The sequence below is a fragment of the uncultured Tenacibaculum sp. genome (assembly GCF_947504135.1).
GTDB lineage: Bacteria > Bacteroidota > Bacteroidia > Flavobacteriales > Flavobacteriaceae > Polaribacter.
On sequence record NZ_CANNGG010000006.1, the window covers coordinates 57,672 to 115,342 of the forward strand.

Annotated in this window: 54 protein-coding genes and 1 other RNA gene (1 of these 55 only partly in view); 29 read left to right on the plus strand and 26 right to left on the minus strand. The window is 32.4% G+C overall.

The genetic code is table 11. The features are described from left to right. The 7 genes from Q0663_RS12145 to Q0663_RS12175 all read right to left on the minus strand — a co-directional run. Nucleotides 1-21, minus strand: the start of a protein-coding gene (locus tag Q0663_RS12145; protein ID WP_299011460.1) for an Nramp family divalent metal transporter. Its footprint begins 1,209 nt before the window's first position; only the first 21 of its 1,230 coding nucleotides appear in the window; the start codon lies at nt 19-21; the stop codon falls past the left edge of the window. A gap of 15 nt (nt 22-36) precedes the next feature. Beyond that, nucleotides 37-177: a hypothetical protein gene (locus Q0663_RS12150; RefSeq protein WP_299011465.1), complete on the minus strand. Its 141-nt coding sequence runs from the start codon at nt 175-177 to the stop codon at nt 37-39. A gap of 28 nt (nt 178-205) precedes the next feature. Beyond that, nucleotides 206-769: a sigma-70 family RNA polymerase sigma factor gene (locus Q0663_RS12155; protein WP_299011467.1), complete on the minus strand. Its 564-nt coding sequence runs from the start codon at nt 767-769 to the stop codon at nt 206-208. After that, nucleotides 760-1,863 carry a glycosyltransferase gene (locus tag Q0663_RS12160; RefSeq protein WP_299011469.1) on the minus strand — a complete coding sequence of 368 codons (1,104 nt, stop codon included), beginning with the start codon at nt 1,861-1,863 and terminating at the stop codon, nt 760-762. The genes Q0663_RS12155 and Q0663_RS12160 overlap by 10 nt, the downstream gene beginning before the upstream one ends. A 30-nt stretch (nt 1,864-1,893) precedes the next feature. Next, a complete protein-coding gene (locus Q0663_RS12165; RefSeq protein ID WP_028892532.1) occupies nt 1,894-2,097 on the minus strand; it encodes a hypothetical protein in 204 nt (67 codons plus the stop codon). Between the two features lie 193 nt (nt 2,098-2,290). After that, complete coding sequence (gene murB, locus Q0663_RS12170) at nt 2,291-3,301, minus strand: UDP-N-acetylmuramate dehydrogenase (protein WP_299011471.1); 1,011 nt, start codon at nt 3,299-3,301, stop codon at nt 2,291-2,293. Beyond that, nucleotides 3,302-4,492, minus strand: coding sequence for a pyridoxal phosphate-dependent aminotransferase (locus Q0663_RS12175; RefSeq protein WP_299011473.1), 1,191 nt, complete (start codon nt 4,490-4,492; stop codon nt 3,302-3,304). A 157-nt stretch (nt 4,493-4,649) separates the two neighbouring features. Between Q0663_RS12175 and Q0663_RS12180 the strand changes: the two genes are divergently transcribed. Then, nucleotides 4,650-5,990 (plus strand): aspartyl protease family protein, encoded by a 1,341-nt coding sequence (locus tag Q0663_RS12180; protein ID WP_299011475.1) that lies wholly within the window; start codon nt 4,650-4,652, stop codon nt 5,988-5,990. Nucleotides 5,991-6,045: 55 nt separating this feature from the next. Here Q0663_RS12180 and Q0663_RS12185 read toward each other — a convergent pair whose 3' ends face one another. Then, nucleotides 6,046-6,450 (minus strand): DUF1573 domain-containing protein, encoded by a 405-nt coding sequence (locus Q0663_RS12185; RefSeq protein ID WP_299011478.1) that lies wholly within the window; start codon nt 6,448-6,450, stop codon nt 6,046-6,048. Nucleotides 6,451-6,637: 187 nt separating this feature from the next. Between Q0663_RS12185 and Q0663_RS12190 the strand changes: the two genes are divergently transcribed. After that, entirely contained in the window at nt 6,638-9,277 is a 2,640-nt protein-coding gene (locus Q0663_RS12190) for a valine--tRNA ligase (RefSeq protein WP_299011640.1), read from the plus strand. Nucleotides 9,278-9,353: 76 nt separating this feature from the next. Here Q0663_RS12190 and Q0663_RS12195 read toward each other — a convergent pair whose 3' ends face one another. The 4 genes from Q0663_RS12195 to Q0663_RS12210 are packed head-to-tail and all read right to left on the minus strand — an operon-like array spanning nt 9,354 to nt 12,259. Beyond that, a complete protein-coding gene (locus Q0663_RS12195; protein ID WP_299011480.1) occupies nt 9,354-10,082 on the minus strand; it encodes a head GIN domain-containing protein in 729 nt (242 codons plus the stop codon). Between the two features lie 21 nt (nt 10,083-10,103). Further along, nucleotides 10,104-11,177, minus strand: a complete 1,074-nt coding sequence (locus tag Q0663_RS12200) for a hypothetical protein (protein ID WP_299011482.1) — start codon at nt 11,175-11,177, stop codon at nt 10,104-10,106. Then, nucleotides 11,164-11,694, minus strand: a complete 531-nt coding sequence (locus Q0663_RS12205; RefSeq protein WP_299011484.1) for a hypothetical protein — start codon at nt 11,692-11,694, stop codon at nt 11,164-11,166. Before Q0663_RS12205 ends, Q0663_RS12200 begins: the two co-directional genes overlap by 14 nt. Then, on the minus strand, nt 11,684-12,259 hold the full coding sequence (locus Q0663_RS12210; RefSeq protein WP_299011488.1) for an RNA polymerase sigma factor: 576 nt from the start codon (nt 12,257-12,259) through the stop codon (nt 11,684-11,686). Before Q0663_RS12210 ends, Q0663_RS12205 begins: the two co-directional genes overlap by 11 nt. A 190-nt stretch (nt 12,260-12,449) precedes the next feature. Here Q0663_RS12210 and Q0663_RS12215 point away from each other — a divergent pair, with 190 nt between their 5' ends. The 11 genes from Q0663_RS12215 (at nt 12,450) to Q0663_RS12265 (ending at nt 25,714) form a co-directional block, all read left to right on the plus strand. Continuing rightward, entirely contained in the window at nt 12,450-13,307 is an 858-nt protein-coding gene (locus Q0663_RS12215) for a hydroxymethylglutaryl-CoA lyase (RefSeq protein ID WP_028892520.1), read from the plus strand. Nucleotides 13,308-13,313: 6 nt separating this feature from the next. Next, nucleotides 13,314-14,120, plus strand: coding sequence for a hypothetical protein (locus Q0663_RS12220; RefSeq protein ID WP_299011497.1), 807 nt, complete (start codon nt 13,314-13,316; stop codon nt 14,118-14,120). A 37-nt stretch (nt 14,121-14,157) separates the two neighbouring features. Next, nucleotides 14,158-15,711, plus strand: a complete 1,554-nt coding sequence (locus Q0663_RS12225) for a bifunctional metallophosphatase/5'-nucleotidase (protein WP_299011499.1) — start codon at nt 14,158-14,160, stop codon at nt 15,709-15,711. Between the two features lie 142 nt (nt 15,712-15,853). After that, nucleotides 15,854-17,050, plus strand: a complete 1,197-nt coding sequence (locus tag Q0663_RS12230) for a porin (protein WP_299011501.1) — start codon at nt 15,854-15,856, stop codon at nt 17,048-17,050. Between the two features lie 97 nt (nt 17,051-17,147). Continuing rightward, nucleotides 17,148-17,684 (plus strand): FMN-binding protein, encoded by a 537-nt coding sequence (locus Q0663_RS12235; RefSeq protein ID WP_299011503.1) that lies wholly within the window; start codon nt 17,148-17,150, stop codon nt 17,682-17,684. Further along, nucleotides 17,685-18,179, plus strand: coding sequence for a hypothetical protein (locus tag Q0663_RS12240; RefSeq protein ID WP_299011505.1), 495 nt, complete (start codon nt 17,685-17,687; stop codon nt 18,177-18,179). 77 nt (nt 18,180-18,256) lie between these two features. Continuing rightward, nucleotides 18,257-19,732 (plus strand): IMP dehydrogenase, encoded by a 1,476-nt coding sequence (gene guaB / locus Q0663_RS12245; RefSeq protein ID WP_299011507.1) that lies wholly within the window; start codon nt 18,257-18,259, stop codon nt 19,730-19,732. 116 nt (nt 19,733-19,848) lie between these two features. Beyond that, entirely contained in the window at nt 19,849-21,705 is a 1,857-nt protein-coding gene (locus tag Q0663_RS12250) for a DNA topoisomerase IV subunit B (protein ID WP_299011510.1), read from the plus strand. Nucleotide 21,706: 1 nt separating this feature from the next. Continuing rightward, nucleotides 21,707-21,925 (plus strand): hypothetical protein, encoded by a 219-nt coding sequence (locus Q0663_RS12255; RefSeq protein ID WP_299011512.1) that lies wholly within the window; start codon nt 21,707-21,709, stop codon nt 21,923-21,925. A 217-nt stretch (nt 21,926-22,142) separates the two neighbouring features. After that, nucleotides 22,143-24,848 carry a DNA gyrase/topoisomerase IV subunit A gene (locus Q0663_RS12260; protein WP_299011516.1) on the plus strand — a complete coding sequence of 902 codons (2,706 nt, stop codon included), beginning with the start codon at nt 22,143-22,145 and terminating at the stop codon, nt 24,846-24,848. Next, a complete protein-coding gene (locus tag Q0663_RS12265; protein WP_299011522.1) occupies nt 24,848-25,714 on the plus strand; it encodes a mechanosensitive ion channel family protein in 867 nt (288 codons plus the stop codon). Before Q0663_RS12260 ends, Q0663_RS12265 begins: the two co-directional genes overlap by 1 nt. A 253-nt stretch (nt 25,715-25,967) precedes the next feature. Here Q0663_RS12265 and Q0663_RS12270 read toward each other — a convergent pair whose 3' ends face one another. Both Q0663_RS12270 and Q0663_RS12275 read right to left on the minus strand, forming a co-directional pair. Then, complete coding sequence (locus tag Q0663_RS12270; RefSeq protein ID WP_299011524.1) at nt 25,968-26,279, minus strand: DUF6787 family protein; 312 nt, start codon at nt 26,277-26,279, stop codon at nt 25,968-25,970. 83 nt (nt 26,280-26,362) lie between these two features. Further along, nucleotides 26,363-27,013, minus strand: coding sequence for a DUF937 domain-containing protein (locus tag Q0663_RS12275; RefSeq protein ID WP_299011526.1), 651 nt, complete (start codon nt 27,011-27,013; stop codon nt 26,363-26,365). Nucleotides 27,014-27,136: 123 nt separating this feature from the next. Here Q0663_RS12275 and Q0663_RS12280 point away from each other — a divergent pair, with 123 nt between their 5' ends. Together Q0663_RS12280 and Q0663_RS12285 are read left to right on the plus strand one after the other, a co-directional pair. Beyond that, nucleotides 27,137-28,462: a dicarboxylate/amino acid:cation symporter gene (locus Q0663_RS12280; protein ID WP_299011528.1), complete on the plus strand. Its 1,326-nt coding sequence runs from the start codon at nt 27,137-27,139 to the stop codon at nt 28,460-28,462. A gap of 6 nt (nt 28,463-28,468) precedes the next feature. Further along, nucleotides 28,469-29,305, plus strand: coding sequence for a sulfurtransferase (locus Q0663_RS12285; protein ID WP_299011530.1), 837 nt, complete (start codon nt 28,469-28,471; stop codon nt 29,303-29,305). 36 nt (nt 29,306-29,341) lie between these two features. On the opposite strand, the gene Q0663_RS12290 is transcribed toward Q0663_RS12285, so the two are convergent. Genes Q0663_RS12290 through Q0663_RS12300 form a run of 3 tightly spaced genes read right to left on the minus strand, consistent with a single transcriptional unit; the run spans nt 29,342 to nt 31,171 of the window. Next, a complete protein-coding gene (locus Q0663_RS12290) occupies nt 29,342-29,854 on the minus strand; it encodes a hypothetical protein (protein WP_299011532.1) in 513 nt (170 codons plus the stop codon). Further along, on the minus strand, nt 29,844-30,557 hold the full coding sequence (locus tag Q0663_RS12295; RefSeq protein ID WP_299011534.1) for a DUF3307 domain-containing protein: 714 nt from the start codon (nt 30,555-30,557) through the stop codon (nt 29,844-29,846). The genes Q0663_RS12290 and Q0663_RS12295 overlap by 11 nt, the downstream gene beginning before the upstream one ends. Beyond that, nucleotides 30,554-31,171: a SatD family protein gene (locus tag Q0663_RS12300; protein ID WP_299011536.1), complete on the minus strand. Its 618-nt coding sequence runs from the start codon at nt 31,169-31,171 to the stop codon at nt 30,554-30,556. Before Q0663_RS12300 ends, Q0663_RS12295 begins: the two co-directional genes overlap by 4 nt. 229 nt (nt 31,172-31,400) lie before the next feature. On the opposite strand from Q0663_RS12300, the gene Q0663_RS12305 reads away from it, so the two are divergent. The 10 genes from Q0663_RS12305 (at nt 31,401) to Q0663_RS12350 (ending at nt 45,014) form a co-directional block, all read left to right on the plus strand. Next, nucleotides 31,401-33,731 (plus strand): ATP-dependent helicase, encoded by a 2,331-nt coding sequence (locus Q0663_RS12305; protein ID WP_299011538.1) that lies wholly within the window; start codon nt 31,401-31,403, stop codon nt 33,729-33,731. Between the two features lie 46 nt (nt 33,732-33,777). Next, nucleotides 33,778-34,410 carry a DUF4290 domain-containing protein gene (locus tag Q0663_RS12310; protein WP_299011540.1) on the plus strand — a complete coding sequence of 211 codons (633 nt, stop codon included), beginning with the start codon at nt 33,778-33,780 and terminating at the stop codon, nt 34,408-34,410. Beyond that, complete coding sequence (gene murA, locus Q0663_RS12315) at nt 34,411-35,730, plus strand: UDP-N-acetylglucosamine 1-carboxyvinyltransferase (protein ID WP_299011542.1); 1,320 nt, start codon at nt 34,411-34,413, stop codon at nt 35,728-35,730. A 119-nt stretch (nt 35,731-35,849) separates the two neighbouring features. Beyond that, nucleotides 35,850-36,410 carry a nucleotide exchange factor GrpE gene (locus tag Q0663_RS12320; protein WP_299011544.1) on the plus strand — a complete coding sequence of 187 codons (561 nt, stop codon included), beginning with the start codon at nt 35,850-35,852 and terminating at the stop codon, nt 36,408-36,410. 82 nt (nt 36,411-36,492) lie between these two features. After that, on the plus strand, nt 36,493-37,617 hold the full coding sequence (gene dnaJ / locus Q0663_RS12325; protein ID WP_299011552.1) for a molecular chaperone DnaJ: 1,125 nt from the start codon (nt 36,493-36,495) through the stop codon (nt 37,615-37,617). A 184-nt stretch (nt 37,618-37,801) separates the two neighbouring features. Then, nucleotides 37,802-38,113, plus strand: an RNA gene (gene rnpB / locus Q0663_RS12330) — RNase P RNA component class A. 365 nt (nt 38,114-38,478) lie between these two features. Beyond that, nucleotides 38,479-41,256, plus strand: coding sequence for a bifunctional aconitate hydratase 2/2-methylisocitrate dehydratase (locus Q0663_RS12335; RefSeq protein WP_299011554.1), 2,778 nt, complete (start codon nt 38,479-38,481; stop codon nt 41,254-41,256). Nucleotides 41,257-41,439: 183 nt separating this feature from the next. Next, nucleotides 41,440-43,707, plus strand: a complete 2,268-nt coding sequence (locus tag Q0663_RS12340) for an aconitate hydratase (RefSeq protein ID WP_299011556.1) — start codon at nt 41,440-41,442, stop codon at nt 43,705-43,707. A gap of 61 nt (nt 43,708-43,768) precedes the next feature. Further along, nucleotides 43,769-44,479: a peptidoglycan DD-metalloendopeptidase family protein gene (locus tag Q0663_RS12345; protein WP_299011558.1), complete on the plus strand. Its 711-nt coding sequence runs from the start codon at nt 43,769-43,771 to the stop codon at nt 44,477-44,479. A gap of 61 nt (nt 44,480-44,540) precedes the next feature. Then, nucleotides 44,541-45,014: a DUF6495 family protein gene (locus tag Q0663_RS12350; protein ID WP_173361020.1), complete on the plus strand. Its 474-nt coding sequence runs from the start codon at nt 44,541-44,543 to the stop codon at nt 45,012-45,014. On the opposite strand, the gene Q0663_RS12355 is transcribed toward Q0663_RS12350, so the two are convergent. Further along, the gene (locus Q0663_RS12355; RefSeq protein ID WP_299011564.1) at nt 45,009-45,701 is read right to left on the minus strand and encodes an NAD-dependent deacylase; all 693 of its coding nucleotides are present in this window, start codon (nt 45,699-45,701) and stop codon (nt 45,009-45,011) included. The two genes, Q0663_RS12350 and Q0663_RS12355, sit on opposite strands and share 6 nt — an antisense overlap. 88 nt (nt 45,702-45,789) lie before the next feature. Here Q0663_RS12355 and Q0663_RS12360 point away from each other — a divergent pair, with 88 nt between their 5' ends. Then, entirely contained in the window at nt 45,790-46,461 is a 672-nt protein-coding gene (locus tag Q0663_RS12360; protein WP_299011566.1) for an RNA methyltransferase, read from the plus strand. Here the strand turns inward: Q0663_RS12360 and Q0663_RS12365 are convergent. Continuing rightward, complete coding sequence (locus tag Q0663_RS12365) at nt 46,454-48,781, minus strand: type IA DNA topoisomerase (RefSeq protein ID WP_299011568.1); 2,328 nt, start codon at nt 48,779-48,781, stop codon at nt 46,454-46,456. The genes Q0663_RS12360 and Q0663_RS12365 overlap by 8 nt on opposite strands. 140 nt (nt 48,782-48,921) lie before the next feature. Between Q0663_RS12365 and Q0663_RS12370 the strand changes: the two genes are divergently transcribed. From Q0663_RS12370 to Q0663_RS12380, 3 genes are read left to right on the plus strand one after another with little or no spacing between them, the layout of a single operon-like run. After that, entirely contained in the window at nt 48,922-49,155 is a 234-nt protein-coding gene (locus tag Q0663_RS12370; protein ID WP_299011573.1) for a hypothetical protein, read from the plus strand. Continuing rightward, on the plus strand, nt 49,112-50,356 hold the full coding sequence (locus tag Q0663_RS12375) for a hypothetical protein (protein ID WP_299011575.1): 1,245 nt from the start codon (nt 49,112-49,114) through the stop codon (nt 50,354-50,356). Before Q0663_RS12370 ends, Q0663_RS12375 begins: the two co-directional genes overlap by 44 nt. Nucleotides 50,357-50,366: 10 nt before the next feature. Next, the gene (locus Q0663_RS12380; RefSeq protein ID WP_299011577.1) at nt 50,367-51,329 is read left to right on the plus strand and encodes a succinylglutamate desuccinylase/aspartoacylase family protein; all 963 of its coding nucleotides are present in this window, start codon (nt 50,367-50,369) and stop codon (nt 51,327-51,329) included. 441 nt (nt 51,330-51,770) lie between these two features. Here Q0663_RS12380 and Q0663_RS12385 read toward each other — a convergent pair whose 3' ends face one another. The 7 genes from Q0663_RS12385 to Q0663_RS12415 form a co-directional block, all read right to left on the minus strand. After that, complete coding sequence (locus Q0663_RS12385; RefSeq protein ID WP_299011579.1) at nt 51,771-51,983, minus strand: hypothetical protein; 213 nt, start codon at nt 51,981-51,983, stop codon at nt 51,771-51,773. Nucleotides 51,984-52,038: 55 nt separating this feature from the next. Next, on the minus strand, nt 52,039-54,432 hold the full coding sequence (locus tag Q0663_RS12390) for a hypothetical protein (protein ID WP_299011582.1): 2,394 nt from the start codon (nt 54,430-54,432) through the stop codon (nt 52,039-52,041). A 16-nt stretch (nt 54,433-54,448) separates the two neighbouring features. After that, a complete protein-coding gene (locus Q0663_RS12395; protein WP_299011584.1) occupies nt 54,449-54,625 on the minus strand; it encodes a hypothetical protein in 177 nt (58 codons plus the stop codon). Nucleotides 54,626-54,816: 191 nt separating this feature from the next. Then, on the minus strand, nt 54,817-55,422 hold the full coding sequence (locus Q0663_RS12400) for an SMI1/KNR4 family protein (protein WP_299011586.1): 606 nt from the start codon (nt 55,420-55,422) through the stop codon (nt 54,817-54,819). 33 nt (nt 55,423-55,455) lie between these two features. Further along, nucleotides 55,456-56,163 carry a M949_RS01915 family surface polysaccharide biosynthesis protein gene (locus Q0663_RS12405; RefSeq protein ID WP_299011588.1) on the minus strand — a complete coding sequence of 236 codons (708 nt, stop codon included), beginning with the start codon at nt 56,161-56,163 and terminating at the stop codon, nt 55,456-55,458. Nucleotides 56,164-56,227: 64 nt separating this feature from the next. Then, entirely contained in the window at nt 56,228-56,704 is a 477-nt protein-coding gene (locus tag Q0663_RS12410) for a hypothetical protein (RefSeq protein ID WP_299011592.1), read from the minus strand. Between the two features lie 5 nt (nt 56,705-56,709). Continuing rightward, on the minus strand, nt 56,710-57,621 hold the full coding sequence (locus Q0663_RS12415) for a prolyl oligopeptidase family serine peptidase (RefSeq protein WP_299011594.1): 912 nt from the start codon (nt 57,619-57,621) through the stop codon (nt 56,710-56,712). Nucleotides 57,622-57,671 lie beyond the last annotated feature (50 nt).

Consider the following 57,671-nt stretch of genomic DNA (forward strand, 5'->3'; position numbering starts at 1 on the left):
ACTTAAGAGGGATTTTTTCATGAGAAAAGAGAAGGTTTAAAAGTTTAGATAATCACTATTTCTTAGTTTTCTTAAAATAGCGCTTACATGCTCTTTTCTTCCTCTTTTTAATCGAAGCTTTTTATAGAGTTCTTTTTTGTATACGTTTTTTGCGTTTGCATGAAACTGTAAAATCATAAGTTTTTGATTTTAATGTTCTTGCAATTTATGATTTCTTTATTATTTCAGCTAATAATTTTTTTGCACGCAATAATTTAACTTTAACATTGTTAATAGGCTCGTTAATTTGCTTAGAAATTTCTTTATAACTCAATTCCTGAAAATAACGAAGATTGATAACTTCTTGATATTTTGGTTTTAGTTTTTTAATGTCTTTTAGAAGTTTAGCCAAGTTTTGTTCCGTAATAATTTTATCCTCTGGTGAGGGGGCGTCATCAACAACAGCATACACCTCTTTTTCTTGTTCTTCAGTAGTTTGAGTATAAATAGAAGATTTTTTCTTACGAAGAAAATCGATATATACGTTTTTAGAAATGGTAATCAACCAAGTTTTAAATCGATAGTTTTCATCAAAAGTTTCAATTTTATCAAAAGCTTTAGAAAAAGTTTGAATGGTAATATCTTCAGCGTCATTCTCATTCTGAGTTTGTTTTAATTGAAAAGCGTAAACGTTTCCCCAAAAAGTGTCTAACAAATAATTAAAAGCTATTTGATTTCCTTTTTTTGCTTGCTGAATATTGTGAAGTACTTTTTCTTGATTTATTTCCAATGTTTTGGTTTCGAAATTTGGTTTGTTATAAATATACTAATTTGTACTAATACGAAACAAATATCTAAGAAAGGCAGTAATAGAATTACGTTTTTTTCTTGAAGTTTTGAAGCCGCTTTTCCTAAAGCTACATATTGTAAAATGAAATATCCTATTACAACTGGCAAGGCAATTACCCAATTGATTACAGCGATATAAATAGCTAAAATGTAGAATACTACTTTCGAAACTTTGAATAAACGAAGTAAAAGCTGATGTTTAATTTTGTATAATGAAATTAAGATTGTTTCTTTTTTTTGTTGAGAAAACCATTCTTTGAAAGTTACTTTTTTTCTAGCGCTAACAAAACTGTTTACATCAATAGAGTAGGTTGTATTGGTTTTGGTAGCTGCATCTTTTATGAATAAATCGGCTTCACCAATAAAAAGGTTTACGTGATTGATATATCCGTTAACTCTAAAAAACTCGCTTTTTGTGTAAGCTAGATTATGGTTTGTAGCTTTGTACGGATTTCCAAATTTGGTAAAAGTAAAAGTTTGAATGCTGTTTAATAAATGATGAAATCGTATAAATACATTACTGAACGAATTCTTTTTACGCTTTAATTTTTGATAACCAATAACTATTGATTTTTCTTGTGAAAAATTACTCGACATTTCACTAATCCAGTCTTCAGAAAAAATATTACTACTTATTTCGGTAAACAATAGGTGTTCATGTGTAGCAGCTTTCACACCAAGAGTAAGTGCATACTTTTTGTTTCCCCAAAAAGCCTCCGTATTTTTTACATCTACAATTTTTAAGTTAGCGTGCTTTTTTTGTAGTTCTTCTAAGATATCTAAGGTATTGTCTGTAGAAGCGTTGTTGACAAGAACTATTTCAAAATTATGATATTTCTGCCTAACTAAATATTGAATGTATTCAGTTAAAACATCAGCATTGTTTTTTGTATATACAATTACTGAAATAGGGATATTTACATCTTTGTTTTTTTCTTCACTTTTCTCAAAAGCAAAAGAACAGAAGAACATATAATACACTACTTGTATAGCCGTAGCTACCACAAAAGTGTAGAACAGTATAGTAAATACCATAAAAATAAAAAGGTTAGTTGAGTAAGACTGTTAGTTGTGTTGAGGCTCGCTACAAGTATCGAACTGGTCTGGGGTTTTACCACAAAATCCGCAAGCTTCACCACTTTCGTTTAGCATTGGGTTTTGACTAGCACAAGTACCAGCAAATTCTCCGTCTTTTTTTGCCCAAATTTTAATGGCAATTCCAGCAAATGCTAACGCTAATAATCCTATAGTAACAAAAATTAATTTCATCTGTTCGTTTTTAATTGTTTCTCAATGGTCAGATGTAACCTTAAATGTTTAAAATAATTATTTTAAACCTACAGGTTTCATGATGTGTTGTTTTGTATTGCAAAGATACGAACTTCCTATTTCTCCTGTATGAATTTAAAAGAGATTTATATAAGTGAAACTAAAACAGAGGTAGCGTTTTTCTACTATATGCTTATTGAATAATATTAACTTCTATTTCAAGGTTAATATCAAATGTATCTTTTATAGTATGTTGAATTTTTTGCGCCAATTCATAAATTTCTTTTCCTGAGGCATCCCCGTAATTTACTAAAACTAAGGCTTGCTTTTCGTGAACTCCGTAGTCGCCAAATCGTTTTCCTTTAAATCCGCTTTGTTCAATTAACCAACCAGCAGGTACTTTAATTTCAGTATCAGAAATAATATAACTAGGAATGTTAGGATGTTTTTTCTGAAGTGTTTCAAAATGTTCTTTTGAAATCACAGGATTTTTAAAGAAACTACCACTGTTGCCTATTTTTTTAGGATCTGGTAATTTTGATTGACGAATAGCTATAACAGCGTCAGAAACATCTTTAATAGTCGGATTTGTAATATCTTTTGAAGATAGCTCAGATTCAATTGCTCCGTAAGAAGTATTGAGCTTATGATTGTTTTTAGTTAATTTAAAACTAACAGAAGTTAATATATACTTTCCTTTAGCTTCGTTTTTAAAAATAGAATTTCGGTATCCAAATTGGCACTCTTCAGCAGAAAAAGAAACGAGTTTTCCTGTTTGAATTTCAATAGCTTCTACTTTGGTTATAGTATCTTTAACTTCAACTCCATAAGCTCCAATATTTTGGATAGGGCAAGTACCTACATTTCCAGGGATAAGAGATAAGTTTTCCAGTCCACCATAGTTTTGAGAAACGCACCACAACACAAACTCGTGCCAGTTTTCACCAGCATTTACTGTCAGGTGAATATTGTTAGGGTTTTCTCTATCAATAGAAATTCCTTTAATATCAATATGTACAACTAGGTTTTCAATATCTTTGGTAAGTAACATGTTACTACCACCAGAAATTAAAAAAAGATTTTTTTCCTCTTTTAAAAGCTGTTGTAGTTGGTATACAGAAGTAATAGAAACAAAACGTTTGGCATTTACATCAATACCAAACGTGTTGTACTCTTTTAAAGATATGTTTTCTTTGATATTCAATTAACTATTATATTTTTCTAAGGCGATTTTTAATATCTCAACCGAACGTTTTAAATCAGTTTTATTTAAAACATAGGCAATACGCACCTGATTTTTTCCTTCACCTTCGGTAGAATAGAATCCACTTGCAGGAGCTACCATTACCGTTTCATTATTATCGCTAAATTTTTCTAAAATCCACTGAGCAAAATCATCAGTATCTTTAACTGGTAATTCAGCAACACAGTAAAAAGCACCTTTAGGATTGGCAACTTTTACACCGTCTATTTTTTGTAGTTCAGTGATTAATGTGTTTCTACGATCTTCATATTCTTCTATAACTTCATCAAAATAACTTTGAGGAGTATCTAAAGCAGCTTCACTGGCAATTAAAGCATACGTTGGTGGGCTTAAACGTGCTTGCGCAAACTTAAGAGCAGTATTTATAAACTCTTCGTTTTTAGAAACAATACAACCAATTCTTGCACCACACATACTGTAACGCTTCGAAACAGAATCAATCATAATAGCGTTTTGTTCTAATCCCTCTAAAGCCATTACTGAATTGTGCTTTTCACCATCGTACGTAAACTCACGATACACTTCATCAGCAATTAAAAATAAATCGTGTTTTAATACAATTTGCTTTAATTTTTCAATTTCTTCTTTACTGTATAAATATCCAGTTGGGTTTCCAGGGTTGCAAATTAAAATTGCTTTAGTTTTTGGAGTAATTAACTTCTCAAAATCTTCAATTGCAGGTAACGCAAAATTATTTTCAATTTTAGAAATAACAGAAACTACTTTTACTCCTGATGCTGTAGAGAAACCATTATAGTTTGCATAAAAAGGTTCTGGTATAATTATTTCATCTCCCGGATCAGTAATACTACCAATACTAAAAAGTAAAGCTTCTGATCCTCCTGTAGTAGCAATAATGTTATTTGCAGTAACATGAATATCATTTTTAGCATAGTAATTAGCAAGTTTAGTTCTATACTCTTCAGAACCTTCAGATCTAGCATAAGATAATACTTCAATAGTATTATTTTTTACTGCATCTAAAGCAACTTGTGGTGTTTTAATATCAGGTTGACCAATGTTTAAGTGATAAACTTTTGTTCCGTTCTTTTTAGCAGCCTCAGCAAAAGGAACCAATTTACGAATTGGCGATTGAGGCATTGCGTTTCCTTTACTAGAAATTGATGGCATTTTTATATTAATTAGTTGTTTGATTGGCAAATTTGCAAAATATATTTGATAAATTAAGAGAGTTGTTAAGGAAAAAAGGGGTTAAAAAAATCATAAAAAAGAAAAAAAACGAATAGAAGATTGTATATTTAACTATAGAACCTTAAAACAAGTTCTTTTGACTAAACTATTACTATATACATTAACACTATTTTTTAGTGTGTCTGTTTTTACTCAGCAAAATTTTAATTTTTTAGGTAATAATACAGATAAACAATCGGTTAGTTTTCAACTAATAAATAATCTTATTGTTATTCCCTTAGAAATTAACGGACATCAATTATCGTTTATTTTAGATACTGGGGTAAGCAGAACAATTTTGTTTAACCTCTCATCACAAGACAGTGTTGGTTTAAACGATATAGAACGTATTTTAATTCGTGGACTAGGATCTGGAGAACCAGTAGAAGCTTTAAGGTCTAAAAATAATACGTTCAGAATTAAAAATATTAAAAGTTCAAATGAAGAATTATACGTTATTTTAAAAGATGCTTTTGATATTTCTGCCAAAATGGGAACTACAATTCATGGTATAATAGGTTATGATTTATTGAAAGATGTTATTGTAAAAATAAATTATAACAATAAAAGAATTGATTTTTACAACCCGAAAACTTACAAAAAGTCAATTTGTAGAAGTTGTGAAAGTTTCCCTTTACAATTTTACCGAAACAAACCTTATATAGATACTTATGTTCAGTTAAATTCTCATTCAAGCACGATGACACCTGTAAAGTTGTTGATTGACACAGGTGGAAGCGATGCAATTTGGTTGTTTGAAGGAACAAAAGAAGAGTTACAAACTCCTGAAAAGTTTTTTAGAGATGTTATTGGAGAAGGTTTTAGCGGAACGATTTATGGAAATAGAAGTAGAGTACAAAAAATAACAATAGGGAAATTTGAAATTGAAGAGCCTACAGTTTCTTTTTTAGATTCTTCTTCAACATTTAATGCTCGGCAATTTAAAGAACGAAACGGAAGTATAGGAGGTGCTATTTTAAAACGATTTAAAATTTGGATTGATTATCCTAACAAAAGGATTGTATTAAAAAAGAATGGTTCTTTAAAAGCAGGTTTTTACTATAATATGAGTGGTTTACATATTGCTTATGACGGACAAGAATTAATAAAAGAACAAAAACCTATTAAATTCACTGATAGTTATAATCCAACCAATCAAACTCCGAAAAACAATGTAATATCGTTTGTTAGTAGCTATTTTTATCAGTTTAAGCCAAAGTATAAAATAGATAAGATTGTAGAAAATTCTCCTGCAGATAAAGCAGGACTTAAAGTAGATGATGTTATAAAAAAGATTAACGGTAAAGCAGCACATGAATATCATTTAAATGAAATTATAGAGATGTTTCATACCAAACCAGGAAAAAAAATAAGGATAGAAGTTGAAAGGGCAGGAATAAAGCTAAAGTTTGAATTTAAATTAGAACAGCGTATATAAATAAAAAGCTCAACTAAATTTAGTTGAGCTTTTTATATTTTATTAAGTGTAGTTTTTAGCTATCACTTACAGTGCTTTTTTCTTTGGTTGGTGTTGCATCTTTTGAGATAAATCCTTTAATTTTCACTAATTTTCTACTTTTCTTAGCGTTAGAAATAATGGTAATAGCTTTAGAAAAACCACCTGGTTTTTTAGTATCGTAAGAAACTTCAATTTCTCCTTTTTCTCCTGGCATGATTGGTTTTTCAGGCTTAGATGGTACTGTACACCCACAAGTAGAAATAATATCTTTTATAATTAAAGGAGCATCTCCTACGTTAGTGAATTCAAATACACGTTTTCCTTCAGACCCAAGAGCTACTTTACCGTAGTCGATTGTTTCAGTTTCAAATTTAAATTCTTGAGCGCTTACTGTTAACGTAATAAAGAAAACAGCGACAAATGATAAAATTGTTTTCATAATGTTAAAATTAATTTTAGAGGTATAAACCAGTACAAATTTAGTATTATTTATTTAAGATATTAAAAAAACAACTTCTAATTTTCTGTACCTCATAGATAGTTGTATTTTTGCTAATCAATTTTCAAAAACAATGCCAAAAGCTAATTTATTTAGCAAGTGGGCAAAACAAGATATTTTAACATATATGAATATTCCATCAAAATACAATTCTAAAGAAGTAGAAGGTAAGTGGTACGATTACTGGATGAAACACAACTATTTTCATTCTGAAGTAGATGAAAGAGAACCATACACAATAGTAATACCTCCACCAAACGTCACAGGAGTGTTGCACATGGGGCATATGTTAAATAATACCATTCAAGATGTATTAATTCGTCGTGCTCGTTTACAAGGAAAAAATGCATGTTGGGTTCCTGGTACCGATCATGCTTCGATTGCTACAGAAGCAAAAGTGGTAGCAAAACTAAAAGAGCAAGGTATTGATAAAAATGATTTAACTCGTGAAGAATTCTTGGCACATGCTTGGGAATGGAAAAATGAGTATGGAGGTATCATTTTAGATCAGTTAAAAAAGTTAGGAGCTTCTTGTGATTGGGAACGTACTGCATTTACGATGGATCCTGCATTGTCAGAATCAGTAATTAAAGTATTTGTAGATTTATATAACAAAGGATTAATTTACCGCGGATACCGTATGGTAAATTGGGATCCTGAGGCAAAAACTACACTTTCTGATGAAGAAGTTATTTATGAAGAGCGTCAAGGAAATTTATATTACTTACAGTATGATATTGTTGACTCTGATGAAAAAGTAATTATAGCAACAACACGTCCTGAAACTATTTTAGGAGATACAGCTATTTGTATTAATCCTAATGATGAGCGTTTTACTCATTTAAAAGGTAAGAAAGCTATTGTTCCTCTTTGTAATAGAGAAATTCCAATTATTGAAGATGAATATGTAGATGTTGAATTTGGTACAGGGTGTTTAAAAGTAACCCCTGCACATGATGAAAATGATAAAGCTTTAGGAGATAAGCACAACCTAGAGGTAATAGATATCTTTAATGAAGATGCTACCTTAAATTCATTCGGGTTACATTACGAAGGAAAAGATCGTTTTGTAGTTCGTAAAGAAATTACCAAAGAATTAGAAGAAAAAGGGTTTTTAGTAAAAACTGAGGTTCATACCAACAAAGTAGGTACTTCTGAGAGAACTAAAGCAGTGATTGAACCAAGATTATCAGATCAGTGGTTCTTAAAAATGGAAGAGCTAGTTAAACCAGCTATCGAAGCTGTTTTGGGTGAAGATAGAGAGGTGAAGTTATTCCCAAAAAAGTTTGAAAACACATATCGTCACTGGATGGAAAATATTCGTGATTGGAATATTTCTCGTCAGTTATGGTGGGGACAACAAATTCCTGCTTTCTATTTTGGAGATGGAAAAGAAGACTTTGTAGTAGCTGAAAATATTGAAGATGCAGTTAAATTAGCTCAAGAAAAAACAGGAAATACATCATTAACTGCTTCTGACTTAAAACAAGATCCAGATGCGTTAGACACGTGGTTTTCTTCTTGGTTATGGCCAATAAGTGTTTTTGACGGAATTCGCAATCCTGAGAATGAAGAAATCAAGTATTACTATCCAACCAACGATTTAGTTACCGGACCAGATATTTTATTCTTTTGGGTAGCACGTATGATTATTGCTGGATATGAATGCAAAGATGAACGTCCGTTTGAAAACGTATACCTAACAGGATTAGTACGTGATAAGCAACGTAGAAAAATGAGTAAATCATTAGGAAACTCACCAGATGCTTTAAAGTTAATTGAAGATTTTGGTGCTGACGGAGTTCGTGTAGGGTTATTATTAAGTGCAGCGGCTGGAAACGATTTATTATTTGATGAAGATTTATGTCAACAAGGAAAAGGGTTTGCAAACAAAATTTGGAATACCTTCCGTTTAATTAAAGGTTGGGAAATAGATGAAAGTTTAGCGCAACCAGAAACAGCTAAAATAGGATTAGCTTGGTATGAAGCTAAGTTTAATAAAGTGTTGTTAGAAATAGAAGATCACTTTAGTAAGTATCGTTTATCAGATGCGTTAATGGCAATTTATAAATTAATTACTGATGATTTTTCATCATGGTTATTAGAAATTGTAAAACCAGGATACCAACAACCGATTGATGCTAAAACATACAAAGCTGTAATAGAAGTATTAGAGAATAACTTAAAAGTATTGCATCCATTTATGCCTTTCTTAACAGAGGAAATCTGGCAACATATTACTGAAAGAACTCCAGAAGATGCTTTAATTATTGCTAAATACCCAACGGTTGGAGAAACAAATGAAGAATTAATTACAAATTTTGAGTTTGCAACAGGTGTGGTTTCAGGAATAAGAACGATTAGAAAAAATAAAAATATTTCGTTTAAAGATGCTATCGAATTATCAGTTGTAAATAACGAAAACTTCACCAAAGAGTTTGATGTAGTAATTCAAAAGTTAACGAATGCTTCAGAAATTAGTTATGTTTCTGATAAAGTTGACGGAGCAGTATCTTTCCGTGTGAAGTCAAATGAATATTTTGTTCCAATTTCATTAGATACCATTGATGTAGAAGCGGAAATAACTAAGTTAAATGCCGAATTAAAACGAGCAGAAGGGTTCTTAACAGGAATTCAAAAGAAGTTGTCTAATGAACGTTTTGTAAGTAATGCTCCTGAGCAGGTGATTACGTTAGAACGTAAAAAAGAGTCAGACACCTTAGCTAAAATTGAAACGATTAAAGCGAGTTTAGCTTCGTTACAATAGATTAACAATTTAGAATAATAAAAAAACCGCTGTTTGTAAACAGCGGTTTTTTTATTGTAGTTAGTTTATAATGAGTTTAGTTTTTGTCAACCACGTCTCCAGAACCTAAAGAGTTACTATATATTTGGGTAGGGTTTCCTTTGTAGTAAATATTTCCAGATCCAACGACAGTTGCTTTAATTTTATTTTTAACTGAAATTTGCACATCACCTGATCCTGCAATACTAGCTTTTAAAGAATTGGTGTCTAATTCGTACGCTTTCACATCTCCTGAACCTCCAATTGAACATTTTAAATAGTCAGTTTTTCCTTTTAATTTAATATTTCCAGAGCCTCCAATTGACGTATTAACAGTGTTGGCATCTACATTGGCTACAATATTTCCAGAACCTCCAAGGGCGAAATCTACTTCATCAGCTTTAATACGCTTTTTGGTAATTATATTTCCTGAACCACCCAAAGAAACAGACTCAAGGTTTTCAAAAGGAACTGTAATTGTTAATTTCTTAGTCATGCGAATATTGGTGTTGTCTTTAAAACCAAGGTGAAGTTTTCCATTTTTAACTTCAGTTTCAACATGTTTTAAAACATTTTCTTCTCCTTCAATTGTTAATTCACCTTCAACACCATCAACTAAATAAACATCGAATGAACCTCCTAGACTTACTTTGTCAAAAGAACCGACATTTCGTGTTTCTGTAGTAACTTTTCCGTTTCCTCTTACTTTTTTAGTATTCCACCAACTTTGTGCTTGAGATTGTAAGCTGAAAGTAAGGGTAAGTAAGATAATTACTAATTTTTTCATAATAATATAATTTTAAGTTGGTTAATCATTTAGTTTTAAAGAAACACCACCATAGTTAGATTTAATGGTGATCTTTGAATTCGAATTTCCTTTACCAAAAGTACCTTCATAGTATTTTTTAGATGTTTTTTTGATGCTTTTGTATAGCTCTACATTGTTATCAGGATAGCCAAAACTAGCATAAGATAAGTCGATGTTGAAATTAAAGTTATTATTGCTGTTGGTTCCTAATTTGATACTAGCATAGTTTCCGTCAATAGTAATGTTATCAAATCCTTTAGCAATGTTTTGAACTCTAATTCCGCCATAATCGCTATTAATTTTTAAGTTCTTTTTAAGTGTACCTATTTTGACACTAGCGTAATCAGAGTTTCCAGTTAGGTTAGAAATCTCTTCTGCAGAAATACTTCCATAATCGCTATTAAATGTAACATCAGTAGCCTTACCAATTTTTATAGTTGAATAATCTGCACTTACTTTTAAGTTGTTAGATTTTCTAATTTTTAATTTTGAATAATCAACATTAAGATTTCCTGATTTCATGTAATTGATTTCAGAAGTACCGCAATAATCTAAGCTAATATTATTGTTGCTGTTTAACAGTTGGTCGATTTGAATTTTACCATAATCACAGTTAATATTCGATTTTCCTTCAAGTTCATCTAATAAATAAATGTCTCCATACTTATTGTGTAAGTCAGCATTGTTAGTAATAGGCATTCTTACCGAATAATTAATTTTATAATTGGTGTTTTTGCTTCCCCACCAAGACCAAGAAGATTTACTTTTTTCTATAATTGTTCTAGCTTCTACTAAATTGGAAGTAGCTTCAAACTGAATGTTAATGTCTTTTAGTTTACGTTCAACACTTGAAAGATCATCACCTTTTACAGTTATTTTAACATTGATTTCAATACGATTTTCATTCCATGTAGTTACGTTTACATTTCCATATTTATTATTAATGTATAAGGTAGCGTTTTTATTAACGTTAAACGTTTTGCTAATGTTCTTACTTTTTTCGTGTTTTCTATCGTTAGCGATAAGAACGGTAGGAATAAGTAAGAATAAGAAAAGTAGTTTATATAATTTCATCGTCTAATAATTGTAATTTTGCTGGGTTTTGTAATTGCTCTAACTGTAAAAGAAGTCTTTCTAATACATCTAATCGTTGTTGATAATTTTGTATCATTTCTCGGATGATTTGACGTTTGTTTTCTTTTTTAGAAAGCTCTTTTTCAAGAGAGTTGTATTGGTCTTCTAATTCTTCAATTTCATTTAAAGAGTCTTCAATAACTGTTTCGGTATCTAAATTTCTATATTGTTCAACTTCTCGTAACTCTTGATTTATAGTTGTAACAAAAAAGTTTTGAGCCTCAGCCATTTTAGGTGAAACATCGGCTAGTGTATACGTTTTTTGTTGTTGGTAATTACCAAGGTAAAAACCTAGCATTAATACAGTTGATGCCGCTATACTCATCCAGAAAATTGAAGGTTTTTTATTTCTCTTCGGATTTTCTAGTTTACGCTGAAAACGTTCTAAATGTCCTTGATGAGGTTCAAAAACATCGAAATCATTTTCTTTAAAAAATTGATGTAGTTTATCCTCCATATCCTTGTGTTTTATTAGTATCGTTAACCAATACTTGTTTTAATTTCTTTTTAGCTCTTGATATTGTTGTGCGCACATTTTCATTAGTATAATTCAATATCTGAGCTATTTCTTCATAATCATAGCCTTCAATTAAGTTCAAAGTCAATACAATTCTGTAATTATCTTTTAAACTTTGCAAACAACTTAATACTCTTTGTACTTCAAGTGAGCTATAATCTATTTCAACTTCTTCGATTTCATAATTAGGAATCACATCCATTTTAACTTCATCATATCGGGTTGTTTTTTTTAGTTGGGTTAAACTTTTATTAATAACGATTCGCTTTAACCAAGATCCAAAAGTAACTTCACCTTTAAAAGAATTTAATTTTGTAAAAGCAGTTAAAAATGCTTCTTGAATTAAATCTTCAGCCTCGAATTCGTCTTTTAAAATACGATACGATGTGTTATACATAGCTTTATAATAGCTTTGATACACCTGCATTTGTGCAGTGCTATCGTTTTTCTTACAGCGTTCGATTAGTTGGTTGATATGTGTTTTCTGCGACTCCAATGAAATCATTCTATACTAGAGACAATTCAACTTTTAAATTGTGACAGTTTGTTTCAATAAAAATAGATTTTTTTTAAGATTCTAGCTTTTTTTATATGTATTTTATTGATAGTTAAAAGGTTGGTGGTATGTTTTTTTATTAAAGTTGCGTAAGTAATGCTAAGTAAAAAAATGAATCAAAATATGTATATTTGACACAATGGTTAACAGTGTTAAAATTATTGAATGCCCAAGAGATGCAATGCAAGGAATTAAAAGTCATTTTATTCCTACAGAGGCCAAGGCAAAATACATCAACTCACTGTTAAAGGTGGGGTTTGATACGATAGATTTTGGAAGTTTTGTATCACCAAAAGCAATACCTCAAATGAGAGATACCGCAGAGGTTTTGTCAAAATTAGATTTATCATCTACTACAAGTAAACTTTTAGCGATTATAGCTAACGTACGTGGTGCAAATGATGCATCACAGTTTGAAGAAATTGATTATTTAGGATACCCTTTCTCAATTTCTGAAAACTTTCAAATGCGTAATACACATAAAACAATAGAACAATCTATTGATACGTTAAAAGAAGTTTTAACGATAGCTAATAGAACAAATAAAGAGGTAGTAGCGTATTTATCAATGGGGTTTGGGAATCCTTATGGTGACCCTTGGAACGTGGAGATTGTAGGTGAGTGGACAGAGAAACTTTCTAACTTAGGTGTTAAGATATTATCTTTGTCAGATACCATTGGAAGTTCAACACCTGAAGATATAGATTATTTATTTTCAAACTTAATACCTAGTTATCCTCAAATAGAATTCGGAGCACATCTTCATACAACTCCAACAAAATGGCACGAAAAAGTAGATAGCGCTTTTAAAGCAGGTTGTAGACGTTTTGATGGAGCTATAAAAGGGTATGGAGGCTGCCCAATGGCTAAAGATGAATTGACAGGTAATATGCCTACAGAAAAATTACTGTCGTATTTTACCGCAAATAAAGTTGAAACCAATATAAAACCAATGAGTTTTGAAAGTGCCTATAATAAAGCACTTGAAGTTTTTTAAAAGATTATGAAATTAATACATATTATTTTTCTTTTTTTCTTTTTTTCAGCCTTTTCTCAAGCTACAGATAGTGAAAGAATAGGTACATGGAGTGTGAAAAATGGAGAGATAATACGAAATAGATCTAAAAACGATCAACTGGCAATTTATTATTGGAATGAATTTAATAGAATTTTTCCTCAAGAGTTAACCAAAAAATACATCAAGCGAATTGTTTTAATGACGGATGGAATTGATGAAAAAACAGGAGCTTTGGTGGCCTTGAGTTCAAAAAATGACAAATGGCAACTAGAAATAGACGTTAATGATGTTAACTTTTATTCTAAAGATAAAAAAAGACTTCACGAGTCTGTTTACACTTTAGTGCACGAATTCGGACATTTACTTACCTTAAACAGAACACAAATACGCCCTACCGATAAAAAACTACAAGACGAAGGTGAGCTATATTTAACTTTGGAAGGAGAGGCGTATAAAAATAGCTACATAAATAGGTTTGTTAATTTGTTTTGGAAAGGAGCGTTGTTAAATCGTTGGGATGTAATTCAGCGTAAATATTGTTATACCGAAGCGAACTGTGTTGAAAAGTTATATGATTTGTATTTAAACAATCGTACAGAATTTTTAACAGATTATGCTGCCGAAAGCCCAGAAGAAGATATTGTGGAAAGCTGGACGGCTTTTGTATTAAGACCAAAGATTAAAAAACCTAGAACGATCGCACATAAGAAAATCAACTTCTTTTACCAATTTCCAGAGTTGGTAGAATACAGAAGAATGATTCGACAAAATACACGTCAATATCTTCACTAAATTTGTAAATTTGATTTCTTTATCAAAGTAAAATCAAATGAAACAGATTAGAATCCTTTTAGTACTTTTTATCACCTTATTTATAGTTAGTTGTAACACTAATAAAAAAACAGCTAACACTTCTACAAACAAATATCAGTTTACAAAGGATGCTGATAAAACGTATTTTACGATTCTTCAGTTAAACGATGTATATGAAATAGCTCCAATACAAGGAGGTAAATATGGAGGAATGGCTAGGGTAGAAACAGTACACCAAGATTTACTTAAAGAAAATGAGCAAACGATGCTAGTGTTGGCAGGAGACTTTTTATCGCCTTCTTTAATAGGAACCATGAGACATAATGGAGAACGAGTTAGAGGTAAGCAAATGGTAGAAGTAATGAATGCAATGAATTTTGATGTGGTTGCTTTTGGTAATCATGAGTTCGATTTAAGTTACACCCATTTGCAAGCAAGATTGAACGAAAGTAATTTTGAATGGATTTCGGCTAACGTTTTACATAATATAAATGGTGAACACTCATATTTTCATAAAACTATTGATGGAGAAAAGCAAAGCTTAAAAGATTCTTACATAAAAGAATTTGTAAATCCAGATGGAACAAAATTAAAAGTAGGTTTTATAAGTGTTTGTATTCCTTCTAACCCTAAGAGTTATGTACACTATGGAGATATGTACGAAGAAATAAAACGTGCATATAATGAGATTAAAGACAATGTTGATATAGTTATCGGTTTAACTCATGCTTCGCTAACGCAAGACAAAGAAATAGCAAAATTATTACCTAATGTACCTTTAATAATGGGAGGACATGAACACACAAATAGCTACGATAAAGTAGGAGAGGTAGTAATTGCGAAAGCCGATGCAAATGCTAAAACAGCTTATATTCATAGGTTTGAATATGATCCAGCAACTAAGAAAACTCAATTTAAGTCAGAGTTAAAAGAGATTAATGACTCGATAGCTTCAAATAAAAAAGTACAAGATGTAGTTGATAAATGGCAGGTTGTTTTGCAAAATAAAATTCAAGAAGTGGTATCAAATCCTTATGAAGTTTTATATACTGCTAAAGAACCATTAGATGCAAGAGAAAGTACTATTAGAAGTGTTCAAACCAATATGGGAAAGATTATAGCAGAGTCTATGAGTTTAGCTTATAATAATGAAGTTGACTGTGCACTCGTTAATGGAGGTTCTGTTAGGATAGATGATGTTTTGGCAGGAGAGGTTAATGCTGTTGATATTTTTAGAGTTTTACCTTATGGCGGAGAAGTTTTAAAAGTAGAAATCAAAGGCAGTTTATTGAAAGAAGTGTTAGACTTTGGAGAAGCTGCTTCAGGAACAGGTGCCTACTTACAACGATTCAATGCTAAGAAAGAAAATGAAGAATGGATACTTAAAAATGGAAAGCTTCAAGAAGATAAAGTCTATACAGTTGCCTTTTCAGACTATTTGTTAAGAGGACTTGATATACCTATGCTTTCAGACAAAAGCGAAGGAGTTATAAGTATTTATACACCTAAAAAAGAAGAAATAGCATACGACATACGTAAAGCTGTTGTTAATCTTTTTAAAGGAGATTAGGCTTAATTTATTGTATGTTAAGCGAATACTAAAAACTGTTAAATTTTATTTAAAATAAATCTTAATAAAATTTGTTAGATTGATTATCTCTACTAATTTTGCGGTCGTAAAACAAAATTAGTTTAAAATTAATCTAAATAAAATGAAAAAAGTATTTTTCGGTTTATTAGCAGGAGTATCATTATTTGCAACAGCGCAAACGGCTCCAACTGATAGTATTCCAACTAACCCGCAAACTCAGCAGAATGCTGCGCAACGTCTATTATCTTCAAACTTAAGTCAACAAGGACTTACAGTTGGGGGGTATGCAGAAGCACATTTAAACAGAGCAACTGGTGAAAACGCTAAACTAGATGTTCATAGATTAGTAATGCTTTTCGGGTACAAGTTTAATGAAAGAACTCAATTCGTAACTGAAATTGAATTTGAACACGTAAAAGAAGTATATGTAGAGCAAGCTTTCTTACAATATACTATTGCTGATAATGTAAACTTACGCGCAGGTTTAATGTTAGTACCAATGGGTATTGTTAACGAATACCACGAACCAACTACCTTTAACGGAGTAGAAAGACCAAGTATGGATAAATCTATCGTTCCATCTACATGGAGAGAATTAGGTTTAGGGGTTTCTGGTAAATGGGATGCAGCTTCTTTACGTTACCAAGCTTATATGTTTAACGGATTCAAATCTGAAAACGACGGTAAGTTTTTAGGAGGAAAAGACGGATTCCGTAGTGGACGTCAAAAAGGAGCAGAATCTATGATGAACAATATCAATGTTTCTGGTAAAGTAGATTATTACGGATTACCAGGTTTACGTTTAGGTTTATCAGGATACTTTGGAAGAACACAATCTGAAAACGATGTAGAAGATTTAGAAGGAGCTGATGTAGGAATTGCTATGGTTGGTTTAGATGCTCGTTATGCGTACCAACGTTTTACAGCACGCGGTCAGTTTATCCATGCTAGTATATCAGACGCTAAAGAATACAATGACTTTTATGAGTACACTAATGGAGATGGAGAAATTGTTCGTCCAGATTTAGGAAGCGCATTACAAGGTTGGTATTTAGAAGCAGCATATAACTTATTACCGCAAGATAAAAAGCAACAATTACATGCTTTTGCACGTTACGAAGATTATAACACACACGCCTCTGTAGCTGAAGGAACTGTTAAAAACTTAGCTTACGATCGTGATGAGTGGACGTTTGGGTTAACGTATAAAGTAGCACCAGGAGCTGCATTTAAAGCAGATTACCAGCTTAAAAATGATGCAGTATCAGGTAGCCAAACAATTAAGCAATTAAACTTAGGTTTCGGAGTTTGGTTCTAATATAACCAGAAACATATCCTATAAAAAACGAATCAAATTATGTTAATTTGGTTCGTTTTTTGTTTTTTATTTAGACTAATTCCAATATTTTTGTAACATGAGAAAACAACTATTTTTTCCTTTTTTATTATTTGTAGCTTCTTTTGGCTTGCTGTCGTTTGTCATTCCTAAAAATGTACAAAAAAAAGTAACAAAAGAAATAAATAATACTTTTGAGGTAGAGACTTTTAATCTAGAGGAAATAAAGATTTCAAAAAATGTAAACGATTTATTAGTTCGAAAAATTGAAGAGGATAAGCTTTTTAAAATTCATGTAAAGAACGAACTAATAGGGTATGCTTATGTAGATAAAGCTCCGAGTAAAACAGATGAGTTCGATTATTTAATCTTATTAGATAAAAACTTAATTATAGTAAAAACTAAAATATTGATTTACCGCGAAGATTATGGCGGAGAAATAGGAAGTAAGCGTTGGTTAAAACAATTTAACGGAAAAACTTCTACAGACGCCTTACAATATGAAAAAGATATAATGGCAATTTCAGGAGCAACAATTTCAGCATCTTCAATGACTATTGCGGTAAATACATTTCTTCAAAATTTAGCAGTTCTTCATCAAAATAAGGTATTATAAATGCAAGTACACGGAGTTATTCATCAGTTTCCTAGAGAAATAAAATTTTTAATAATTGTTTTTGTAGCCACGTTAAGTATAGGCTATTTTGGTGGGCTTTCATTTGTAAATGACACCACCAATGCGAGTTCTAAAGGAATTCAAGAGCGTTATTTAGGAAACGAAGACGATGAAGAAGCTACCAAAATGATGTTTAAAAAATCTGAAGGAGAAATAAAAACATTGGTACACAACCATATATTATCAATTTCAGTAATTTTCTTTTTATTGGCAATTATTTTATCTACAACAAGTATTGGAATGAAACTTAAATTATTTTTAATGATTGAGCCTTTTGTTTCGGTAGTTTGTACTTTTGGTGGTATCTATTTAATGTGGACAGGTATTACGTGGATGAAATACATAGTAATGGTTTCTGGCTTTTTTATGACAACTACTTACATACTCTCTTCATTCTTTATTATAAAGTCGATTTTAGTATCAAAAAAAGACTAACGTTAAATTAACCGATATTATATATTTTGTAGTATATTTGCATGCAATTAATTAACAACACACTAAATTGATTGCATATGCAAGCTCATCAAAATAAAATATTAGGTGAAGGATTAACGTACGACGACGTTTTATTAGTTCCTGCCTACTCAGAAGTACTTCCAAGAGAAGTTTCAATCCAAACAAAGTTTACAAGAAACATAACAATCAATGTTCCAATAGTATCAGCAGCTATGGATACGGTAACCGAATCTGCTATGGCAATTGCTATTGCAAGAGAAGGAGGAATAGGCGTGTTGCATAAAAACATGACAATAGAGCAACAAGCTCTTGAGGTTCGCAAAGTTAAACGTGCAGAAAGCGGAATGATAATCGATCCGATTACTTTGTCGTTAAGTGCAATCGTTTTAGATGCTAAACAAGCAATGCGTGAGCATAAAATTGGAGGTATTCCAATTGTTGATGAAGCAGGAAAATTAGTAGGAATTGTAACGAATCGTGATTTGCGTTTCGAAAAAAATAACGAGCGTCCTATTGTTGAAGTTATGACCTCTGAAAACTTAGTAACAGTTGCAGAAGGAACTTCTTTAAAAGATGCTGAAGTTATCTTGCAAGAAAACAAAATAGAAAAGTTACCTGTTGTTAATGACGATGATAAGCTAGTAGGATTAATTACTTTTAGAGATATTACAAAGCTTACACAAAAACCAATAGCTAATAAAGACTCATATGGACGTTTACGAGTAGCTGCAGCGTTAGGTGTAACGCACGATGCAGTTGATAGAGCAGAAGCCTTAGTAAATGCAGGGGTAGATGCTGTGATAATTGATACAGCTCACGGACATACCAAAGGAGTGGTTTCTGTATTAAAAGAAGTAAAAACTAAATTCCCTGAATTAGATGTTGTTGTAGGGAACATTGCAACACCAGAAGCAGCTAAATATTTAGTAGAAGCTGGAGCAGATGCAGTAAAAGTAGGAATAGGACCAGGATCTATTTGTACAACTCGTGTAGTTGCTGGGGTAGGATTCCCACAATTTTCAGCAGTGTTAGAAGTTGCAGAAGCTATTAAAGGAAGTGGAGTTCCTGTAATTGCTGATGGAGGTATTCGTTATACAGGTGATATTCCAAAAGCTGTTGCGGCTGGAGCAGACTGTGTAATGTTAGGTTCATTATTAGCAGGAACCAAAGAATCTCCAGGAGAAACCATTATTTACGAAGGAAGAAAATTCAAATCGTACCGTGGAATGGGATCTGTTGAAGCCATGAAACAAGGTTCAAAAGATCGTTATTTCCAAGATGTAGAAGACGATATTAAAAAGTTAGTTCCAGAAGGAATTGTAGGACGTGTTGCTTACAAAGGAGAATTACAAGAAAGTATTCATCAGTTTGTAGGTGGATTACGTGCAGGAATGGGATACTGTGGAGCAAAAGACATTGAAACACTAAAAAATACAGGAAGATTTATCCGTATTACTGCAAGCGGAATTAACGAAAGTCACCCACACGATGTAGCAATTACTAAAGAAGCACCTAATTACAGTAGAAGATAATTCTGGTAAAATAATCGCAATAAAACTCAAACTCTGTTAATAATTAAATTAGCAGAGTTTTTTGTTTTTAAGTAGTAAATACTATTTTAGCAGAGACTTCAATTTCCTTTATTTTTATGACTCAAGAAACAAAATATACCGAAGATAATATTCGCTCGCTCGATTGGAAAGAACATATCCGTATGCGTCCTGGGATGTATATTGGTAAATTAGGAGACGGTTCTTCACCCGACGATGGTATTTATATTTTGGTTAAAGAAGTGCTCGACAACTCTATTGATGAGTTTGTTATGGGTACAGGAAAAACAATTGAAGTTTCGGTACAAGGCGATAAAGTAATTGTACGTGATTATGGTCGTGGTATTCCGTTAGGAAAAGTTGTCGATGTAGTATCGAAAATGAATACCGGAGGTAAATACGATTCACGTGCCTTTAAAAAATCGGTAGGATTAAACGGAGTAGGTACCAAAGCGGTAAATGCCTTATCTACTTACTTCAGAGTTGAGTCTACTCGTGATGGTAAATCAGCAGCAGCAGAGTTTGAAAAAGGAAATTTAACCAATGAAGAATTTCTTGAAGAAACATCACGTCGTAGAGGTACCAAAGTAACCTTTGTAGCAGATGAAACCATTTTTAAGAACTACAAGTATCGTCCAGAGTATATTATAAAACTACTGAAAAACTATGTATACCTAAACCCAGGACTAACCATAGTTTTTAACGGTGAAAAGTTTTATTCAGAAAACGGATTAAAAGATTTATTAGAAGATAACAACAATCAAGATGATATGTTGTATCCAATAATTCATTTACGAGGAGATGATATTGAAGTAGCAATTACACACAGTAAAACGCAATATTCAGAAGAATATCATTCGTTTGTAAACGGACAAAACACCACGCAAGGAGGTACGCATTTAAATGCTTTTAGAGAAGCGGTGGTAAAAACGGTGCGTGAGTTCTTCGGAAAAAACTTTGATGCGTCTGATGTTCGTAAATCTATCATAGCAGCCATTTCTATCAAGGTAATGGAGCCTGTTTTTGAAAGTCAAACCAAAACCAAATTAGGATCTACCGAAATGGGAGGTGATTTACCAACCGTTCGTACCTATATCAACGATTTTGTAAAAACACAGTTAGATAACTTTTTACATAAGAATACCGAGATAGCAGATAAACTTCAAAGAAAGATACTACAAGCTGAGAAAGAGCGTAAAGAGTTATCAGGAATTCGAAAATTGGCTCGTGAACGTGCTAAAAAAGCGAGTTTGCACAACAAAAAATTACGTGATTGCCGTATTCACTTTGGAGATACCAAAAAAGACGGATATTTAGATACAACTCTGTTTATTACCGAGGGAGATTCGGCAAGTGGATCGATTACCAAATCACGTAATGTAAATACCCAAGCAGTATTCAGCTTAAAAGGGAAACCTTTAAACTCGTACGGATTGTCTAAAAAAATCGTGTACGAAAATGAGGAGTTTAACTTATTACAAGCTGCTCTAAATATTGAAGACGGACTAGAAGATTTACGATACAACAACATTGTAATTGCTACCGATGCCGATGTAGATGGTATGCACATTCGCTTGTTATTAATCACTTTCTTTTTACAGTTCTTTCCAGAGGTAATCAAAGAAGGGCATTTATATATTTTAGATACTCCGTTATTTAGAGTTCGAAATAAAAAGGAAACAATTTATTGTTATTCAGAAGAAGAAAAGCAAGCTGCAATTGATAAGCTAAGAGGAAAACCAGAAATAACTCGATTTAAAGGATTAGGGGAGATTTCGCCTAACGAATTTGTTCATTTTATTGGCGATGATATTCGTTTAGACCCAGTAATGTTAGATAAAGAAATGTCGATAGAGCAGATGTTAGAATTCTATATGGGTAAAAACACTCCAGACAGACAAAAGTTTATCATCAATAACCTAAAAGTAGAGTTAGACTTAGTAGAAGAAAATTAATATGAAAAGCGTACGAAAAATTTTTGATGCTATGTCGATCCTTTTTGGAGTCATCTTAATTGGATGGTTTACACAAATTGATTACAGTAATTTGAGTTTTAATGACAACTTATCTCCGTACTTAGGAATCATTTCAGCTGTCTTATTCATCTTTGTAATGCAGTTTACAAAAAAACATCAGGTAAATAAACAGCTTGTAACTAAGAACAAGAAAAAATAATGGATAGAAATAGAAGAGCTAGAATATATTTATTAATAGCATTTTCAATTTTTTTTGTCAACGTATTCAATGTTGATTTTGACAATTTAAGTTGGGAGGCAAATAGGGCATCTTATATCAATATGATAGTTGCAGCCTTAGTTTTTATAGCTATTTTTTTACTAATTAAGAAGAAACAAAAGAACTCTTAAACGAATAAACGTTTAAACATTCATATATGAGTGAAGAAAACAACAATTACGAACACGACGAAGAATTAAATCAACCTATTGAAAGTACCGAAACCATTACCAAGGTAACTGGTATGTACAAGGAATGGTTTTTAGATTATGCTTCGTATGTAATTTTAGAACGTGCTGTACCCTCGATTGAAGACGGATTTAAACCCGTACAACGTCGTATTATGCATTCGATGAAAGATTTAGACGATGGTCGTTACAATAAGGTTGCGAACATTGTTGGGCATACCATGCAGTATCACCCGCATGGAGATGCTTCTATTGCCGATGCCATGGTACAAATGGGACAGAAAGAATTGCTGATAGACATGCAAGGTAACTGGGGTAATATCCTTACAGGCGATCGTGCTGCAGCTTCCCGTTATATCGAAGCACGTTTGTCGAAGTTTGCTTTAGATGTTGTTTTCAACGCCAAAACTACCGAATGGCAAGCATCGTACGATGGTCGTAAAAAAGAACCTGTAAACTTACCTGTAAAGTTTCCATTATTATTAGCACAAGGGGCAGAAGGTATTGCAGTTGGATTGTCGACTAAAATTCTTCCACATAACTTTAACGAGTTGATAGATGCTTCTGTTAAATATTTAAAAGGAAGAAGTTTTACCATTGTTCCTGATTTTTTAACTGGAGGTATTGTTGATGTAACTGATTATAAAGACGGAAAAAGAGGAGGAAAAATCAGAGTACGTGCTAAAATTTCAGCATTAGATAAAAAAACGCTAGTTATTAATGAAATTCCGTTCGGAACTACTACATCATCTTTAATTGATAGCATTTTAAAGGCGAATGATAAAGGTAAAATCAAGATTAAACGTATTGAAGATAATACAGCTGCTGAGGTAGAAATTTTGGTGCATTTACCACCTAATGTATCCCCAGATAAAACGATTGATGCTTTATACGCTTTTACTAATTGTGAAAACTCAATTTCTCCGTTATGTTGTATTATTGAAGATAACAAACCGGTATTTATTGGAGTAACAGAAGTCTTAAAAAAATCGACAGATTTTACAGTTGAGTTACTTAAACGTGAGTTAGAAATTCAGTTACACGAATTAGAAGAACAATGGCATTTTGCTTCGTTAGAGCGTATATTTATTGAAAATAGAATTTATCGTGATATTGAAGAGGTTGAAACTTGGGAAGGTGTAATTGAAGCTATTGATAAAGGTTTACAGCCACATACCAAACATTTGAGGCGTAAAGTAACAGAGGAAGATATTGTGCGTTTAACAGAAATCCGAATTAAAAAGATTTCTAAGTTTGATATTGATAAAGCGAAACAATTTATTGAAAGCTTAGAAGAAAAAATAGCTGAGGTTAAACATCATTTAGATAATTTAATTGATTTTGCAATAGACTATTTTAAAGAGTTAAAAGCAAAATACGGAAAAGGTAAAGAACGTAAAACTGAAATTCGAATTTTTGATGATATCGTAGCCACCAAGGTAGTAATGCGTAACTCAAAGTTATATGTAAACAGAGAGGAAGGATTTATTGGAACATCGTTGAAAAAAGACGAATATGTTACCGACTGTGCTGATATTGATGATGTGATAGTGTTTAGAGAAGATGGGTCGATGATCGTAACTAAGGTTGATTCGAAGACTTTCGTAGGAAAAGGAATTATACACGTTGCAATTTTCAAAAAGAAAGATAAGCGTACTGTTTATAACATGATTTACAGAGACGGAGCTAAAGGAGCTTCGTTTATGAAGCGTTTCAATGTAACTTCGGTAACACGTGATAAAGAGTACAATTTAGCAAATAATAACCCGAAGTCGAAAGTATTATATTTTTCTGCAAACCCTAACGGTGAAGCAGAAGTAGTAACCATTTTACTTCGAGCTGTTGGAAGTATTAAAAAATTGAAGTGGGATATTGATTTTGCAGATTTAGCGATTAAAGGTCGTAGTGTTCGTGGTAACCAAGTAACTAAATATGCAATTAAAAAGGTAGAATTTAAAGAGGCAGGTGTATCTACTTTAAAACCACGTAAAATTTGGTTTGATGATACGGTTAAGCGTTTAAACGTAGACGGAAGAGGAGAGTTGTTAGGCGAATTTAGAGCAGAAGACAAAATTTTAATCGCTACACAATCAGGAAAAATAAAGGCGGTAACTCCAGATTTGGCAATGCATTTCGAAGGCGATATGATTGTTTTAGAAAAATGGAAACCAAACAAGCCCATTTCAGCAATTTATTTTGATGGAAACAAGGAACGTTATTTTGTAAAACGTTTTTTAATTGAATCAACAGATAAAGAAGAAACCTTCATTTCTGAGCACGAAAAGTCGAAGTTAGAAATTATTGCAACAGATTATCGTCCAGTAGCTGAGGTTATCTTTTCTAAACGAAGTTTAGAGGATATGGAGGTTAATTTTGAAGAGTTTATAGCAGTTAAAGGAATAAAAGCCTTAGGAAATCAGTTAACTACTGAAAAAATTAGAACCGTAAACCTATTAGAATCGCTTCCGTATGAAGAGCCCGAAGAAGAAAAGGTTGAAGATGTAGAAGTAAATGACGAGGAGGAAATTATTGAAGATGTATTGCCGTTAGACGTTCCAGAGGTTAAAAAAGAGTTTGAAGAATCGAAAGAAGATAAAGCAAAAAAAGCCTTAGAAAGAGCACTTCAAAAAAAGAAGAAAGATAAAGATGACGAAAGTCAAACTGCATTATTTTAATGAGTGAGTTAATACCATATCGTTTTAATTTAGATACTTTTTTTGGTGTTTTAGGTTATATTGTAGTTGTTCTTTTAACCTCTTGGCTTATATCTAGATTAGTTAGGGCAATTATTTGGCAATTAATTAAAAGTAAAAAAGAAGACCGTTTTGGTAGAACCAGTATTCAGTTTTTACGTAATTCAGTAACTTTTGTAATAGGACTTTTAACTGTTATATACATTATTATGACAGTTCCTGCTTTTAGAAGTAAGGCAACACTAATTTTTTCTGGAGCAGGTATTATTGCTGCAATTATAGGTTTTGCTGCACAAGCAGCGCTTTCTAATTTAATTGCAGGAGCTTTTATTGTTATTTTTCGTCCGTTTCGAGTAGGTGATTATATTAAGTTAGACGAAACTCGCGTAGGAATTGTTGAAGATATTACACTACGTCATACAGTAATTAATAATTTTGAAAATAAGCGATTAATTATACCAAACTCGGTAATTAGTACTGATTCTATTTTAAATCATACGATAGAAGATTCTCATATTCTAAGTTTTAATAATTTTAAATTAGGAATAAAAGCCGATATAGATTTAGCGCGAAAAATCATTCAAGAAGAAGCTGTAAAATTACCTACAGTAATAGATTACCGTACACCCGAGCAAGTAATGGCAGACATAAATCAAGTTGATGTTCGTGTTATTGATGTACATTCAGATCATATACATATGCGTGCTTATGTATGGCTAAACGAGCCTTTTCAGGAGTTTAAAACTAAATGTAATTTAAAAGAAGCTGTGCATAAACGTTTCTTAAATGAAGGAGTAGACTTGCCAATTCCTATTAACATTAATGAAATAATTAACAAAGTAGACTAAGTTTACTTTGTTAATAGATTTCAAAAGTTATAAAAAGCTTTTTATCAGAAGGTTTAGGGATTTCAGAAATTAAACCATAAATACCTTTGTCTAGTATTCCTTTTTGTAAAGGTTTCAAACGAAGTTAGGTTTTGTTAGTGATTCTTTTTAGGAAAAAGGAGCTAATAGAGGAGGTGTTACAAATCTTACTGACGTTCGAAAATAAGGAATTATAAAAGGAAAATTAAAGGTAAATACCTGATTATTAGTTTTTTTAATCGTTTTTCTTAAAAAGAAATCCTAATCCAAGACGACTTAAAAATTTTTTTTCAAAGTCCCAGAAAAAATTAAATTGACCAAATAGCCAACCCAATATAGGTAAGGTAGTTTGATAAATAGGAAAAATAAGCAGAATTCTTAATGGATAATACAACCAAGGAGACATGCTTTCAGGCGATAAACCAAGTAAGCTAGTAACAGGTTTAGCTACCCAAGCAGCAAAAGAACCATTCATAGCGAACACAATAAATATTGCAGCTAAAGACCAGTTATTGTCTACTCCCCAACGTTGTTTTAATTTTTCCATACAGTAATAATCATGGCAAAAGTAATTAAAAGAAAAAGGGCAAACAAATGTTTGCCCTTTGATTAATTGTTAAAAGAGAAAGTTTATTTTTTTCCGAAAACACCACCTAGTAAGCCACCTAATAATCCTCCTGATTTTTGTTGGCTACTGCTAGCATTTCCTAGTACCATTCCAGCTACATCATCAACAATACTTCCATCACCATCAGCATCTAAAATTTTTTCTAAGAAGCTTTGCTCTTTTTCAGTAGAGCTTCCACCTAGTAATCCGCCTAGCAAACCGCTTAAATCGCCTGAGTTGCTAACGTTGTTTTGGCGCTTCTGTTGCCCCAAAACCCCCATTAAAATTGGAGTAGCAACTTTTAAAATATCGGCAACAGAGCTAGTATCCATACCTGCTTTTTGACCAATTACTTGTTCTACACCTTGTTGTTTATTTCCTAAAACGTGTCCTAAAATTTTACTTCCATCTTGTATAACATCTGCATTCACACCACCGCTAAACAAACCTCCTAAGTTGTCTAAAATTCCACCATCGTGTTTATTTAATGCTCCCATTAAACCTTCTGCACCCTCTGGCGTAGAAGCGTTACGTTGCATAGCCTTCATTAAAACAGGTAAAGCCATGGTTAATACATCGTTCGTTTTGTTAGTGTCTTGCCCTGTTGATCCTGCTACACCAGATACAATTGTTTTACCTAAGTCACTGTTTAATAAATCTAAGATTCCTGCCATTTTTTTTATTTAATAAGATTAGTATTAAGTTCTCAATAATTGAGACACAAGATACGAATTAGAAGTCACTTTTTTTTAAATAATTCTTTTTACCTTACAGCCTTAAAAAAAATAACAGATTACATGAGGAAACTTGCACTACACTGGCAAATTTTAATAGGAATGATTTTGGGTATTTTATTTGGTTTGGCGATGACTTTTGTTGAAGGAGGAGCGTCATTTGTAGCTGACTGGGTAAAGCCTTTAGGAACTATTTTTGTAAAATTATTAAAGTTAATAGCAGTACCACTCATTATTGCCTCTCTGATAAAAGGGATATCTGATTTAAAAGATATTTCTAAATTTAAAAATATAGGTTTACGCACCATACTAATTTACATAGGTACTACAATAATAGCTATAACAGTAGGGTTAGTATTGGTTAATGTTGTGCAGCCTGGAGACGGAATTTCAGAAGATACCATAGCCAAACTAACAGCCGATTATGCAAATAGTGAAGGAGTACAAGCTAAAATAGCAGAAGCTAGTAAACAAAAAGAAAGCGGGCCACTTCAATTTTTAGAAGATATGGTTCCTGATAATGCTATGCAGGCGATGAGTAATAACAAAGCAATGTTACAAGTAATTTTCTTTACTATTTTCTTAGGAATATCAATGTTATTAGTAGGAGAGAAAAATGCAAAACCATTAAAAAACTTCTTTGATTCGTTAAATGAAGTGGTGCTAAAAATGGTGGATTTAATCATGTTAACTGCTCCTTATGCAGTATTTGCATTGTTAGCAAATGTTGTGGTTTCTTCTAATGATCCAGATTTATTATTAGCATTGTTAAAATATGGATTAACAGTTATAGGAGGATTGTTGTTAATGGTAGCATTTTATATGCTTTTAATAAGTGTGTTTACCAAGAAGAATCCTTTGTGGTTTTTACAACAAATTAGTCCAGCACAATTATTAGCATTTTCAACAAGTTCAAGTGCTGCAACGTTACCTGTTACAATGGAAAGAGTAGAGGAGCATATTGGAGTAGATAAAGAAGTATCAAGTTTTGTGTTACCAGTAGGAGCTACTATTAATATGGATGGTACTAGTTTATATCAAGCTGTAGCTGCTGTATTTATATCACAAGCTTTAGGTTTCGATTTAACCTTTGGAGATCAATTGACAATTATTTTAACAGCTTTACTAGCTTCAATAGGTTCAGCAGCTGTACCAGGAGCAGGAATGGTAATGTTAGTAATCGTATTAGAGTCAGTTGGTTTTCCAGCAGATAAATTAGCCATAGGTTTAGCATTAATTTTTGCAGTTGATAGACCATTAGATATGTGTAGAACAGTTATTAATGTAACAGGTGATGCAACGGTGTCTACTTTAGTAGCGAAATCTGTAGGTAAGTTAGGAAAGCCACACCCACATGAATGGGATGAACATTATGATGAAGTAAAATAAACTTGTATGCTTACAGTAAAATCACCTATAGTTTCTGTTGATTGGTTGCACGATAATTTAAGTGCAGATAACTTAATAGTTCTTGATGCAACTATTCAGAAAGTAGGAGTCAAAACAGATGATAAAAAAGAAAAACAGCAGATTAAAAATGCTGTTTTCTTTGATTTAAAGAGTGTCTTTTTAGATGTTGAAGCAGAATATCCTAACACAATTCCGTCAGAAAAATATTTTGAAACTGAAGTTCAGAAATTAGGAATAAACAATGATAGCTGTATTGTTGTTTATGATGATTTAGGAGTATACTCATCTCCTAGAGTTTGGTGGTTGTTTAAAGTGTTTGGTTTTGAAAATGTCGCAGTTTTAAACGGAGGTTTACCTGCTTGGAAAGACGCTGGTTATACAGTTGAGTCTAAAAAAGAAAGAGAATTCTTAACAGGGAACTTCAAAGCTAACCTTAATAAGGGTAAAATAAGTGTTACAGAGGAAGTATTAAAAGCTTCTCTTGATAATAAAGTTATATTAGACGCTCGTTCAAAAGGAAGGTTTTATGCTACAGAGCCAGAACCAAGAAAAGATTTAAGAGGAGGTCATATTCCAAATTCTAAAAGCTTACCTTATGCAGAATTGCAATTAAATGGTAAGATGAAATCGAAAGAAGAGCTTCAGAAAATATTTTCAGATATGAACCCGAATAAAGAAGAAATGATTTTTTCTTGTGGTTCAGGAATTACAGCATGTATACTTGCATTAGGAGCTGAAGATGCAGGAAAAACTAACTACAGTGTATATGATGGTTCTTGGACAGAGTGGGCTAGTAGACTAGAATTGCCTATTGAAAAATAATAAAAATAAAAAGCCCCTAATCAGAGGCTTTTTTTATTATATCAATTTCTTTACTTCTTGTTTTAAAAAGGAAATAGCTGTGTTTGCTGGACTTTCTTGTTGAGAATAGTCAATTAATACATTTTCACGTAAATCTTTAGCTGTTTCAGAACCTTCTGCTGTAGAACGAAGCTTCGCAATGATAGCTAATTTAGCGGCAGTAACAGCCTTCCAGCTATCATCAGAAATGTATAATTGCTGTACTAAATTATGTTCAAACTCTTGTTCTATGTTACCAATTAAAAGTTGTAGATAATTATCAGTATCATCTCCAATTGGATTAACTCTTAACAATAATTTAGAAGGGTTGATACGCTCACAAAATAATAACATACGTTCATAAGCTTGTAGTTTTGTAGGTAAACTTTCACGCTTTTTCTCAACTAAAGCGTTAAACGCTTTTTCTTTATTGTCTTGTTCAATAAAGCGGCCTAAAATTAAGTAAGCTACGCCGCCAGTTACTAGTGCTGGTAGGGCATAAGCAAGCCCTTCAATAATTTTATCTTCCATAATGCGAATATACGAGTCCTGTTAAAATTGCCAATCCAAAACTTAGTAAAGTTCCAATCAGTACATATTCAGTAAGTTTTCTGTCTTTTGATGCTGTTAAATCTCCAAATCTAAATATAGATTTTGCTGCGAGTAAAAACCCAACACCAGCCCATTGGTTAATTGCAATAAAAACGAAAATTAATATACGTTCTAAAAAACCAATATACTTACCTGCATTGGCTAACGATTGTTCTGTTGATTTATTACCTTTTTCTGGATTCCATTTAGAAATTAATGTATTTATGATAATAGACGAAGTATAAGTAACAAAAATTAAACAAGCAAAAAGTAATAAGCTTTGCTTAGTTAAAATAGTATCGATATTAATTTTAAAAGGAGAATAAATGTATGTAGCAAGTCCTAAAATGAATATATGTAAAGCTTGGTCTAAAAAGAAGAATAAACGTTTGTTCTTTTTCTTTTGAAAATATAGTTTCCCAAGATCAATTAAATAATGAGAAATAATTACAAGTAAAAAAACACTCCAGTATGTAGAATTGACTTGTAATAATAATAGTAATAAAATAGCATGAACACCAATGTGAGCATAGAGTTTAATAGATTTTATTTTCTTTTTCTCCTTGTTTTTTACCCAGTTTTTAGGTTGAAACACAAAATCACCTAATAAATGAGCAACGAGTAGTTTTAAGAAGAGTATCATAGGTTAGTTAGTTTCTGATTCATAAGTTTTCTATAACGTTTTTCTAGCTTCATAATTTCATCAAACCCAGAACGTTTTCTTCGTTCACTAGCGCTACTTTCTGAAATAGCTAGCTTTTTTGCAATTACTTTTTGAGTACATTCAGGATTTTGTAGAGACATATTCACAAAAGCAGCTGAGTTGGTTGTCCAATTGTCCATTATTAATAAACTTAAGTTTATAGAAACTTCAAACTCGTCGTTAATATCTTCCCAAGGAGTTTTCAAAGCTAAATTTTGCTTTTTAAGTAAATAATCAAAAGCATACCCAGAATTTATAAAAGCTTCACCGTTGGCTTCGGTAATTTTTTCTGTATCAAAACTTTTATTACCGATACCAATAGCTAAACGAATGTCTAAATCTTTTATTTTTTTAATAGTAGATTTTAGCTTAAAAGTAAAAAGAAGAGCTTCTGCAATATTTTCAATTTCAATTTGAAAACTGTCTCCACGAAAAAGCTCCCACGTTTTTGGTGTTTTCCCTACAGTATTGAAGGATTCTTTCAGTACAGGAAGCCATGTTTCAGCAGAAACACCTCTAGAGTTTATAATATCACCAGTAATTACACTTGTCATGTATTCAATTTTTAGTAAAAATAGCTTTTCAAATTGAAAACTCCAAATAATTCGGGTTTTAAAACGAATGTTTTAAAATAAGGGTTATAAGGCGAATCTATGTTAATTCGGATTTTAACATGAATTTATAACACTAAAAATTAGTGAATAAAAAAAAGGGTAGAATCTTTAAAAAACCTAAAAGATTGGTTAATTTTCCATTTTTAAAATACTTTCAATTTAATTTCCATTGAATACTTATTTAGAGCAACTTAACGAACCACAGAGAGCAGCTGTTTTACAAAAAGACGGCCCAATGATAATTATAGCAGGAGCAGGATCGGGTAAAACGAGAGTGCTGACTTATAAAATTGCTTATTTAATGGAGCAAGGTGTAGATGCTTTTAACATTTTGTCGTTAACATTTACCAACAAGGCTGCTCGTGAAATGAAAGATCGTATTGGTAAAGTAGTGGGGTATAGTGAAGCTAAAAACCTTTGGATGGGAACATTTCACTCAGTTTTTGCACGTATCTTACGTTCAGAGGCTGATCGATTAGGCTATCCGTCAAACTTCACCATTTACGATACACAAGATTCAGTTCGATTGATAACGGCGATTATCAAAGAAATGAATTTGGATAAAGATCGATACAAACCAAAACAAATTTTAAGCAGAATATCGTCTTTTAAAAACAGTTTAATTACGGTTAGAGCGTATTTTAATAACTCTGATTTACAACAAGCCGATTTAGAAGCGAGTAGACCGAGAACAGGTGATATCTATAAAGAATATGTAGATAGATGTTTTAAGTCTGGAGCGATGGATTTTGACGATTTATTATTGCGAACCAATGAATTATTAGCACGTTTTCCAGATGTGTTGGCAAAGTATCAAGATCGTTTCCGATATATTTTGGTAGATGAGTACCAAGATACCAACCATTCGCAGTATTTAATTGTACGTGCGTTGGCAGATCGCTTTCAGAATATTTGTGTAGTAGGAGATGATTCGCAAAGTATTTACGGATTCCGTGGAGCAAATATTCAAAATATCTTAAACTTCCAGAAGGATTATCCAGATGTAAAAACGTTCAAGTTAGAACAAAATTACCGTTCAACAAGTAACATTGTTCGTGCTGCGAATAGTGTAATTGATAAGAATAAAACGAAGCTAGATAAAGAAATTTGGACAGCTAACGATGCAGGAGATAGTGTGAAGGTAATGCGTACAATTTCTGATGGAGAAGAAGGACGTTTCGTAGCACAATCTATTTGGGAAAACCAAATGAATCATCAGTTAACAAGTGATCAATTTGCCATTCTATACCGTACCAACGCACAATCGAGAGCGATAGAAGATGCATTACGTAAAAAAGATATTAAGTATAAAATTTACGGAGGTATTTCATTCTACCAACGTAAAGAAATTAAAGATTTACTATCGTATTTACGAATTTTAATCAACCCGAATGATGAGGAAGCATTAAAACGTATTATTAACTACCCAGCAAGGGGGATTGGAGCTACAACGTTAGATAAATTAACAATTGCAGCGAATCATTACAAAAAATCGATGTTTGATATTTTAAAAAATATCAGTACAGTAGATATTAATATAAACTCTGGAACCAAAACAAAGTTGCAGAATTTTGTAAACATGATTCAGCGTTTTCAAATTGAAGCGCAAAAAAAAAATGCTTTTGAAATTGCTGATTTGGTGGTAAAGCAAACTCAGCTAGTAAAAGATTTACAAAAAGATGGAACTCCAGAAGGCGTTAATAAGGTTGAAAACGTTCAAGAACTTTTAAACGGAATAAAAGACTTTATTACCGATAAAATAGAAACAGGAGAAGACGCATCGTTAACTTCATTTTTAGAAGACGTCGCACTAGCTACTGATTTTGATTCCGATAAACAAGATGAAGAACCTAGAGTTTCTTTAATGACGATTCACTTATCCAAAGGGTTAGAGTTCCCTTACGTGTACATTGTAGGTTTAGAAGAAAGTTTATTCCCTTCAGCAATGAGTATGAATACTCGCAGTGAGTTAGAAGAAGAACGTCGTTTGTTTTATGTAGCGTTAACAAGAGCTGAAAAAGGAGCTTATTTAACTTATGCACAAACACGTTATCGTTGGGGAAAATTAACTGATGGTGAACCAAGTAGGTTTTTAGAAGAAATAGATGAGCAATATTTAGAGTATTTAACGCCAAAAGTACCTGAACCATCAGTAAATAGGTTTATTGATGCTAGTTTATTTGAAGACGATTCACCAAAGAAAATACGTTTTCAAAAACCAATTCAAAAGAAAAGAAAAGAGTTCTTAGCGAAGAAGGAAAAAACAAATATGGTTCCTCCAAAAAGTAAAATGAAGAAGGTTTCAGAAATGAGCCCAAAAATGAATTTGTTTGATGGAGAAATCACAGTAGGAAACGTAGTAGAGCATAACCGTTTTGGTACTGGAAAAGTAGTAGCTTTAGAAGGTAAAGGGCCCAATAAAAAAGCAGAAATAGAGTTTAGTACCGTAGGTAAAAAGAAATTATTGTTACAATTTGCAAAATTGAAAGTAATCGGGTAGTTAATTCATAATAATTACCTATTTTGCATAGATAAAATATAGAGAAATGACGTTTGATTTAGAATACAATTCGAAAAGATCCAAATTAATTATCCCAGAATATGGGAGGCATATACAAAAGCTAGTAAATCATTGTATCGCTTTAGAAGATAAAGAAGAACGAAATACAATGGCTAAAGCTATTATTGATGTAATGGGTAATTTACAACCTCACTTACGTGATGTGCCTGATTTTAAGCATAAACTTTGGGATCAGTTACATATAATGGCAGATTTTCAGTTAGATGTTGATTCTCCTTACGAAACACCTTCAAAGGAAGAGTTGCAAGAATCTCCTGAGCGATTGCCATATCCAAAATCAGCATCAAAGTATCGTTTTTATGGTACAAATATTCAAACCATGATTGATGTTGCTTTAACATGGGAAGAGGGAGATATGAAAGAAGCTTTGGTATTCACCATTGCTAATCATATGAAAAAATGCTATTTAAACTGGAACAAAGACACAGTTGAAGACAGTGTTATTTTCGATCATTTATATGAGTTGTCTGAAGGAAAAATAGATATTCGAGGTATTGATGAGGACTTAACAGATAGCAAAAGCCTGTTAAGAAAACGTAGCGGACAAGGACAGCACAAATCAAAAGGAAAAACAAATACTAAATACAGAAAAAAGTAAATGGCATCATTTAAAATAGAAGGAGGTCACAAATTAAAAGGAACAATAACACCACAAGGAGCAAAAAATGAAGCATTACAGGTAATATGTGCGGTGTTGTTAACGTCAGAAAAAGTAATTATAAACAATGTTCCTGATATTATTGATGTTAATAAACTGATTTTTATTTTAGGAGAATTAGGAGTTAAAATAGAAAAATTATCTAAAAACTCATATAGTTTTCAAGCAGACGATATCAATTTAAAATATCTAGAGTCACCCGAATTTAAAAGAGATGGAAGCTCTTTAAGGGGGTCTATTATGATTGTTGGTCCGTTATTGGCTCGTTTTGGAAAAGGATATATACCACGACCAGGAGGCGATAAAATTGGACGTCGTCGTCTAGATACTCACTTTGAAGGATTCATCAATTTAGGAGCAAAATTCCGATATAATCGTGAAGAATATTTCTACGGGGTTGAAACAGAAACAGGGTTAGTAGGAGCAGAAATGTTGTTAGATGAAGCTTCTGTAACGGGTACTGCAAATATTATTATGGCTGCGGTTTTAGCTAAGGGAACCACAACTATTTATAACGCTGCATGTGAACCTTATATTCAACAATTATCAAAAATGTTGAACTCTATGGGAGCGAAAATATCAGGAGTAGGATCTAACTTGTTAACTATTGAAGGAGTAGAGTCTTTAGGAGGTTGTGAGCATACCATTTTACCAGACATGATTGAAATTGGAAGTTGGATAGGTATGGCTGCTATGACACGTTCTGAATTAACTATTAAAGATGTTAGTTGGGATGATTTAGGACAAATACCTAATGTGTTTAGAAAGTTGGGAATTCAACTAGAAAAAAGAGGAGATGATATTTTTATTCCTGAGCAAGAAAGCTATGAAATCCAAAGTTATATTGATGGTTCGGTATTAACTGTTGCTGATGCACCTTGGCCAGGGTTTACACCAGATTTGTTAAGTATAGTTTTAGTAGTAGCTACTCAAGCAAAAGGAACAGTGTTAATCCATCAAAAAATGTTTGAAAGCCGTTTGTTCTTTGTCGATAAATTAATTGATATGGGGGCAAAAGTAATTTTATGTGATCCACATAGAGCTACGGTAATTGGTCACGATTTCAAATCGCAATTAAAGGCTACAAAAATGACTTCACCAGATATTCGTGCGGGTATTTCTTTATTGATAGCAGCACTTTCTGCTAAAGGAACGAGTATCATCGATAATATTGAACAAATTGATAGAGGCTATGAAGATATTGAAGCTCGTTTAAAATCTATCGGAGCAAAAATTGAAAGAATTGAAAATAAACACTAATTAGCAAATTAGCGGATTAGGTAAAATTATAGATTAAAAATCGTGTCAAGTTGACACGATTTTTTTATTGGCAACATTCTTGTTAATCAAAAGAGAGAAAATAAAAGAAACTATTTACAATGAGTAAAGATCAATATACAAAAGAAGACGAAATTAATGACGCTGTAAAAAGTGGGGAATTAGGGGGAGATCAAGAAGAAACTCAAGAAAATAAGGAGGTTGAGTCAAAAGAAGCGCCTACTGCTGAAGAGTTAATTCAAGCAGAAAAAGACAAATACTTACGTTTGTTTGCAGAGTTTGAAAACTATAAAAAACGTACTACTAAAGAACGTGTCGAGCTTTTTAAAACTGCAAGTCAAGAATTAATGACAGCTTTACTGCCAATTATGGATGATTTTGATAGAGGTTTGGCAGAAATTAAAAAGTCTGAAGATTCTGAGTTATTAAAAGGAATGGAGCTTATTAATAACAAGTTTAAAAGCACTTTAACACAAAAAGGATTAGTAGAGATAGAGGTAAAGCCAGGAGATGATTTCGATGCTGAAATTCATGATGCAATTACACAAATACCTGCTCCAACAGAAGATTTAAAAGGAAAAATCATCGATTGTGTAGAGAAAGGATACAAATTAGGAGATAAAATTATTCGCCACCCTAAAGTAGTAATGGGGCAAGCGTAAACGGTTATCATAAGTAGTTTGATAATAGTTTAATTTAAGTTGTTAGTAAAAAACTAATGACTAAAGACTAATAACTAATAGAATGGCAAAACAAGATTATTACGAAATATTAGGAATATCAAAATCGGCATCGCAAGCTGAAATAAAAAAAGCCTATCGAAAGATGGCCATTAAGTATCATCCAGATAAAAATCCGGATGATAAAGATGCTGAAGAAAAATTCAAGTTAGCTGCTGAGGCGTATGAAATATTAAGTGATGAGAACAAGAAAGCTCGTTACGATCAATATGGTCATGCTGCTTTTGAAGGAGGTCATGGAGGCTTCGGTGGTGGCGGAATGAATATGGATGACATTTTTAGCCAATTTGGAGATATTTTTGGAGGAGCTTTCGGTGGTGGTTTCGGAGGTTTTGGTGGCGGTGGTCATCGTCAAGCACGAGTAAAAGGTAGTAACTTGCGTATTCGTGTAAAACTTACCTTAGAAGAAATTGCCAAAGGAGTAGAGAAAAAAGTAAAAGTTCGTAGAAAAGTTCAAGCCGAAGGAGTAACGTACAAAACTTGTTCAACCTGTAATGGTACAGGGCAGCAAATGCGTGTTACCAATACCATTTTAGGTAGAATGCAAACAGCTACTACCTGTGGTACTTGTCAAGGTGCAGGAGAAATGTTAGATAAGAAACCTAGTGGTGCAGATGCTCAAGGTATGATCGTAAAAGAAGAAACCGTTTCTATCAACATTCCTGAAGGAGTTACCGAAGGAGTTCAATTAAAAGTAGGAGGAAAAGGTAACGAAGCTCCTGGTAAGAACTCAATTCCTGGTGATTTATTAGTATTAATTGAAGAAGTACCACATGATACTTTAAAGAGAGAAGGAAGTAATATACATTATGATTTATACATAAACTTCTCAGAAGCTGTTTTAGGAGCTTCTAAAGAAGTAGATACAGTCACAGGAAAAGTTAAGATTAAAGTTGATGCAGGAACGCAATCAGGTAAGATTTTACGATTAAAAGGTAAAGGATTACCGAGTATTGAACGTTACGGGCATGGAGATTTCTTAATTCATATAAATGTGTGGACACCACAAGAATTAACAAAGAATCAACGTAAGTTTTTTGAGGAAATGCAAGAAGATGAGAACTTTAGCCCAAATCCTCAAAAGTCAGACAAGTCGTTCTTTGAAAAGGTTAAGGACATGTTTTCTTAAAAAAAACATAAAATTTGAATTTTTTTTGATTTAAAGTTTTTTTAAAACAAAAAACGTTTATATATTTGCAGTGTCTAGGAGACGTTCTAGACACTTTTTCTTTTTCATAGCAATTTTCCCACTCAATTTTTTGAGTGGGTTTTTTTATGAATGAAGGTGTAAACTTTTATTTGACAACAATATAATAGCAGACCTATCTTATCGACTTATAGAAAATATAAGTAGGAAAGTCTGGACACCATAGAGTGGCATAGCGGATAACATCCGTCCGGTGTAAACCGAGGACAAGTGCAACAGAAAGTATGTACAGGTAATGCTGTAGTGAAACCAGGTAAACTCTATGCGGTGCAATGCCATGTACATTAGAGGTTGAGCGTTACTCGCGCGATTCTAAGGGGTAGGCAGATTGATTCTGAGAGTAATTTCAGAACTAGATAAATGATAAGAGCCTCATTTTTTTGAGGGACAGAATCCAGCTTATGGGTCTGCTTTTTTCCTATTTAGAATCATTATAGTTTTTTCTATACTTTACTTAAAACACCTAAATTGTCAAATTGATAATTAATCGACTGGTTTTTAAGTGTTTTTTTGGGATATTTTTAAAAATAGCTATTTAAATTTAAATAAATTCATTATTTATTCTGTTTTGCTGTTTATTTTTAAAATTGAGGTTAAAATAGTACTTTTGCTAGGCAAAAAATAACAAGATATATCCGTATGTAAATTTGATATATGTGCTTACATATAACAGTTTATATACAGATAAATGAAGAAATAATAAGAGTAGTTTTTTAGTTGTATATCAACTTTAATAAACCCTAATTTTAGAGTTTCTTTCAAATATTAAATAATAAACCTTTTATGAACACATACTCAGATTACCTAAAGGAGATTGAAGTAAGAAAAGGGCAAGGTCTACACCCTAAGCCAATTGACGGAAGTGAATTGTTAACTGAAATCATCTCACAAATTAAAGATGAAAATAACGAGCATCGTAAAGAGTCTCTTAATTTCTTTATTTATAATGTTTTACCAGGTACAACAAATGCTGCAGCTGTAAAAGCAAAATTTTTAAAAGAAATTATTCTTGGTGAATCTGTAGTAGAAGAGATAACTCCATCTTTTGCTCTAGAACAATTAGGGCATATGAAAGGAGGAGCTTCTGTAGAAGTTCTACTTGATTTAGCTTTAGGTAATGATATTGCCATCGCCGAAGAAGCTGCAAAAGTGTTAAAAACACAAGTTTTCTTATATGAAGCTGATACAGAACGTTTAGAAGAAGCATACAAAGCAGGTAACAAAATAGCTAAAGAGCTTATAGAAAGCTATGCACAAGCAGAGTTTTTTACAAAGCTTCCAGAAATAGAGGAAGAAATTAAAGTTGTAACATACATTGCTGGAGTAGGAGACATTTCTACAGATTTATTATCTCCAGGTGCTGATGCACACTCTAGGTCTGATCGTGAGTTACACGGACAATCAATTTTTGAGCATAATAAAGATATGCAAAAAGAATTGTTAGCATTAAAAGAACAACATCCAGATAAACGTGTGATGTTAGTTGCTGAAAAAGGAACTATGGGAGTAGGTTCTTCTAGAATGTCAGGTGTAAACAATGTGGCTTTATGGACAGGTGTAGAATCTAGTCCGTATGTACCATTTATCAACATAGCACCAGTAATTGCAGGGACTAACGGAATTTCTCCAATTTTCTTAACTACAGTTGGGGTAACTGGAGGTATTGGTATTGATCTTAAAAACTGGGTTAAGCAAAAAGATGCTGAAGGAAATACAATTGTAGATGAAGAAGGAGAGCCAGTTTTAAAGCAAGAATATTCTGTGGAAACAGGAACTGTTCTTACAATTAACACAAAGACTAAAAAATTATATAACGGAGATAAAGAATTAAAAGATATTTCAGCAGCATTAACTCCGCAAAAAATGGAGTTTATTAAAGCTGGAGGTTCTTATGCAGTTGTTTTTGGTAAGAAATTACAAACCTTTGCAGCTAAAGTATTAGGAATTGATGTTCCTCAAGTATATGCTACTTCTAAAGAAATTTCTGTAGAAGGACAAGGATTAACTGCAGTTGAAAAAATCTTCAATAAAAACGCAGTAGGAACAACTCCAGGAAAAACATTACATGCAGGTTCTGATGTGCGTGTAGAAGTTAACATTGTAGGTTCTCAAGATACTACAGGGTTAATGACTTCTCAAGAGTTAGAAATGATGGCCGCTACAGTTATTTCTCCAATAGTTGACGGAGCTTACCAATCAGGTTGTCACACGGCTTCTGTATGGGATGATAAGTCAAAAGCAAACATTCCAAGGTTAATGAAGTTTATGAACGACTTTGGTTTAATTACAGGTCGTGATCCTAAAGGACAATACCCTGCAATGACAGACGTAATTCATAAAGTATTAAATGATATTACCGTAAGTGATTGGGATATTATTATTGGAGGAGATTCACATACACGTATGTCAAAAGGTGTTGCTTTTGGTGCGGATTCTGGCACGGTAGCATTAGCTTTAGCAACTGGTGAAGCAACTATGCCAATTCCACAATCTGTAAAAGTTACATTTAAAGGAAACATGAGAAGTTTCATGGATTTCCGTGATGTAGTGCATGCAACACAACAACAAATGTTAAAGCAGTTTGACGGAGAAAATGTTTTCCAAGGAAGAGTAATAGAAGTACACATTGGTACTTTAACAGCGGATCAAGCCTTTACATTTACTGACTGGACTGCTGAGATGAAAGCAAAAGCTTCTATCTGTATTTCAGAAGATGAAACATTAATTGAATCATTAGAGATTGCTAGAGATCGTATCCAAATCATGATTGATAAGGGAATGGATAATGAAAAGCAAGTATTACAAGGTTTAGTTGATAAAGCGAATACTAGAATCCAAGAGGTTAAAACAGGTATTAAACCAGCTTTAAAACCAGATGCTGATGCTAACTATTACGCAGAAGTTGTGATTGATTTAGATGAAATCGCTGAACCAATGATAGCTGATCCTGATGTAAATAACGAAGATGTTTCTAAACGTTATACACACGATACTATTCGTCCATTATCATTCTACGGAGGAACTAAAAAAGTAGATTTAGGTTTCGTAGGGTCTTGTATGGTGCATAAAGGAGATATGAAAATCTTAGCTCAAATGTTAAAGAACATTGAAGCACAACAAGGGAAAGTAGAATTCAATGCTCCATTAGTAGTAGCGCCACCAACATACAACATTGTTGATGAGTTAAAGGCTGAAGGAGATTGGGAAGTATTACAAAAATACTCAGGATTTGAGTTTGACGATAATGCTCCTAAAGGATTGGCACGTACAAAGTATGAAAACATGTTGTATTTAGAGCGTCCTGGATGTAACTTATGTATGGGTAACCAAGAAAAAGCAGAACCAGGAGATACGGTAATGGCAACTTCAACACGTTTATTCCAAGGAAGAGTTGTAAAAGATTCTGGTGAGAAAAAAGGAGAATCGTTATTATCATCTACTCCAGTAGTAGTATTATCAACTATTTTAGGAAGAACTCCTACCATGGAAGAATACGAAAAAGCTGTTGATGGAATCGTATTAACGAAATTTAAACCATCTCAAAAGCAATTAGTAATGTAATCACAAACATTATTTATAAATAGAAGCCCGAGTTTTAACTCGGGCTTTGTTGTTATTAATTAATTTCTGGATTAAACTCTACTATAGAAAAAACTTATGTAAACTTATTATAATTATATAGCTACTTCATCTTTTTTACTGTTTTTTTTGGTAAATTCGTACAGCAACAAAAAAATTACATATATGGCTTTTGATATTAATATGATAAAAGAGGTATACAATAAAGTAGTTGAGCGAGTAGATGCTGCCCGTAAAATTACAGGTAAACCTTTAACATTAGCAGAGAAAATTTTATATACACATCTTTGGGATGGAACACCAACGAAAGCTTTCGAAAGAGGAAAGGATTATGTTGATTTTGCTCCAGACCGTATAGCTTGTCAAGATGCAACAGCGCAAATGGCGTTATTGCAATTTATGCAAGCAGGAAAAGATAAAGTAGCAGTACCAACAACGGTGCACTGTGATCACTTAATTCAAGCTAAAGTAGGTGCTTCAACAGATTTGCAAACTGCGTTAAATAATTCAAATGAAGTCTTTAATTTCTTAGAATCGGTTTCTAATAAATATGGAATTGGCTTCTGGAAACCAGGAGCAGGTATTATTCATCAAGTAGTATTAGAAAACTATGCATTTCCTGGAGGAATGATGATTGGTACAGATTCTCACACGGTGAATGCAGGAGGATTAGGAATGGTAGCCATTGGTGTAGGTGGTGCTGATGCAGTAGATGTAATGGCTGGTATGCCATGGGAGTTAAAATTTCCTAAGTTAATAGGTGTAAAATTAACAGGTAAATTATCTGGTTGGACAGCACCTAAAGACGTGATTTTAAAAGTAGCAGAAATTCTAACTGTAAAAGGAGGAACAGGTGCAATAGTTGAATATTTCGGACCAGGAGCAATGGCAATGTCATGTACAGGTAAAGGAACTATTTGTAATATGGGAGCAGAGATTGGAGCTACAACTTCTACTTTTGGTTACGATGAATCTATGGAGCGTTATTTACGTGCTACGGATAGAAATGATGTAGCTGATGCAGCAAATGAGATTAAAGAATATTTAACGGCAGACCCTGAAGTATACGCAAATCCTGAGCAATATTTTGATCAAGTAATAGAAATTAATTTATCAGAATTAGGCCCATTATTAAACGGACCTTTCACTCCAGATTTATCTACTCCTGTAGGAAAAGAAATGACAGAGAAGGCTCAAGCAAATGATTGGCCATTACAAGTTGAATGGGGACTAATAGGTTCCTGTACAAACTCTTCTTATGAAGATTTATCACGTGCCGCTTCTATTGCACAACAAGCTATAGATAAAGGACTGAAAACGAAGGCAGAATTTGGTATTAACCCAGGGTCGGAGCAAGTACGTTATACGGCGGAAAGAGATGGAATCTTGCAAGTTTTTGAAAACTTAGATGCTAAAATATTTACTAACGCGTGTGGACCGTGTATTGGTCAGTGGGGACGTTATGAAGATCCAAAGAATGCACCTAAAAATAGTATTGTTCACTCTTTCAATCGAAACTTCGCTAAACGTGCTGATGGAAATCCAAATACACATGCTTTTGTTGCTTCTCCAGAATTAACAGCAGCTATTGCCATCGCAGGACGCTTAGATTTTAATCCGTTGAAAGATAAACTAATCAATGAGAATGGAGAAGAGGTGATGTTAGATGAACCAACAGGTTGGGAATTACCTCCAAAAGGATTTGAAGTAGATGATAATGGATATTTAGCACCAGAAGCAGATGGAAGTAACATAGAAGTGGTTGTAGATCCAAATTCAGAGCGTCTGGAGTTATTAACTCCGTTTGAACCATTGGGAGATACTATCAAAGATGCTAAATTGTTAATCAAAGCGCATGGTAAGTGTACAACAGATCATATATCTATGGCGGGACCTTGGTTACGTTATCGTGGACACTTAGATAATATTTCTAACAACATGTTAATTGGAGCTGTAAATGCTTTTAACATGAAGACAAACTTCGTGAAAAATCAGTTAACAGGAGAGTATGATGCGGTACCTAAAGTACAACGTGAGTACAAAGCAAAAGGAATTAAAACAGTCGTAGTTGGAGATCATAACTATGGTGAGGGGTCTTCTCGTGAGCATGCTGCTATGGAGCCTCGTCATTTAGGGGTGGCAGCTGTGTTAGTTAAATCATTTGCACGTATTCATGAAACGAACTTGAAAAAACAAGGGATGTTAGGCTTAACATTTGATAACGAAGCAGATTACGATTTAATTCAAGAAGATGACACGTTTAACTTTATAGATTTACATGAGTTTGCGCCAAATAAACCATTAACTATTGAAGTTGTTCATGCTGATGGTTCAAAAGATAGAATTATTGCTAATCATACCTATAACGAAGGACAAATAGAATGGTATAAAGAAGGTTCTGCTCTAAATTTAATTAAGAAACAGAACGCTTAATATATAAACTAGTTTATTTATAAAAAGTGCAGTAATTACTGCACTTTTTTAATATTTAATTATGACAGACTTTTTAGGTAATATTTCTCAAAAACCATTGTATGTAATTGATGCAAGTATACCTTTTAGTGAGTACATCCCAATTTCAATAGCTGCATCTAACGAGGAGTTAACTTTTGATGTTTCTTCATCAAAAGAATGGGAGGCTTATTTGGAAGATTATTTTTCAAAACATAAAAAAACAGTTGCTTTTGGGGGATATTTAGAGCAAAGAGATATTTATAGTAGAAGTGAACATTTCAATAAATTATCAGAAGAAAATCAACGAAATATTCATCTGGGAATTGATTTGTGGTGTGATGCAGGTACTGAAGTATTAGCTGTGCTAGATGGAGAAATCCATAGTTTTAAAAACAATACAAACTATGGAGATTACGGTCCAACAATTATTCTTAAGCATTCAATAGAAGGAAATGAATTTTATTCATTGTATGGTCATTTATCCTTAGAATCTTTAGAAGACATATCAGTTGGTAAAAAAGTTAAACAAGGAGATAAAATTGGAACTTTAGGAGATAGTTCTGTAAATGGAGATTATGCTCCGCATTTACACTTTCAGTTAATAATAGATATTGAAGATTATTATGGAGATTATCCAGGAGTGTCTTCAAAAAAGACGTTGGATTTTTACAAGCAAAATTGCCCTAATCCTAATTTATTATTAAAATTGCCCCATGAAACCCTCATAGATGGATTAAGCAAAACAATATAATCGCCCTAAGTAAAGAGAATGAATAAAAGTTAGGGTCAGTTAATTATTAAAATTTGAATTTTTGAAATATAGACAACTTACAAAGGAGCAGTTTGAAGGACTACACGAAGAGTTCGCACGTTTTTTAGCATCACAAAACATTGATAAAAAAGAATGGGATGAATTAAAAAAAGAGAAACCACATGTGGCAGAAGATGAAATGAATGTATTTAGCGATGTTGTTTGGGATGATGTATTAACCAAAACAGAGTACTTAGAACATTTCTCTCCAGATTTAGTAAACCTATTTAAATGCGAAGAAAATGAAATGCATCGCATTGTGATAAAAATTGATAAAGAGATTAATGTTTTAGAGCAAGAAGGATTTGAATGGCTATTAAAAAATCCAAATGATGAAGCAATTGAGTTTTTAAGAGGCTCAAAAGCATATCAAGAAGAAAGAAATGTTGAAATTTTTGACTTAATTGAGAAAGGAAGTACTATTTCTAAAGGAGAACTGTACGAGTATTTTGATCGCTTAACATCAAACTCATAAAGCCTTATTAAGTATTGTAATTAACTTATCAGTACCAGAACTAGCAACGTCTTCAATAATAGTTAAGTTATTGAAGACGTTTTTATTTACAGCAGGTTTAGGATCTATAAAATAAATTGGTGTGTTATGCTGTACATAGTTAACCAAACTAGCAGCAGGATATACTTGCATAGAAGTCCCTATAATTACTAAAATATCAGCTTGTAAAGTAATTTCAGCAGCTTTTTCCAATAATGGAACATCTTCACCAAACCAAACAATATGTGGGCGTAATTGAGCTTTTTCTTCACAAACATCTCCTAAAGCAATATCCTTTTTCCAAGGATATACTAAGTTTTCATTTTGGGTACTACGTACTTTTAATAGTTCACCGTGTAAGTGAATCACATTAGAACTACCTGCCCGTTCGTGTAAATCATCTACGTTTTGCGTAATAATATCAACTTCAAAATTATTTTCTAAAGAAACTAGATTATGATGTGCTTTATTAGGAGAAACTTCTAAAAGTTGCCTTCTACGCTGGTTATAAAAATCTAACACTAACTCAGGGTTAGCACGAAACCCTTCAGGTGAAGCCACCTCATAAATATCATGTCCTTCCCACAAACCATCAGCATCCCTAAAAGTTTTAATACCGCTTTCGGCACTAATTCCTGCCCCTGTTAATACAACCAATCGTTTTTTCATAAATATAAATTTTGTTGCAAGTTTAAGAAAATAAATACTGGGCTATCGCTCTGCGCTTAAAAATAGGAAAAATTACTATGTTTGTTGTATGATTGATGAAGGATTATTAGCCTATTTAGAAGGCTACATTACTGAGAAAAGAAAAGAAACCTTTTATAAGGTTTTAAATGAACGCACACGTCATTTCACGGTAGTGTTAGAAGATATTTACCAACCACACAATGCCAGCGCTGTGGTGAGAAGTTGCGATATTTTTGGAGTACAAGATGTGTATGCAATTGAAAATAAGTTTACGAACAAGGTTTCAAGACATGTAGCAAAAGGAAGCCAGAAATGGTTAGACATCCACCGATATAAAGAAGATGGAGATAATACCAAAGCTTGTTTAGAAGATTTACGAGCAAAAGGATACCAAATTATTGGTACTACTCCACATACTGATTCTTGTATTTTACCTGATTTTGATGTGACAAAAAAGGCGGCATTTGTTTTTGGAGCTGAAAAAGATGGGATTTCAGATTATATCAAACAAGAAGCGGATGGGTTTTTAAAAATACCAATGGTAGGTTTTACCGAGAGTTTAAACATATCAGTAGCAGCAGCTATTATTTTACAAGATGTAACTACACGTTTGAAAAGAACAGATATGCATTGGAAACTTTCAGAAGAAGAAAAGAAAGTATTGTACTTTAAATGGATAAAAAATACGATTAAAAATCCTGATAAATTAATAGAATACTACTATAAAGAACTTACTTAGAAGTCAATATTTTACATATTAATTCTTTGGTTAACGGTTGTCCGTTAGCCGTTTTTTTGATGTTTTCAAAAGTAAACACAAAGTCACAACCATTTTTATACTCAGAACATCCATAGGCAGACTTACCTTTTAAAACAGTTCCTTTATTACATTTAGGGCAGGTTATTTTTTCACTGTGATTACGAGGAGTTTGTGACGAAGTAATCTTTTCTTTTGTAGTAATTCCTTTTTTTGGTTCAAATTTTAAATTGAAGTTATCATCAAAACGAACCAAACCTTCAACTTTTTTATCGTCTTGTTTGAAGCCTTTTAAATTGGTAGTACAACCTTTGTCAAGTAAACGAATTAGTTGGTTTTCGGATATTTTTTTGTCCATAAATTCAAAAGTCAGTGTAAAATCACAACCATTTTTATAAGCAGAACAGCCATAAGCAGCACTTCCTTTTAATAATTGACCTTTTTTACATTTTGGACATTCTTTACCAACAACGGTTTTCTTTTTAGAAGTTGTTTTTTTGGGCGGTTGTTTTGTTTTTTGAGCTTCGTAAGAAATTCGTTTGGTTTTAGAACTCGAACGAACTTCATAGACCAAATCGTCTACCATTTTTTTCATTTGATTGATAAACGTAGCAGCGTGGTATTCACCACGTTCAATTTCCTTCAAACGTTTTTCCCAGAGCCCTGTTAATTCAGCAGACTTTAAAAGTTCATTGTCAATTAAATCAATTAAATCAATACCAGTTTGGGTAGGAATAATTAACTTTTTTTGGCGTTCAATATATTTTCTTCTAAATAAGGTTTCAATAATACTCGCACGTGTAGATGGTCGTCCAATACCATTTTCTTTCATCAATTCACGCATTTCATCATCATCTACTTGCTTACCAGCAGTTTCCATGGCACGTAACAAGCTCGCTTCGGTATAATTACGAGGAGGTTTGGTTTCTTTTTCAAAAAAAGAAGGTTCGTGCGGACCTTTTTCCCCCTTTTCAAAAGTAGGAAGCACATCTTTCTCTTCTGTTTTTTTAGAATCATTTCCATGCTCAAAAACAACTCGCCAACCTTTAGTAAGTATTTCTTTTCCTGAAGTTCGAAAAGGCACTTTATCAGCTTCACCTTTAACTTCGGTTTTTGAAATATCGCTATCAGGATACAACACGGCAATAAATCGTTTTACAATAATATCATATACCTGTTGTTGGTTGTATTGCAGATTGATTTCTACTCCTGTAGGAATAATAGCATGGTGATCGGTAACTTTTTTATCGTTAAAAACTTTACTCGATTTACGTATTTTTTTTCTTAATAAAGGTTGTGTTAACGAAGCATATTGTTTTAGTCCTTTTAAAATATTTGGAACCTTAGGATAAATATCATTCGGTAAAAAAGTAGTATCCACTCTAGGGTATGTAACTACTTTCATTTCGTATAATTTCTGAACAATTTTTAAGGTTTCATCTGCTGAAAACCCAAATTTGTTGTTGCAGTATACTTGTAAACCTGTTAAGTCGAAAAGTTTTGGAGCGTATTCTTTTCCTTTTTTCTTAGTAACCAAGGTTATTTCAAAATCACTTTCTTTTACCTTGTCGGCAAAAGCTTGTCCGTCTTCTTTCTTTAAAAAGCGACCTTCTTCACAACTAAATAAAGTTTCACGATATTGCGTTTGTAACTCCCAATAAGGTTCAGGTTTAAAGTTTTGAATTTCCTTATAACGATCTACCAACATAGCTAGGGTAGGAGTTTGTACCCTACCAATAGATAACACTTGTTTGTAACCGCCAAATTTTACAGTGTACAAACGAGTAGCATTTAAACCTAATAGCCAATCACCAATAGCACGAGAAAATCCCGCGTAATATAAATTATTATAATCGTCGTTGTCTTTTAGGTTTTCAAACCCTTCTTTAATTGCTTCTTCCGTTAGAGAAGAAATCCATAACCGTTGAATTTTACCTTTGTAATTTGCTTGATTGATAACCCATCGCTGAATAAGTTCTCCTTCTTGTCCAGCATCCCCGCAGTTAATGACTACATCAGCTTTTTCAAATAAAGACTTAACAATTTTGAACTGTTTCTGAATACCACTATCGTTGGTAACCTTAGTATCAAAACGTTCAGGAAGCATGGGTAGATTGTTCAAATCCCAACTTTTCCAGTGAGGCTTGTAGTCTTTAGGCTCTAAAAGTGTGCATAAATGACCAAATGTATACGTAACTGCATAGCCGTTCCCTTCGAAATATCCATCTCGTTTGGTACTGGCTCCTAAGATATTAGCAATCTCACGGGCTACACTAGGTTTTTCGGCGATACAAACTTTCATGAAAGTAATTTAGAGGGTCGAAATTACTAAATTATTTATGAATGTAGAATCTTACTTTTTATAATACTTAATATTTAAAATAGTTGGTATATTTAAAAAATAAAAAAATCGTTTTTAGCTATTTTTAAAAACAAAAAAGAATGAAAATAACAGAACTTATAAAACCTAATACATTTAATAACGAGAACCATTGGTACCCTAAGGTGCTGAATGCTACAATTCATCCAATGGTAAATTTTTTTTTAAATCTTGATAAAGAACGAATTATTGCTAGGTATTGTCACTTACATCCAAAAGTAAATGCAGAAAAGCTACGAGAAATTTTATCGTATGAATGTAAGTACTTTTTATGGGGGAGGAGCCGATTTAATTAATTCAACTTCGGCTGAAGGAGATAAAAATATGGTCATAATCGAGAATAACTCATGTCCGTCAGGTCAGAAGTCAATGCCTTTATTAGACGACAATAAAGAAGATGGAGCTTATCGTTTACTGATAGAACGAACTTTCAAGCCTATTTTAGAAAAGAAACGAAAACTTGTTAAAGATGGTAGGCTGGCAGTGTTTTATGATAAAAACTATATGGAAACATCTGGTTATGCAGCCGTTATAGCAGATGTTTTTAAAGAAGATGTTTTTCTTGTGCCTTATTATTCAGACAAAGATAACAATCATGTAAAAATAGAAAATGAAATCTTTTATCTAAAACAAGAAGATGAATGGATTCCGTTACGAGGTATTTTTAGATATGTAACCCAAAAACCATGGAATAGGTTCCCTATTAATAGTAAAACAAAGATTTTAAATCCGATTATTACCTGTTTGGCTGGTGGAAGAAATAAAATGGTTGCAGCCAAAGCATATGATATTTACAATACAGAATTACAGGAATATGGAATGAAAATAAACATTCCAGATACTATTTGGGATGTAAGCAAGAATGAAATACCGTTATGGGTGAAAGAAATGGGAGGACAAGCAGTAGTAAAAATTCCATATAGTAATGCCGGACAAGGGGTTTATACGATTGTTAATGAACAAGAGCTAGAAGAATTCATGAAGTTAGAAATCGAATATGAACGTTTTATTGTACAAAGTTTAATAGGTAATTATAATTGGAGCTCAGTAAGTACAAAAGGCAAATATTACCATGTTGGTACAATGCCAAATGCTAAAGGAGAAACATTTGTGTCAGATATTCGTATGATGATTAGTAGTACAAAAGATGGGATAAAACCATTATGTATGTATTCGAGAAGAGCCTTGTTACCTTTGGAGAATGACTTAGAAACTAGTAAAGATTCTTGGCAAATGTTAGGGACTAACTTATCGGTTAAGTTAGGTGAAAATGAATGGACTTCAGACACTAATCGTTTGTTAATTATGGACAGAAGAGATTATAATAAACTAGGTTTAGGTATAGACGATTTAATAGAAACTTTTATACAAACTGTACTTTCTACCATTGCTATCGACAAAATGTGTATTAGTTTAATAAACTCGAATAAAAAGTTTAAAAAGAAACTATTTACTTCATTAAACAACGATAGTACGCTGTTAAACGAATTATATTAAAAGTATGAGTATGGGACACCAAATTGAATATATTACTGAGTTTGATGTGAATCAAACACCTAAAAATTCTATTAAAAATTATTGGTTAAAAGTAACGTCTAACGCAATGGGAATTCCCACATGTATTCCTATTATGGTTGCTAAAGGAAAAGAAGATGGTATTGTATTAGGACTCACAGCAGCGGTTCATGGAAATGAATTGAATGGAATATCAGTTATCCAGCGATTGTTTAAAGATTTAGATACAGAAAATTTAAAAGGAACAATTGTAGGAATTCCTATTGTAAATGTACCTTCTTTTGTTAGAGGAACCCGTGTTTTTAGCGATGGTGTAGATATTAACAGAATTATGCCAGGGAAGCATGATGGAAATACAAGTGAAGTATATGCCAATCGTTTTTTGAATTTAGTAGTAAAAAAGTTTGATTATTTGTTAGACCTTCACACTGCTAGTTTTGGTAGGGTAAATTCGTTTTATATTAGAAGTGATATGAACAATGAGGTTACTAAAAAATTAGCCTTATTACAAGATGCAGAAATCATAGTGCATACACCACCTTCAGACGGAACTTTACGAGGAGCAGCTGAAGAATTAGGGATTCCGTCTATTACTATTGAAGTAGGTAATCCGCATAGTTTTCAAAAGAAAATTATTAAAAGTGGAGTAGCAGGAGTACACAATGTGTTGGCATATTTAGGAATTACCGATGATGAATATGAAACCTCGAAAAGAAATACAGTAGTTTGTGAAAAATCCTATTGGTTATATACACAAGAAGGAGGGTTACTTACAGTACATGTTGATTTACGAGATATTGTAGAAGAAGGAGATCATATTGCTACACTACGAGATGTGTTTGGTAATAAAGTTAAAAAATATTCTGCTCCAGAAAGAGGTATTGTGGTAGAGAAGAGTGTAAATCCTGTAAATCAATCGGGTGGACGTATAATTCATCTAGGAGTTATAAAATAATAAAAAGAGACTGTTTTAATAAAAGAACAGTCTTTTTTGATTTAGTAAGAAATTGAGTTGCCTTATTTTTTTGGATTTAATAAATTTTGATTTTCTAAACTTCAAGAAAAAGTATGTAAGAATACTAAAAAAAAGAAATAAACATGACACTATACTCTTTTATGCTTTCTGAAATACCGCCCACATAAAATATTGATATTATTGTTATTATAAAAGGAATAAAGAAAAATGAAGTCAATGAATAAAAAGAACTTTCTCTTACTTTTTTGTTTAAATTTAAAAAGATAAGAGCAAGCCCTATTGTTAAAAACATAATAATTTCTATCCTATTCCATAAACTATCCCAGACATATCACAACGCATCCTGTTGTGAGTTAAAGGTCTCATTGATTGAATGATAAAAAGTAAATAATTCTTTTCCTTCTTTATTATAAGAAAGTTCTAGAGAGGGCTCGCCATTAGAATGGAATCTTTTAACACTTCTAATGTTTCCGTAATCATTAAAAAAGCGTGGCAGCATAAGTAGCCTTCTTGTGCTTCCCACCATTTCCATTCACCAATTTCATTACCGTCTTTATTTCTTTTTCCTAATTCCCATTCGTAATCATCTTCATTCCATTTTGCTTCTTTGGGTACTGTATTTGGTCTTTTCATTTTCTTTTTAATAATATAATTGAATACGTATGTTTTACTTAAACACGATATTAAACTATAAGTCTTTTACATATACATTAAAATGATTACTAAATTCACTTACCTGCTTGGTATAATTGGGAGTTATCAAATTTCTGTAATTATCATAAGGCATATTATGGCCTGAGAATTTATTGATATAATACTTTAACTCTACTAGTTTTAGCTTTTTAAAATAATCTGGAACAGGATTTTCAAACCTACAATGGTCAATAGATAAACGGCTTAGGTTAGGTAAGTCTGCAATCCATAAAGGCAAGTTTTTAAAAGAGTTTGCACCAAGCGAAAGTGTTTCTAACGTTGTCATGTTTTTTATATATTCAGGAAATTCATCTACATCATGCTCCATTAAAAACTCTGTAAGTTTTAAAGTTGTAATTTCTTTTGGAATAGTCCTAATGCTGTTTGACCCCGAAAAACTCAACTTTTTTAACCTTGTAAATTGTGGTAGGGCTGCATAAGCTTCGGGCGTAAACTCATAACACATGTGCATATAGAGTCGGTCTAGTTTTGGGGCTTTCAAATTTTGAAGTCCTTCGAATGATGTACTAACCAGAAATAAATTTTCTAGTTTAGGTAAATCTACCTTAGGAAAAGTATGTAGTGAATTGTACCCATTGATAAAAAGTAAATTTAAGTTTGGCATATTGGTTAACAATGCCTTTAGGTTAGCCCCTTTATAATTTGTTAGCCTTAAAACCTTAAGCTGTGTGGCAGGATGGCTTTGCAGTTCAGTTTTGTCTTCGTTTTTATTATCTATCGATAAACGTTCTAATTGCGTACAGTGCTTAAATATTGATTCAAAAGAACCTGTAGGGCAAGTAGTATATAAGGTTTTTAAAATCGCTGGTTTTTGTAAATATAGGGTTAAGTCTTCAGGTGTATAACCTTCTTCTAGTTTTGGATAAAAAGAAAGGAAAGGAGTTGTTATTATACTGAATAAAGCTTTAGGGTTTTCTATGGTTACCCCTTCTAATCTTATCGAATCGGAATATATGCTGTTTTTACCCGCTTGTATTCCTTTTATAAATGCAAGGTTTAATTCTTCTATGTCTTGTGGTAAATAATCTGTATTTAAAACAAAATTATCACTTCGTTCTATACTGACTTTTTTAAGGTTTTGAAGTGTGCTTAAATTAGGAAGCTCCGCTAAACCTACATTGTTAAAATGCAATTCTGTTAACTGTTTGCAAGCTGCTAAATTTTCCCATAAAATATCGCTGTTATTAAGCGAAATCGCTGATATTTTTTCCAGGTTTTTTAGTTGTTCTATTCCTGTTTTTATATTTTCAAAATCCCTAAAATTACCTAAACTTAAACACTTAAGGTTAGAATAGTATTCGGCATGGCTTAGTACGAAATTTAATATACGTGCATCTCTAATACTTAACGTGGTGTTTTGGAAATGGGTTTGTGTCGAAATTATTTCTACCGTATCATCTAAAGATAACGAACTTATACTTGGAGCAAATATAATTGTATCTTTTATTTGCTTTATAAGCGGAACTTCCTGAAGCCTGATATAGGTTAATTTTTCAAGCTCACTTAGTTCATCTGGAATAGTTTCTAAAAGCGGACAATTATAAACTTCTAAGCGTTCAAGTTTTTTTAATTGAGGAATGGCCTGCGGTAACGCCTTAAGTTTAGGTAAACGATAAAACCCTATTTTTTTTAATGATGTTGGCAGTTGAAGTTCTGTGAAGTTTTCAATATTTATTTTATAGAAAGTTAAACTCTCTAATTGCTTAAGTGCCGATAAATTAAAAGGCATTTTTAAAGGTTCTTCCGCCTTAGAACTAACCATAATCTCCAACTCTTTTAGAGCTGATAACTTTACCATACTCGCAGGAATTTCTTGTAACCCCTCACAATCAATGTCAAGTTCTTCTAAGTGTACTAAATTCCCTATGGTCTCAGGTAAATGGGAATAATCTCCTTCTATTTCAAGATTTGTTAGCGATGCTATTTCTCCAATTTCAGCAGGAATACCGTTGGTAAAACCCTCATAAATATGCAAGTGAGTTATGCCTTTAAACTGGGCAATAATCGAAGGGTTTTTGTTTAGTTTTTTAAAAACTTCCTCGTCACTTAAACGGATTTCAATAAAATCAAATAACTTATACGCTTCTCCAACAGGAAAGTTAGCATCTTTGCTAGCATAGGTAATTAATGAACTTAATATTTTGGTTCTATTACCATCTTGCTCAGGCAGTTTATTTCTGGTTTTAAAAGCTTGGTTTATAGCTTGGGTACCAAATTGTTGTAGCAATTCGGTTACTTCAGAAATTACGGCTTCTTCTCTGCTGATTTTACCAATAATAAATAAGACATATAAATCATCAGAAGTATATTGTTGTTGGAGTTTTAAACGCTTAAATTCAGTATCAATATTGTGGATATCCAGAGTCATAGAATTAAATAAAAGTTTAGGATTCAGATTTAGTAATTAGCTCTATTTTTTTTAGCACAACAGGCACAAACAAAGCAAACTTTGCGTTAAACTCCTCTTGACTTTGCGCTGTATTCATATTGTTTACCATAGTTGTCCAAGTATGGTATAAAGCATTTTCGGCATTGTTAATACTTTGGGGTAAAAAAATCATATTATTTTTTTAAATATTATCTGGGAATAAATAACAAAATTAGACAATAATAGAGGGATGAAAACCCCCTGTTTTCAGCCATTTTTTATTCCCCGATTTTAGTTAGTAAAATGTATAAAGAGAGTAAACTTTATAAGAGTTGAAGAATAAGTACGCTCAAAATTTATGTTATTGAAAAGGAAGTTGGTTTATTACTCTATAGTGTCTTCGTTTATAAAACTATAACCATCATCCATTAATTTTTTTAAGAAATCGTCGAAACTATCAGCGATTACTTTTAATTCGTCCGGATCGTGTAAAAACCGCACTATTTGTCCTTTTTTCCCTGTTGAATAAGGACTAAAATCTATAAATAACTGAGAGGTTCCACCATTATTCATACAGTCTGAAAAATGAAGCCATTTAGTATTGGCATCAGCTTTATTTATGATTTTATCATCAATTTCAACACCTTCGTATGCTCTTTCAATATACTCAGAGTAGTGGCGAACTACATTTTTGTTTTGTATTATTTCTTCAGAGGATAATAGGTAATAAGGGTATTCGGAAACATCAGAACCTAAAACAAAAAATGAAATTGTTTCATCAGCATATTTTCTCCAATAGGTTCCATCTACATATTTCAGAAAGTCTATTAATGTTTTTGGTGTATCTGGAAAAATTTGCGTTAATTCATCAATATGATCTTTTTTAGCTCCTTGTATGTTTTTTTCAAAATATTCCCAGCTTTCTTTTCCGTTGTGCTTTAAATAAGCATTTTTAAGTCCTTCTAAGTACTCTTTTAATGTTCTGCTCATAGATTTTTTTTAGAGTTTTTGTTTTGATAGTTGTTATAACTTTTCATCAAATTTTAGTTTTTTATTCTTCATAGCATCTTGCCAACCATGCGGAAAAATTCCATGATTATTTTCATTTATACTATAGACAATATCTGTCACGCTATGTTGTATTTCTTTAGGTAATTGATAGAATACTTTATCAACTTGAGTATTTCTTTCATAATCAAGAGTACCATTTTGATGTCTAATAGCTCTTTTTTTGCCGTGGTGATATACTAAAATTTTTATTCGGCCATCACCTTTTCCATTCATTCCAAGTGTTCCGTATACTATTATGGGCTCAATAAGTCCGTCATTGTCAAAATCTTTTAGTTTTAGATATTTAGTCCAAAAATAAATGGCGTGTTCTTTAGGTACTTCGTTATCTTCTGGAAGTATAAAATCATTTAATTTCCATTTTGTACTAAACAGACCGTTTTTATAGGAAAAGCAATATGCTTTTATAGCATCGGAACATTTTTTACTTCCTTTACAGTTAAGGTTGTTTTCTATCATAACTATAAAGTGTTTTCCTTCTCTGTCATTATACTCGTAAGCCTTATAAATAGGATCCTCAATTTCTAGTTTCGTTTTTACACTATTGGTAAAAATTGAGTGGATTTCTTTCTTGGTTAATAATTTACTTGAAGTAATTGAGCTTTGACTAAAGCCTATGTTTGTTAGGTAAAGTACGAAAATTAGAGATAAAAGATATTTCATTTTTTTCTTTACATATAGTAAGGGAATAGAGCAACTTTTTTGGGTTTATAAGTAGGAATAGTATTTAAAAATTCATAGAAAAACCAATTCCTTTTTCGTTAGCTATTAGTTTAAATTCAGGGTTAAATTCATAGGAAGATGTAGAATTTAGAGATGAATTATATAGTTCAATAGCTTTTTTTGTTTTTTTATTAGCGCTTGAAGAAATTGGAATAGCAACTATTATAAGTCCCGCACCAATTCCAGCTAAAGTCCAATTAGCGTCTCCACCACCTAAAGACTGTCCGAGGGGAACACCAATTAAAACTCCTCCTGCACCTCCTAAAACAGTAGCTATTGTATTATTTGTTTGAGCTTTTTTAATTAAGCTTGAAGCGTTGATGTCTGGTTTCATAGTATTTACTAAATCTCTCATCGTCATTCTATTTCCGTTTTGGGTGTATTTATACCCTCCAAATACTTTTTCTACTTCTATTTTTTGAGCGTTACTAATAGTTATAGTTGCGATAGCAAAAATTAGTGATAAGATTATTTTTTTCATTGTTTTTAATTTTTGTGATTATTTAATCGTTTATTAAACCAATCGATTACCAAATTATTTAATTCACTTTTATATTCAGTAAAAAAGTGATCAGTTTCATATTTTTTTAATTCAAACTTATAATTTATTTCAGAAAGCTTTTGCGCTATTTTGTCTGCTTGTTTAGAATTCACTCTTTTGTCTTTAGTCCCACATAGAATTAGGAGACTACTACTTTTGCTTAATTCATCAGACCAATAAATTACAGAGCGTTTTTTCAATTCATCATCCTTGTTTTTCCAATAATTAGGAACGCATTCGGAAATAACTTTTGCTTCCATTTCTGGGCGGTCATATATTATTTCAAAAAGATCCGTTGGTCCATTACCAACAATAGCTGTTTTTATCTTATCTGATTTTTGAAGGGCTAAATAGGTCATCATTCCACCTCTCGACCAACCAAACATACCTATAGAATTTGAATCAGCTTTTTTTATTTCTTTTACAGTTTCAGTTAAATTCAACACGTCATTAATTTCTGTTCCTCCAAATTCGTCTTTTTCTCGATAGTTACTTCCAATTATTACATAGCCTTGCTCGGCTAATTTAGAAGTATACATAATCATTGTAGCAACGGTTAATTGATTAAAGTTTCTATTTCCTCCACGGTTAAAAATCACAACAGGATATTTTCCTTGTTTTTTTGGCTCTATAACAATTCCTTTAACTTTTAGTCCATCACTTTCATAAGTAATAAAATAGAAGTCTAAGTTTTTTAAATACTCAAAATTTGATTTCAATTCATTTTTTTGAGAAACTTTATTCCAGATAGGTGTTTCGGAAATATTGATTAGTTTTTTTGTAAGTAGTTTTCCGTTTTGAGCAAACCCCAAATTTGTTACAAGTAGGAAAAGTATTGCAGTTAGAAGTTTAGCCATTGGTTGAGGTACGGTTAATTAATTAAGTAAGTTTTTGTTAGTGATTATTT

Excerpts from the sequence above, each read along its gene's own strand:
- Q0663_RS12215 (WP_028892520.1), top strand. The coding sequence starts at position 12,450 with ATGGTTAACAGTGTTAAAATTATTGAATGCCCAAGAGATGCAATGCAA.
- Q0663_RS12360 (WP_299011566.1), top strand. The coding sequence starts at position 45,790 with ATGATTGATGAAGGATTATTAGCCTATTTAGAAGGCTACATTACTGAG.
- Q0663_RS12340 (WP_299011556.1), top strand. The coding sequence starts at position 41,440 with ATGGCTTTTGATATTAATATGATAAAAGAGGTATACAATAAAGTAGTT.
- Q0663_RS12230 (WP_299011501.1), top strand. The coding sequence starts at position 15,854 with ATGAAAAAAGTATTTTTCGGTTTATTAGCAGGAGTATCATTATTTGCA.
- Q0663_RS12240 (WP_299011505.1), top strand. The coding sequence starts at position 17,685 with ATGCAAGTACACGGAGTTATTCATCAGTTTCCTAGAGAAATAAAATTT.
- Q0663_RS12235 (WP_299011503.1), top strand. The coding sequence starts at position 17,148 with ATGAGAAAACAACTATTTTTTCCTTTTTTATTATTTGTAGCTTCTTTT.
- murA (WP_299011542.1), top strand. The coding sequence starts at position 34,411 with ATGGCATCATTTAAAATAGAAGGAGGTCACAAATTAAAAGGAACAATA.
- Q0663_RS12160 (WP_299011469.1), bottom strand. The coding sequence starts at position 1,863 with ATGGTATTTACTATACTGTTCTACACTTTTGTGGTAGCTACGGCTATA.
- Q0663_RS12260 (WP_299011516.1), top strand. The coding sequence starts at position 22,143 with ATGAGTGAAGAAAACAACAATTACGAACACGACGAAGAATTAAATCAA.
- Q0663_RS12255 (WP_299011512.1), top strand. The coding sequence starts at position 21,707 with ATGAAAAGCGTACGAAAAATTTTTGATGCTATGTCGATCCTTTTTGGA.
- Q0663_RS12395 (WP_299011584.1), bottom strand. The coding sequence starts at position 54,625 with ATGATTTTTTTACCCCAAAGTATTAACAATGCCGAAAATGCTTTATAC.
- Q0663_RS12165 (WP_028892532.1), bottom strand. The coding sequence starts at position 2,097 with ATGAAATTAATTTTTGTTACTATAGGATTATTAGCGTTAGCATTTGCT.
- Q0663_RS12295 (WP_299011534.1), bottom strand. The coding sequence starts at position 30,557 with ATGATACTCTTCTTAAAACTACTCGTTGCTCATTTATTAGGTGATTTT.
- Q0663_RS12150 (WP_299011465.1), bottom strand. The coding sequence starts at position 177 with ATGATTTTACAGTTTCATGCAAACGCAAAAAACGTATACAAAAAAGAA.
- Q0663_RS12200 (WP_299011482.1), bottom strand. The coding sequence starts at position 11,177 with ATGAAATTATATAAACTACTTTTCTTATTCTTACTTATTCCTACCGTT.
- Q0663_RS12220 (WP_299011497.1), top strand. The coding sequence starts at position 13,314 with ATGAAATTAATACATATTATTTTTCTTTTTTTCTTTTTTTCAGCCTTT.
- Q0663_RS12415 (WP_299011594.1), bottom strand. The coding sequence starts at position 57,621 with ATGGCTAAACTTCTAACTGCAATACTTTTCCTACTTGTAACAAATTTG.
- Q0663_RS12285 (WP_299011530.1), top strand. The coding sequence starts at position 28,469 with ATGCTTACAGTAAAATCACCTATAGTTTCTGTTGATTGGTTGCACGAT.
- Q0663_RS12275 (WP_299011526.1), bottom strand. The coding sequence starts at position 27,013 with ATGGCAGGAATCTTAGATTTATTAAACAGTGACTTAGGTAAAACAATT.
- Q0663_RS12270 (WP_299011524.1), bottom strand. The coding sequence starts at position 26,279 with ATGGAAAAATTAAAACAACGTTGGGGAGTAGACAATAACTGGTCTTTA.
- Q0663_RS12405 (WP_299011588.1), bottom strand. The coding sequence starts at position 56,163 with ATGAAATATCTTTTATCTCTAATTTTCGTACTTTACCTAACAAACATA.
- Q0663_RS12225 (WP_299011499.1), top strand. The coding sequence starts at position 14,158 with ATGAAACAGATTAGAATCCTTTTAGTACTTTTTATCACCTTATTTATA.
- Q0663_RS12300 (WP_299011536.1), bottom strand. The coding sequence starts at position 31,171 with ATGACAAGTGTAATTACTGGTGATATTATAAACTCTAGAGGTGTTTCT.
- Q0663_RS12175 (WP_299011473.1), bottom strand. The coding sequence starts at position 4,492 with ATGCCATCAATTTCTAGTAAAGGAAACGCAATGCCTCAATCGCCAATT.
- Q0663_RS12380 (WP_299011577.1), top strand. The coding sequence starts at position 50,367 with ATGGGACACCAAATTGAATATATTACTGAGTTTGATGTGAATCAAACA.
- Q0663_RS12185 (WP_299011478.1), bottom strand. The coding sequence starts at position 6,450 with ATGAAAACAATTTTATCATTTGTCGCTGTTTTCTTTATTACGTTAACA.
- Q0663_RS12370 (WP_299011573.1), top strand. The coding sequence starts at position 48,922 with ATGAAAATAACAGAACTTATAAAACCTAATACATTTAATAACGAGAAC.
- Q0663_RS12250 (WP_299011510.1), top strand. The coding sequence starts at position 19,849 with ATGACTCAAGAAACAAAATATACCGAAGATAATATTCGCTCGCTCGAT.
- Q0663_RS12400 (WP_299011586.1), bottom strand. The coding sequence starts at position 55,422 with ATGAGCAGAACATTAAAAGAGTACTTAGAAGGACTTAAAAATGCTTAT.
- Q0663_RS12410 (WP_299011592.1), bottom strand. The coding sequence starts at position 56,704 with ATGAAAAAAATAATCTTATCACTAATTTTTGCTATCGCAACTATAACT.
- Q0663_RS12210 (WP_299011488.1), bottom strand. The coding sequence starts at position 12,259 with ATGATTTCATTGGAGTCGCAGAAAACACATATCAACCAACTAATCGAA.
- Q0663_RS12365 (WP_299011568.1), bottom strand. The coding sequence starts at position 48,781 with ATGAAAGTTTGTATCGCCGAAAAACCTAGTGTAGCCCGTGAGATTGCT.
- Q0663_RS12355 (WP_299011564.1), bottom strand. The coding sequence starts at position 45,701 with ATGAAAAAACGATTGGTTGTATTAACAGGGGCAGGAATTAGTGCCGAA.
- Q0663_RS12320 (WP_299011544.1), top strand. The coding sequence starts at position 35,850 with ATGAGTAAAGATCAATATACAAAAGAAGACGAAATTAATGACGCTGTA.
- Q0663_RS12375 (WP_299011575.1), top strand. The coding sequence starts at position 49,112 with ATGAATGTAAGTACTTTTTATGGGGGAGGAGCCGATTTAATTAATTCA.
- Q0663_RS12335 (WP_299011554.1), top strand. The coding sequence starts at position 38,479 with ATGAACACATACTCAGATTACCTAAAGGAGATTGAAGTAAGAAAAGGG.
- Q0663_RS12195 (WP_299011480.1), bottom strand. The coding sequence starts at position 10,082 with ATGAAAAAATTAGTAATTATCTTACTTACCCTTACTTTCAGCTTACAA.
- dnaJ (WP_299011552.1), top strand. The coding sequence starts at position 36,493 with ATGGCAAAACAAGATTATTACGAAATATTAGGAATATCAAAATCGGCA.
- Q0663_RS12265 (WP_299011522.1), top strand. The coding sequence starts at position 24,848 with ATGAGTGAGTTAATACCATATCGTTTTAATTTAGATACTTTTTTTGGT.
- Q0663_RS12310 (WP_299011540.1), top strand. The coding sequence starts at position 33,778 with ATGACGTTTGATTTAGAATACAATTCGAAAAGATCCAAATTAATTATC.
- Q0663_RS12290 (WP_299011532.1), bottom strand. The coding sequence starts at position 29,854 with ATGGAAGATAAAATTATTGAAGGGCTTGCTTATGCCCTACCAGCACTA.
- Q0663_RS12280 (WP_299011528.1), top strand. The coding sequence starts at position 27,137 with ATGAGGAAACTTGCACTACACTGGCAAATTTTAATAGGAATGATTTTG.
- Q0663_RS12385 (WP_299011579.1), bottom strand. The coding sequence starts at position 51,983 with ATGAAAAGACCAAATACAGTACCCAAAGAAGCAAAATGGAATGAAGAT.
- guaB (WP_299011507.1), top strand. The coding sequence starts at position 18,257 with ATGCAAGCTCATCAAAATAAAATATTAGGTGAAGGATTAACGTACGAC.
- Q0663_RS12345 (WP_299011558.1), top strand. The coding sequence starts at position 43,769 with ATGACAGACTTTTTAGGTAATATTTCTCAAAAACCATTGTATGTAATT.
- Q0663_RS12190 (WP_299011640.1), top strand. The coding sequence starts at position 6,638 with ATGAATATTCCATCAAAATACAATTCTAAAGAAGTAGAAGGTAAGTGG.
- Q0663_RS12205 (WP_299011484.1), bottom strand. The coding sequence starts at position 11,694 with ATGGAGGATAAACTACATCAATTTTTTAAAGAAAATGATTTCGATGTT.
- Q0663_RS12390 (WP_299011582.1), bottom strand. The coding sequence starts at position 54,432 with ATGACTCTGGATATCCACAATATTGATACTGAATTTAAGCGTTTAAAA.